Source organism: Pseudovibrio sp. Alg231-02, assembly GCF_900143565.1.
In the GTDB taxonomy this organism is placed as follows: Bacteria; Pseudomonadota; Alphaproteobacteria; order Rhizobiales; family Stappiaceae; genus Pseudovibrio.
In genome coordinates this window covers 1-57,103 of the sequence record NZ_FREX01000014.1, presented here as the reverse complement: position 1 = coordinate 57,103, position 57,103 = coordinate 1, and the positions used below count along the sequence as shown (strand labels likewise).

The following is a 57,103-nucleotide window of genomic DNA, read 5'->3' as shown; positions in this document are numbered from 1 at the left end:
CGAACTGCTTTAGTTCTGGGCAGTGAGGGATGAAGCAGCAGAACCAAGCGCCTCAACGCTCTCCAGCAAATCTGGCAAAGACAATCCACTCAGCGCAATACGAGACCACAGCACCACAGAGTCATCATCCCCCTGCCCGACAATAATCGGATGGCCCGAAAGGTCAGGCAGGTTCAGCATCAGCAGGCTGCTTTCACTCAGCCCCTCATGAATGGCCTCACGCTCAACCCGCACCAGCAGCTTAATATAGTCTGGCTCATTGCCCACAAAGTACATGCTGCACGCACCATCAATATCCACCTGATAGACCTCATTCTCATCATACTCGTTGATCAGGTACTGCCTCATGAGGTCTTTCATCAGGTGATGGAAGTTCACATTGTTAGAAGCCATGCTTTTTCCCAGCTTTCAGCCCCTCAAACTTCTCATGGAAGTATTTCGCGGGAATCTCATCCGCTTGAACAGTCTCTGAAGTCCAATCCGTCACGTAGGTAGTCGCAGGATTTTCCGTGGTACTGAGGCTTGAAAACATAAATTGAGACCTGGAATTCTGCTCAACAATAAAACGCTCAAGCTTCTTACCCGGCGCACTGGGAACGTCCAGCGACTTAAAGAAGCCCTGAATTTCCTCAAAGGGCACAGGCTTTAGCCCCTCAATATCCAGAGATAGAGCAGGCTTTGGCCCGGCACGTGTCCATGACACCACGGTTGGCGCTTCACCCATGATACTCTGTTTCCCGTCCTCAAGACGAAAGGCCCCCGGAAATGTCGGCCATGCATCAACAACAACAGCCTCTTGCGTAGGGTCTCTGGGATCACCAATCATGCAAAACGCATGATCAACCATGGAAGAGGAAACACGAGCCACTGGGCGGTCTGTTTCTGATGCCGCCAGAAGCTTGTAACTAACCTCGGCATGCCCGGAACAGTTGCCGGCCTGCACACGGACTGAGCTTTCAGCCAACCCACCATGCTGCGGGGCTTTCGCCAGCCCATAATTGGCACGCAGATAACTCTCACCACGCGAAGCAAACACCTCCGGCGTCAAATTACCTGCACCAAATGGAAGCAACTGCTTGGTCTGCCAAATGACTTTTTGTGCAACCTTCAGGTCCTCAAAGGTCTGCGCGGAAACGCGAACCTCCTTCCCCTGAAAATCCCCTAGATACTTCTGCGCTTTCTTTACAGTTGTGAAGTTAACAGCATCAGGCGCCTCAGTAGTATTAGAACGAAGACAATGAACAAGCGAAGCAAAGGACGGCACTAAATTCTCCTGTTACACAACCCAAGATAGAAAAAATATCTCAAGATCGACAGTAACAATGAGAGAAATTCTAGCTGTGAGATTCAGCACAGGGATCGATTACATTAACTTGAAGAAACACCAGGAGGAAAAATATAAATACTACAACATCATGATTTTAAAAAGCTTTGCCAATTCTACACCTTTGATCGATCAGGCATAAAAATAAAAATTATTTAAAATACAGAACTCCTAACAAAAAAAGAGCCCGCCAGCAGAACCAGCAGACTCCCTGCAAAACTGATTGGAAGCAGACTTACCGTTTAGGCTTGTTAAACGCCGCTGCCAGAGCCGCTGCCATGGCATTGTTGCTACCGCCGCTCGTATCAGCTGGCTTGTTGCCACCACGATCACCCCCGCGAGGTCCGCCACCACGGTTGCCGCCATTTGGACGATTACCGCCGCCCGGACGACCTCCACCCTGGTTACGGTTACCACCCCGGTCGGCCTGTCGTTCCCGCGCATTCTCACGAGCATCTGCACTGTCCTTGCGCATGGTCAGGCCGATGCGTTTGCGGGCAACGTCCACCTCTACAACACGCACCTTCACAATATCGCCCGCCTTCACAACCGTATGCGGATCATCCACAAACCGGTCCGCCAGCTGAGACACATGCACCAACCCGTCCTGATGCACGCCGATATCAACAAAGGCACCAAAGTTGGTCACGTTGGTCACCGTCCCTTCCAGCATCATACCCGGCTTGAGATCCTGCATGGTCTCAACACCGTCCTGGAAGGAGGCGGTCTTAAACTCAGGACGTGGATCACGCCCCGGCTTTTCCAGCTCTGCAAAAATGTCCTTTACAGTCGGCAGACCAAACTTCTCGTCCGTAAACTCTTTTGGGTCCAGATTGCTCAGCAGGTTGGAGCCCATGATCTCACGAATATCGCGACCACATGCTTTGATAATCTTCTGCGCAAGTGGATACGCTTCCGGGTGAACAGAGGACGCATCCAGCGGGTTCTCACCGCCCGCAATCCGCAGGAAGCCCGCACACTGCTCAAACGCCTTCGGCCCAAGCCGCGCAACCTTCAACAGCTGCCTGCGGTTTTTAAAGGTGCCAACCGTATCACGATACTCAACCACCGCCTTCGCAAGGCCCTCTGTCAGGCCGGAGATATGCGCCAGCAGCGGAGCAGATGCCGTGTTGAGGTCAACCCCAACCGCGTTCACCGCATCCTCAACCACACCATCCAGCGAGCGGGCCAGCTTGGTCTGGTTCACATCATGCTGATACTGCCCGACACCAATGGACTTCGGCTCAATCTTCACCAGTTCCGCAAGTGGGTCCTGCAAACGACGACCAATAGAAGCCGCTCCGCGCAAAGACACATCCACATCCGGCATCTCTTTCGCAGCCAAAGCAGAGGCGGAATAAACCGAAGCCCCTGCCTCGTTCACCATCACCTTGGTTGGACGATGTTCTGCCGGAATATCCTTCAACAAGTCTGCCGCCAAACGATCCGTCTCGCGGCTGGCAGTCCCGTTACCAATCGCAATCAGGCTCACGCCATGCTTGGCAACCAATGCCCGTAAGGTAGCAAGTGACCCTTGAATGTCATTGCGTGGCTGGAACGGGTAGATCGTCGCGGTATCAATCAGCTTGCCAGTCGCATCAACAACAGCAACTTTCACGCCAGTCCGAATACCCGGATCAAGCCCCAGCGTCGCACGCGGCCCAGCGGGCGCAGCCAACAACAAGTCCTTCAGGTTACGGGCAAAAACCTTGATCGCTTCTTCTTCTGCCTTGTCGCGCAGCTCGCTCATCAGGTCCAGCTCAACATGAAGGCCAATCTTCACCTTCCACGTCCAGCGACACACATCAGAAAGCCACTTATCAGCAGAGCGGCCGTTGTTCACAATTCCCGCCGCATCAGCAATCATCTGCTCCACGGGCTTAACAGCGGAAACATCATCCTCATCCACGTTCAGGTCCAGCGCCAGAATGCCCTCATTGCGACCACGCAAAAGCGCCAGTGCCCGGTGGCTCGGAATACTCTTCCAATTCTCAGAATAACCAAAGTAGTCAGAAAACTTCGCGCCTTCCTGTTCTTTGCCTGCAACAACTTCTGCCTTCACAGCACCCTGACGCGCCACATAGTTACGCAGCTTGCCAACCAGCTGAGCGTTCTCAGAAAAGCGCTCCATCAGGATCTGACGCGCCCCATCCAGCACCGCCTTGGTGTCCGCAAAGCCCTTCTCCGCATCAACAAAGCTGCCTGCTTCGCTCTCAGGGGTCTTGTTCGGGTCGCTCAGCAGCAGATCTGCCAGCGGCTCAATGCCAGCCTCACGGGCGATCTGCGCTTTGGTGCGGCGCTTCTTTTTGTAAGGGAGGTAAAGGTCTTCCAGAGTGGCTTTGTTGTCTGCACCAGCAATCTGCTTTGCCAGCTCGTCGGTGAGCTTGCCCTGCTCTTCGATGGATTTCACAATCGCTTTGCGGCGATCTTCCATCTCACGCATATAAATCAGGCGCTCTTCCAACGTACGCAGCTGCGTATCATCCAATCCACCTGTCGCCTCTTTACGGTAACGCGCAATAAACGGCACCGTAGACCCTTCATCCAACAACTGCACCGCAGAATTCACCTGCCCCGGCGCACAGCCAATTTCACCCGAAATACGCTGAGAAATCCGCAAAGCAATATCAGCAGAAAGCTTACCCGCTTTGGCAGGAGAGGAAGAAGCAACAGACGTCAGATCAGACATTCAAATCTCGCAGGCTTATTAAAAACAGATGCCCACCCTAGGTCCCCAATGCAGGCAAAACTAGGTACGAGAGACGAATATGAACAGGGAAAGATAATGAAGACCAGAAGCACTTGAACACATTAAGTCTGCATCATCCAATGATCTAGACATTCAATTGCCCTGTAAACTTTTGCATATGATCTTGATTTTGAGCCACTCCGACTTCTGAAAGCGAATACCTGCCTTCTTATTGCAACCCATCATTTTTGTTTTCACTCATATGAATATGATGAAAAAATTTCTTTTAAATGCAAATTTCCATGGCAAGAATGACCCTCAACTAGCTGAATTATGTAGTATACTCGCAAAAGCTGAAATACAGGGGGCATTACTAATGAAACTATTAATTGCAGCTGCGGCGTGTTTGGTCGCGACATCGTCATTCGCAGACACCTATAAACGCGAAGTACCAGCCAACAAAGGTGGTTATGTGGATGGTGTCGGTTTCTACGACCGCTCAACCTGTTCTGCAGAAGCCATGCCAAGAGTAAAAATCAACAAAGAGCCTAAACACGGCAAACTTATCTTGAGACCATCCACTGGACCAATTAACCGGGACAACACCATCTGCAAAGGCAAGAACATAAATGTTATGTACATTTATTATCAGCCTGAGAAAGGATACCGAGGTCCGGACGAAGCACGTATAAGCTATAGCATCATGACATCAGGGCGCACCCGAGGCGGTCGCGGCTCTAACTCCTACAAAATTACTGTCAAGTAATCCAATAGAAACCAAGCGCGGGCACGCCCGCGCACAAGCTTACTAAAACTTAGCATCTGTCTCACCAGACAGACGCTAAACTTCCAACGCTTCAATCATCTCCACTCGCATCGCATGTCGCCCACCCTCAAACTGAGCGGAAAGGAATGCATCCACGATATCGAGTGCAACTCCTTCGCCAATCACGCGGACACCCATAGAAAGCATGTTGGCATTGTTGTGCACGCGGATCGTACGAGCAGAGAATGTGTCGCTACAAACCCCGCAACGGATACCTTTAACCTTATTCGCCGCCATCATGATCCCTTGGCCGGTGCCGCACAACACAATCCCAAACCTGCAATCACCAGAAGCAACAAGTTGTGCAGCCGCTTCACCATGCTTTGGATAGGGTGTGCTTTCAGGCGTTGTCGGTCCGATGTCGACAACCTCCCATCCCTTCGCAGCGATATGAGCCGCCACAACTTGCCGAAGCGGAATGCCTGAGTGGTCGCTTGAAAGAACGATGCATTTGTTGGTCATCATGAAATAGCTTTCCCGTTTAGCAAGGCACTTTGACGGCAAAGGGTGGTTACCGCACCACCGTAATCTTCTGCGCTGCACGGGTCACAGCCGTATAAAGCCAACGGGTTTTGTGCTCACGAAACGCCCAGCTCTCATCAAACAACACCACATCATCCCACTGAGAACCCTGCGATTTGTGCACGGTCAGGGCGTAGCCGTAGTCAAACTCGTCGGCACGGCGGCGGATGGCGTAAGGGAGTTGTTCACTGCCTTCCTCGAACATCGCAGGCAGCACCTTCACCCTGATCGCCTTCTTGGAGATGTCATCCTCTGATGTAACGTCAAAGCGCAGCGTGTTACCGCGTGGCGGACGCAGGCGGGAGACTTCCCAGAGGCCACCATTCAGCAAGCCTTTAGTCTTGTCATTGCGCAGGCACACCAGTTTGTCACCAACGGACGGCATCTGTGTCGTGATACCCTTCAGGTCCCGAATCCGGCCGTTATAAAGCCTGCGCGTCTTGTTGGTCCCCACCAGAACCTGATCAGAGGCGAGGATCCGTTCTTTGTCGATGTCCCGACGGGAAATCACAGAACTGTCGCCATATTGGCCAAAGTCCAGCTCTTGCCCATCGCGAATATCCATGGACATGCGCACAATCGGGTTGTCTTTCGCCTGACGATGAACCTCGGTGAGCATGATATCCGGCTCGGTCTCGGTGAAATACCCACCACCTCGCACCGGCGGCAACTGCGCAGGATCACCCAGCACCAGCACCTTTTTGCCAAAGGAAAGCAGATCGCGCCCGAGTTCCTCATCCACCATGGAGCACTCATCAATGATGATCAGGTCCACTTTCGCGGCAGGGCTGTCCCGGTTGATGGCGAACTGAGGGCTCTCATCCTCGTCCTCATCATCCTTCTTGGTGCCCTTTGGACGGTAGATCAACGAATGGATGGTCGAAGCATCTGCACAGCCCTTTTGGCGCAGCACATGCGCGGCCTTACCGGTGAAGGCGCCAAAGGCCACCTCTCCATCCAGCCCTTCAGCCAGATGGCGAGCCAGAGTGGTCTTGCCGGTACCGGCATACCCGAACAAGCGAAACACCTGCGGCCCGTGCGAACGGGACCAGCGCGCCACTTCAGTAAGTGCATCATCTTGTTGCGGAGACCAATCCATTCCAGACCACCTGTAATAACTTTCTCAAACCAGAATGAGTAATAAACGAAGCTGACCTGAAACGCCCTCGTTTTCTTAAAAAGGTCAACAGGACACTCCAAATTGAACCTGTGAAACTTACGCGGCCTTCAGGCACTGACGCTAGGGTTGCATCAGCAAACCATTTTCGGAGCAACCTCATGCCATTGTGGAAGACAAGTGCCAGCGAAAGTCCAGACATTTACGCCACGGCTCGCGCAGTTGAAGGACTTGCCAAAGAGCACATTCCAGAAACCGGAATGAGCCCGGAAGAGGCCTACAACCTTGTCCGCGACGAGCTCTATCTGGACGGCAACGCACGGCAAAACCTCGCCACTTTCTGCACAACATGGGTAGAAGACGAAGTCCACAAACTCATGGCCGATTGCATCGACAAGAACATGATCGATAAGGATGAGTATCCGCAAACGGCAGAGATTGAAGCCCGCTGTGTTCATATCATCGCCAGCCTCTGGAATTCCCCGGAAGCTGAAGAAACGATAGGTTGCTCAACCACAGGCTCCTCTGAAGCCGCAATGCTGGGCGGCCTCGCCCTCAAATGGGCATGGAGAGATCGCCGCAAGAAAGAGGGCAAACCCTACGACAAACCCAATATGGTTTGTGGTCCGGTTCAGGTCTGCTGGCACAAATTTGCCAAGTACTTCGATGTAGAGCTCCGCCAGATCCCCCTCAGTGAAGGTTCACTTCACATGAGGCCTGAGCAGCTGAAAGACTACGTGGACGAAAACACAATCTGTGTCGTTCCGACCCTCGGCGTCACCTTCACCGGTGTTTATGAACCCGTGAGGGAAGTTTGCGAGGAGCTGGACAAGATCCAGGCTCAGACAGGTCTGGACATTCCGGTTCACGTAGACGCCGCATCCGGCGGGTTCGTTGCTCCCTTCCTGCATCCGGAGCTGCTGTGGGATTTCCGCCTCGATCGCGTAAAGTCCATCAACGCCTCCGGCCACAAGTTCGGTCTCGCACCGCTTGGTGTTGGCTGGGTGATCTGGCGCGATAAGAAAGAGCTACCGTCTGATCTGGTGTTCAACGTCGATTATCTGGGCGGCAACATGCCCACCTTCGCACTGAACTTCTCGCGCCCCGGCGGTCAGATCGTCATCCAGTATTACAATTTCATGAGACTAGGCTGGGTAGGCTACAGAGACATCCAGTCAGCCTGCGCTGAGAACGCTCAATATCTCGCCGAAAAACTGGCGGGGCTACCGGAGCTCGACATTCTGTATGATGGCAATGGCGCCCTGCCCTGTGTGTGCTATCGCCTCAAACACCCGGAAAAGGCCCACTACTCGCTCTACGACCTTTCAGAACGGGTGCGCATGAGCGGATGGCAAATCGCTTCCTACCCACTGCCGGCAGACATGCACGATACGGTCGTCCAGCGCATCATGGTACGCCACGGCGTCTCTCATGACGCAGTAGACCAACTCTTTCTCGATATCCGTAAGGCTCTGAACTATCTGGATAAAAACAACATCAAATGGTCAGAGGCAGGACCAAGCTTCTCTCACGGGTAGAGCATACTACCGTGAGAGAAGCCGTCTAAAGATCAGGCCAGCTGCTCAAGCAGCTGCGCCAGATACTCTGGTTCATCCAGATGGTTCTCAACCATCAACTCAAACTCTTTGTAGGTAGCCACATATTGTACAGCTGCCATGAGAGCTCGTATTTCGCTTTCGCGCGTTGCAAGCGGGTGAGATGAGCCTTTTAATCCTGCGAAATAAGCATCAACAAACGCCTCACCGAGAGATTTATCGATCTCGCACAGGAATGGATAAACGCCAGCAACATCATAGACCGGCAAGTCCCAGCGGCATTCATCCCAGTCAAGCACACCGACCAACTCGCCAGAATTCTCGCTGATGAGCGTGTTGGGCGGTCCAAAATCACCATGAATCAGGTGTTTTGTCTCATTCAGGCTTCCAAGTTTACCCAGCGCTTCATCAAGCGCCGTCTCCACATCTGCCCAATAAGCAGAGCTCAGATACTTGGCATCGATGTTCTTGGAAGCTTCCAACTCAGAAAGCGCTGCCAACAAGGCAGCTCCTGACTTCAACGTCTCTTTGCTAACACCCGGACGTTCTTGTTCCGCAAATCGAAACGCATCTCGCTCCTCCCAAAGCTTGATGTGCAGATTTGCCAAGGCCTGACCACTCTGGCTACAGGTCTCAATCTTATCCAGTGGCGGTGTCTCACCTTCGATCAACTCAAAGACAGAGTAGTAAGCACCCTCAACCTCGGTCAAACGCTCCTGATTAACGCCATAAAGCGCCTTCGGAACTTCATATCCGATCAAATCCTGCAGCAGATCCAGACATTTGAACTCTGAAAGGATCTGCTCTTCAGTTCTGTTTGGATTGTGACGACGAAGAACAACAGGCTCCTCCCCGTCTATTTCTCCCAACCAGGTTTCATTGGCATGGCCCTCTCCAAATGAGGACCACCTGGTATTTTCCGGCAAGGCAAAAGCTTCATCAAGGAGCTTGATTTCCTGCTTATTCATTTGCTTCCCCCATTAACTCGCCAAAATCTCCCAATGCATAGCGCGTATTGCCATCACGGCCCGTTACTCGTTCTGCATTCAACATTGAATTGACGATAGCTTCCTCTGTAACTTCTGCAGTCGCTCTAAACACCCTGTCAATTCGCCGCTCATCCACTTGTTCCACCGAATGCGTGCGTTTTCTGCTCTTTGTGTCCACTGGATCCGCAGTTGTGAATGCTAAAGCTATATCGCCACTTCCATGACCAAGAAATGAACCAGTTCGTGCAAGTCCTACAGAAGTTCTCTTGGCAACCCGCTTCAACTGGCGTTCGCTGAGCGGCAAGTCCGTTCCGATGATCATGATGATAGACCCTTTTTCAGGTCCGCTCTCATCACGTGCCAGCTTTTCTTCAATCTGTGGCCCTAAATGCTGGCCCGCCAACGTAAAGTCCGGCATCCGGCCCATATTGGAAAGCACAAGCGCGCCCACATGGTACTCTTTGTTACCAAGCTTCACCTGACGAGAAGCACTTCCGATGCCCCCCTTTAGGCCGTAACAGGACATCCCACGCCCCGCACCAACCGCACCTTGCTCAAACTCGCCAGAAACCGCTTTAATCGCGTCCAGAGCATGCTGTGGGCGGACATACAACGCACTGATCTTGTTCAGGAAAGCATCATTACATTCAAACACCACTGGATTGATCGTGCCCATCACGAAGTCAATATCCGGCGTTTCTGCCAGGGTATGCTGGATCAGACCTTCGCTCACCGCACCAACGCTTAGCGTGTTCGTCAATAGGATCGGCGTCTCCAGCTCTCCCAGCTCTTCAACCTGTACCAGCCCAACACTCTTGCCAAACCCGTTAAACACATGAGAAGCCGCGCGCGTTCTCAGGTTAAATGCATTCTCACCATGCGTGGTAATCGCGGTCACGCCAGTCTGACAATCTCCATCGGTCAGCGTCACATGTCCGACTTTGACACCCGGAACATCACAAATTGTATTCCGCTGCCCCTTTGGCAAAGACCCAATATTGATTTTCTGAAACATTCCAACCTCTGGCACAAATCGTAGAGCATTCAAGTGTTACCAGTCCTATTTCATAGTTAATCAGCAAACAACGCTACCAGCCGCCTTCCCAGCCAAAATCAGGAAAGCGCTCACTCGCAATTGGCTGACCAATTTCACCACCGATGCCCTTTCCTTTTATGACTTGAATGATTTTCCATATTTAGTTCATCAAGAATTTCAATAAAATCAAAGAAAATAAGTGTAAGCAGCTAATTGCAAAATACCCTGAAATATCGGAAAATGGTCTACCAATTAGCTGCCACAAAACTCCCAGCGTCAGAATCTTTCCTGCATCATAGCAATCGCTCCGCTCGCAGGAAACTGAAAGGACTGGCCAATAGTGACGCATGCTGCCTGATACACTTTGAACAATGAGGACAAAATGACCGCAGAAATCATCAGCTTTGGGGAGCCATTGTTCGAATTCAATCAGGTTAAAGAGTATAGCGGAGAAGGACCGGATTACCTGTCAGGCTTCGGGGGCGATGCCTCCAACTTCGCATGCTGTGCAGCACGTCAGGGTGCAAACGTCGCCATCCTGACCCATCTGGGCGATGATGTCTTCGGCAACAAGTTCATTGGTCTATGGGAGAAGGAGGGCGTTAAAACGCACCTTGTCGAACGCAATCCGATTGCTCCGACAGGCATCTATTTCATCTCCCACGACGAGCAAGGCCATCATTTCAGTTTCGCCCGCAAAGGCTCTGCAGCCTCGCAGATCACACCAGACCAGCTGCCGGCTGATGCCATTCGTGCGGCCGTACTCTTCCATGTCACTGCCATCACGCAGGCCATTTCCACCAGCTCATGCGACAGTGTTTTCAAAGGCATCGAGATCGCCAAAGAAGGTGACACACTCACCTCCTTTGACACCAACCTGCGCCTGAAACTCTGGGATTTGAACCGCGCTCGCGGCATCATTCACGAAACCGCACGCCTCGTTGACTTCATCATGCCAAGCGTCGATGAAGCTGAAGTACTGACCGGCCTCTCCGATCCGGACAAAATCTGCGACTTCTACCTCAATCTGGGATCAAAGAACGTCATTCTCAAGTTGGGCAAAGAGGGCGCAATGTACGCAACAGCCTTTGAGAGAAAACGCGTTGCAGGCAATCCGGTAGAAGCAGTTGATGCCACTGGTGCTGGTGACTGCTTCTCCGGCTCTTTCTTCACCAATGTGGTGGCTGGCAAGTCGCTGGAAGACAGTCTCAAATACGCCAACGCAGCCGCAGCACTCACAACGCAAGGCTATGGCGCAGTCGCACCAATCCCGACACGCGATCAGGTCGAAGCTTTCATGCAGGCTCGCAGCATCTGATTTATTGATTATGAGAGGGCTCGCAACAAATGGGGCGAGCCTTTTCTATTTAAATTGATCCCCAAAGAAGCCGATGTGGTTTCGCATCTCACGGCGTGCACCTTCAACATCACGCGCTCTGATCGCGTCCAGAATAGCCTTATGCTCTTCGATCCCGTGCCGGCGTGCGAACTCAGGCAGCAACGGGTACAGCCCCTTGCTCATGTTCATACCAACAAGGATTTGCGGCTTCATGACTTCATAAACAGCCGCTGCATATTCATTTTTGGCAGCTTTCACCACCGCAGAATGAAAACGCATGTCACCATCAATGGTGCCGACAGAGTCCAGACCATCGCTGTGGATCTGCGCCAACGCAGCATCCAACTCTGCCATCTCTTCATCTGTCCAGCGCTCAGCAGCCAACGCCGCCATCTCGCCTTCAAAGGCCATTCGGGTTTCCTGGCATTGAATAACATCACCAATGCCGGAAATCGCAAATTCTCCGAGTGTGGGCGCAAAAGGCGTTGGAGTGACGTGCTCCTTGATGACAAAGCTGCCAGAGCCACGCACAGTCTTGATGTAGCCCTCTTTACGCAGGCGCTCCATCGCACCGCGTACGACAGGACGTGAGACGCCATACCGCTCGCACAGCGCATTTTCTGTCGGAAGCTTAAGACCTTCCGGAAATTCTCCGGAGTCGACAGCATCTTTCATCCTGTCGTAAACCGCATTCGAGAGGTTTGCTGGACGGGCCACCACTCACACTCCAATTATTCTTGTTTTTTAAGCTGTTTGCAGCCTTGGAAGTTTATTAATTTACAACAGCTGCCCTAAGCTAACAAGCTTGCCACCCTAAACCGCCCCCCTTAACGCAAAGCCTCTCAAACCAAATGAAATAAATAACAAAATCAGTTAGATATAAGAATTCTAGAGGTCACCATATAAGCGAACAACCATGTTCTCTAACCAGACTGCGACATTATGTAGTCTACTTATTTACAGCGCATCTTTCTAATATATCTGAGAGGGATTGTGGGGTCTCTCCAAGGTTGGGGGTGTTATTATGCGTCGACTTCCTTTTAAGACTGTTCGGTGTGCGGCAACTGACTTCTGTGGCACCGTCGCTGTAACGAGTATTCTGGTAGGCATTCTCTATCTGATTTTCACATTCACATGAGTCCGGCGGGTTTCCTGACACGTTGAAACGCAGGCATCTGTGGGGCAGTCGACACTCCCCACTGGCGAACGTCTGCAACTTGATGCATTCTTGACTTTGATGCTCAAGTAATCTTCAGATGACTGTCTTATGATCGATGTTCTTCAACTAAGCCCTTATGCGCCCAATGAAATCAACGAGGAGCTGGAAAAATGCGCCCCGCTTACTCGCTATTGGGAACTTCAACAAGACGAAGAGCTGAGAGCTCGGACCTTGCCGAACATCCGCATCGTCGCAACCAAGGGCGATGTTGGCCTCTCCAGTGAGCTGATGGCAGAAATGCCCAACCTTGAGCTCATTGCAGTCTATGGCGCAGGTTACGATAAAGTTGACCTGAAACAGGCCCGCGATCGAAACATCATCATCACAACCACGCCAGACGCCTTAACCGAAGCCGTGGCCGACCACGTCGTGGCCCTTGCACTGGCATCCTCTCGCCGAATTGCAGAGGGAGACCGCTTTATCCGCAATGGGGACTGGCTCAATGGCAAATTAGGTATCGGCTACAGCCTGCGAGGTAAAACACTCGGCATCTTTGGATATGGACGCATTGGCAGAAAAGCCGCCAAAATTTTAGGCGGCACATTTGGCATGCAAATTTTGTACTGTGATCGCAACGCAGACCCGAAACAAGATAAACAATGCCGGTCCTCTCCGTTGGAACTGGCAAGCGAATCCGACGTGCTTGTCATTGCTGCATCTGGCAGCCCGGACACAAAAAATATTATAGATATTAATATATTAGAAGCTCTGGGCCCAAGCGGACTTTTGATCAATATCGCCCGCGGTTCATTAGTAAACACTCAACATTTGATCACTGCACTTGAGAACAGAACACTCGGGGCCGCAGCCTTGGATGTATTTCCTGATGAGCCTAATGTTCCCAATGAGCTGATCGCGTCCCCCTACACAACCCTGACCCCTCACCTCGCGAGTGCTACACTCGAAACCAGACGAGAAATGGGACGCCAAGTGATTGAAAATATTTCATCTTACAGGAAAAATGGAGAAGTATTTAACCGGCTAATTCTCTAACCTATACGTAACCCAAATAACATTTACATAGAAAAAACAAAAATATAGCTCACACGCACACGATTCAAGTGTTATTGTCGCCTGATAATTCAACTTACTTTATAAATAAAGCAAATTCATGCCTTTAAGAAAATCCAAAGTTACTGTGTCCGATATTGCGAAAGCAGCGGGAGTATCCGTTGCGACTGTCTCGAATACCATAAATGACACAGGTCGAATGACCGATGAAACCAAAGCTCGCGTAAAGAAAGCTATGCAAGAGCTGGGGTTTGTCAGAGATTACAACGCCGCCAAACTCCGGTCAGGCCGTTCGCGACTGGTCGGCGTTCTCGTGCCGGATATTTCAATTCCATTTTACGCTGAGTTCTGCACGTCACTGGAAGCTGCTCTCTCAGAACACGGCTACCTGCCCGTTATCGCCAATGTCGGCGAAGACACCAAGCGTCAGCAAACCATGCTTGAAGAAGTCATCGGCCACGGCGTCGCAGGCATAGCAATCAGCCCGAGCGCAGGCACGAAAAGAAGCGACTTCGAGATCGCCAACACGCGCAGAATTCCCGTGGTCACCTTCTGCCGGGAAATTGAAGGTCTGGCGATGGACTACATTGGCTCCAACAATTATCAGGCTGCCCAGCTGGCCACGAAGCATCTGCTTGAGCAAGGCCATCGCAAATTCGCAATGATTGCAGGCCTGCAGGAAACCATGCCGGGCCGAGAACGCAAACGCGGCTTCTACGACGCCTTAAAAGCAGCGGGCATTCCTGAATCTGACATCCATGTTGAAGTATGCGGCTTTGATCGTGAATGCGGACGCATAAAAGCGCAGCAACTCGTCTCAAACAAGGCTGAGTTCACCGCCCTGCTCTGCCATAATGATCTTGTCTCAGTGGGTGCGGCTGCAGAACTCAAGAAAGCAGGCCGCAATATAGGCGAAGACCTGGCCGTCGTCGGCTTCGACAACCTGCCGGAAGGTGAAGCCTGGACCCCAGCACTGACTTCGGTTGAAAGCTATCCGCGCACCATCGGCAAGGACGTCGCCAACTTACTCATCAAACGCCTTGATGGAGAACCGACACCAACCACCACAGAACGGGTAGAGCCGCATTTATTGGTACGCGACTCCTCCAGTTTTAAGGTCTAAGACCCCTTACTCAGGGCGCGGCTCGTCCCAAAGGCTTTCCCAGGTGTACGGGCTACCGGACAAGAAGTACTCATCGCCTGGAATAAAGCGATGGTTCTTGTCCAGATGCGCAATGCGGGACATATCATGCTCATCAAGATCGCACTCGAGCGCTGCCAGATTTTGTGCCAGACGTTCAGGATTACCTGACTTTGGCACAACGATAACACCGTTCTGGATCGCCCATTTAAGCACCACCTGAGATGTCGTCGCGCCATGCTTCCCGGCAATCTCTTCAATAACAGGGTGAGCAAGAACAACATCCTGCTTTTGCGCATCCGTCAGATCCGCTGGAACACCACGTCCAAGCGGAGAGTATGCAGTCAGCGCAATGTTGTTGTGCAGGCAGTAAGAGCGAAGATCATTCTGCTGAAGGAAAGGATGCAACTCCACCTGATTAACAGCCGGAACAACCCGCGCTTCCATAATCAAATCTTCCAGCTTTTGCGTGCTGAAGTTGGAAACACCGATCGTGTTCGCTAGACCATCATCAAAGCACTCTTCCAGCGCCCGCCATGTATCCATCAGCGGCACATCTTCAAGCGAATAATAGTCTTCCGAGCTGGTAGGCTTCTTCACGCCCGTCTTCAGCGCCACAGGCCAGTGCATGAGGTAAAGATCAAGGTAGTCCAGCCGAAGGTCCGCAAGCGTCTTTTCCAGCGCGCCTCTCACATCTTCAGGCTTATGAAAGCTGTTCCATAGCTTGGAGGTGATGAAGAGTTCGCTGCGCTTGATGCCCTCTTCCTTCATGGCATCAGCAATCGCCTGCCCAATCTCAGCTTCATTGTCGTACATCATCGCACAATCGATGTGGCGATACCCAGCAGTCAACGCCGCACGAAGTGCAGGATAGGTCTTACCCTCTCCAAAGTTCACCGTACCAAGGCCCAGCATTGGCATCTTGTAACCGGTAGAAAGTGTCTTGGATCGCATGATGCCCCCTCCAAAAAAAGAAAACCTGCCAGCAAACGCCAGCAGGTTTCCTTACAACGTATTCAGCACCAGATAAATACCGACGCCCATCACGAGATTTGGTTTCGCCTCATTTGAGAGCAGAAACCTCAAGCCACGTATTTGTTCAGCACTTCAAGAGCCGCCAGCTTGCGGGAAAGATCCCCATCCAGCCACTGCTCCATAGCACCAAGAACACTCTCCTGAGCATAGCAACGCAAACACGTTGCGGCTCCGGGAATAAGAACGCCATTTTCCATCTGCGCAGCTTCGAAAATCTCATCCAGATTACTAGTATCTGAGTTTGCACTCACAAGCTCCAGCGCAGTCACACGCAGGCGACGGCGAGGGCTTTTGAGATAGCTACACACATCAATGTTAGCATCAGGTTTTCCGGCCAAAACTTTCAGCGCTGAGGCAGAAACAGCGTCGGTTTTGTCCTTCAGCGCTGCCGTCACAACCTTCTCAGCTTCTGGATTTGAGGAGGTGCCAAGAAGCTCAACACGCATTGCACGCACAGCCACATCATTCTCTGGTGGCAAAGCAAGGATACGCTCGATGGCTTCCTCAGAAAGCTCAAGCCCATTCTCAACCAGATGAACGAGGCTCTGACTAGCCGCGAACCGAACCTGCATCTGGCGATCAGACAAAGCAGACACCAGCGCATCAATCAGTTCAGGCCGCTTCGCATCACCACAAATGCGCAACGCCAGCAAGCGAATATCCAAAGCAGGATCATCCGGACGACCTGGCACAACGCGCTTCTTCTCAATCAGCTCATTCGCAAGCTCGAGGAAGTGCATATCTTTCTTGCCAAGATCGACAGGCTCTTCAGCCAGCTTCTCAATCTCGTCTTCAGTGTTCAGGATCGCACCGAGTGTTGAGCCCGGGAAGGCAACAACATTGTCAGGCAGGTCTTCCACGCTCTCGATAGCGCCCTCTGGCACGTCTTCAGCAACCACTGGATCAGCACCGGCAGTGACCTTCGCAACCAGCTCTTCAGCAGAAGGCTCTTCGGCAACAACCTCTTCCTGAGCTACCACTTCATTTGGCGCCTGAGGCTCAATCACATTGCCTTCACGATCAATCTGAATGCGCGGCTGCTTGCCGTCACCCTTGCCATTGCTACCCAGATCAGACGGATCTTTTTCTTTTGCGCCGTCGAGAATATCCTGATCATGCGCTTCAGGCATCAGCTTGCCAGAAACCGCCCAAACCAATTGTACAGCAGCATTGTCCGCAAAATCGCCCTCACCTTCAGCCAGCTTGGCCAGAGAGTTCAGGGCAACAAGACGGATTTCCTGTTCTGCACTTGTCACCTGCTCCTGCAAAACAGCAAGTCCATCAACGCTCGGCTTCTCGCCGTGAAGCACGATAAACGCTTTCAACACTGCTTCTTCCTGACGGTGGACAGCAATCTCACTCAACAGAGCCGTCGCAGCTTCACTCTCAACCTTCGCAAGGACAGGCACAAGCGCGGCAACAAAAGCATCACTCGCACTACGCAAAGAGCGTTCGATCCGCTCAATCAGCGCATCCGGCTTGGTGATTTCAGAAGAAGCTATCCGACCAAGCGCCATAATGCGCAGTGTCTCTTCCTCATCCTCAAAAGCAACCTTTTCAAGCTTTGAGTAGGAGAGTTTACCAGATGCTTTCAGTGCCAGACGACGCATTTGCGGTTCACTATCAGCCAGCAATACAGCCAGATCCGCTTCCTCACCACGAGCCATCAGCACTTCAGCCGCAGCAGCCCGCACATCAGGATCAGCATCTGCAAACAGCACACGCAGGATCTCACCAACCCGCTCATCCTTCGCAGAGGAGAGCGCACGCGCCGTATGTTCACGCACACGAGCAGACGCATCCGTCGCCAGTGAGGCCAGTTCAAGCAACCCGGCAACGCCCATCTCAGAAAGCGCCATGGTCACTTCCGGCCAAACTTCCTGACCAAATGGATCGCGGGCAGCTTCCAACAAAGCAGCAGCAGATGCTTCACATTTCAACGTGCCCAGCGCCAGAATGGACTTGCGCTGCACATCCAGCCAATCATCCCATTCAGCGCCATAACCGTCCCAAGCAACATCATCTTCGCAACGGTCTTTAGCCAGCTTTGTCAGCCATTCTTCCGCAACTGTCCCGCCAACAATTGTAAGTCCGTCAATGGCAGAAAGCTTCACTTCCAACACTGGATCGTTCTGCAAGCTCCACAGCAGAACATCAGCATCCAGGCCTTTGCCTGCGCTGATCAGAGCTTCAACCGCATCACTGCGGACGTCTTCATCTTCATCTCGCAGCGCTTCAGCAAGCGCAGCATGAGCAGTCGAAGTGCCAAATTTTCCAAGAATTTGAGCGGACAAACACTTTTCGCGCTCTTCGCCGTTTGCAAGCAACTCACACAAGATTTTCACGAGCTTTTCAGTAGCTTCGGTCTGCTCCACTGCAAAATCCTGATCTAAATGCCTGATGGAAACCGTCATGATTGGCTTTTCTCCTCAAGCGTATTCCCGAGTAGTGGACTCCGGTGTTCGGGCAAGAATACGCAAAACAAAAACTTAAAGCAGGTTGAAAACAAACTGACTTAAGGCCCACTTCTGCAAAAAGGCTCCAATGCGCGAGCCCCTTGGCACAAGCGGAAAAAGAACTGGCGGGATAGCCCCGCCAGCTCCTGATTTCTTATGCAATATCGCGACGTGCGAAAGACATAGACCGGAAACTATCCTTATATGGGCTTGTGCCGATCTTTTTGATACGACCAACACCCATCTTGTAGTTGTAGTTACCGCTGATCCAGTCCACCACGCGGCCAGACAGAGCGTTCGCTGGCTGTGCAGTGTGCAGGAAGTCCATGTAAAGCATGCCCTTCTTCAGCGCTGGGGTAACAATAGCTACCGCAGTAATAGCGCCTTCAGTCAGCTCGATATGGCCTTCATCCATCAGTTTGGTAAAGGTGAAGTCATCGCCTTCAATGCCCACTGTGGTGTCTGTCTGAACCGGAATACGGTCAGAGAAGAGCATCACGTAGTCACCGTTCTCAATACCACGCTCTTTCGCATCATCCGGGTGGATTTCAACCCAGTTTTCAGGCCAGCGCTGCACGATGTAAGGACGACGGCGGTCATCATAACCAGACTGCCAACGCTCGTTGATACGACCGGAAGTCACCCAAAGCTCATCATCCTTCGGCTTCATCCATGCCCAGTAATCGGAGAACAGGCTCCATGGGCTCTTCTGGATGTTACACTTACCAGTCTGAGAGTTGAAGTGAGTGAGCTTCTTGTTGTAGCGGTTGGAACCGGTTGGACCAGTCGCTGACAGTTCACGGGTCGTGTCATGCAAGCGCTGGGTACCCTGAAGGGTTCCATCTTCAAGCATCACAACTGGGCCCTGAATACCGTCAGTACCGAACTCAGCAAACTTCTCGTGAAGAGTCTTGCCTTCCTTCTGAGCAGCAACCTTCAGCATAAAGAAGTCTTTACGGCTGCCACGTGAGAAGCGGGCTGCTTCTTCAAGCACTTCGTTGGAGTCTTTCCAATCGTAGCCTTTGAAGCCCATTTTCTTCGCGAGGTTCGCAACAATCCACCAGTCAGGTTTCGCTTCACCCGGTGCATCGTAGAATTTTGGATACAGACGCAGACGACGCTCACCGTTTGCACGAGTGAATGTGTCTTCACCCCAACCAGCAGCTGGGAAGACGATGTCTGCGAAACGTGCACCAATTGGATCTACGAGGTAGATGTCCTGGTTCACAACAACCATACCACCGCTATCTACACGCTTCTTGAGTGTGTCGATGATGGTCTGTTTATCGTAAGAGCGCACCTGATTTGGGTTCTGAACAGTCAGCTCTTCAAACTTTGCAGCAAGAGACTGGGAACCACACATGGACTGAATCCAGGTGTTGCCAATCACGTGAGCAAAGCGGGTGTGACCACTCATCAGATACCGGTCGGTATCCATTGCGCGACGACGACGGCCTGGCAGTTTCTCAGGAGACTTGTTGCGTGGGTAAGACCCACCCTTCAAACCACCACGCTGGTGACCACCAGCACGGCCAATGACCTGCCCCGGACGACCGCCACAACCAGTGATAATACCAAGAGACGAAATCGCATTGGTGTTACCGGTGTTGTTGGACCAGTAGAAGCCTTTCTCGATCATGATGGAGGTCTTAGGACGGGATCCATCATCACGAGGCTTAGCCATCCACTCAGCAGCCTTGTAGATTTTCTCTACATCGATCTGAGCGGTTTCAGCAGCAGCTGTTGGTTCAAACTCATCCTGAGCCATCAGCCACTTAACGAAGTCATCGTAGCCTTTGGTCTGGAATTTGCCCCAGGTCGTACGCCACTGCCATGGAGTGTTACGAGTACCCTGACCGAAGCCTGAGGAGCTCTCCCACTTGTTATTGACCCAATCGCGGATCCATTCAGCGTCCTGCCAACCATTTTCGATGATCACACGAGCAATCGCGTTCACAACGAGAAGGTCAGTACCTGGCTGGATGTCGAGCCACAGACCACCATTCTTCTCCGCATAAGCCACACCAGCAGTACGGCGTGGGATCATGAAGATTGTCTTTTGACCGTTCTGGATGGCTGGCATAATCCAGTCAGTGAACAAAATGGTCTTGGACTCGTATGGATCGGTACCGCAGATCATCAGAGTCTCGGCATCTTTCCAGTCCTGATAAGAAGGACCGAAATTGTCGAAACCAGCATCACGGAAGCCCGGAGTGGACGTCACATCAGATGGAGTGTCGTGGAATGTGAAGTTCGCAGTGCTAACAGAGCGCAGAGCATACTTGGAAATCGCGTAGGTGTTTTCCATGTAGCCGTAGGAGAATGTTTTCACGCAGAAAGCGTTCTCACCATGCTTCTTGATAACGTGCTTACCAACTTCCGCAGCAATTTCCAGAGCCAGATCCCAGGTGACCGGCATCAACGTGCCGAACATGCGGATCATAGGTGACTTCAGACGATCGCGAGTTGGGGTCTGAGGGTTGTAAACCTTCTTCGCCAGCGCACCACCACGGATAGAAGAGTTACCATTGATGTTTACATGCTTGGTATCTTTATCCGGAATGATGATCACATGGTGAGGTTCGCCCTTGTGCAGCACAACGTTGTACTGGTTTGGAGCAACCCATGGGCCCAGCGGATCAACCGGGAAGTCGACGCCAAAGGCGTTTTCAGCGGCTTTTTCACCACCTACTTTTCCAGCCTTAACAGGCCAGCGATAGATCTTATAACCACACGCTACGATGCAATAATCACAAGCAGTGGAAAGAACATCAGCATCTACCGGAGGCAGCGGAATGTTTGTTCCAGGAATGTAGTAGGGAGTTGACATGATTTACTCCTCACCCTTTGAGATTGTCGTAGCGGCCATAGATCAGCCCGAACATACCAACAGCGTAAACATCGTCGCCGTCCAGCTCGAGAAGAACCTGAGGCAAGCTCTGGTAAGCCTGGCCGGAGATGAAGATACCGTGACGGGTTAGGTCAAAGGTGGTCAGGTGCAGTGGGCATGGACCCAGAGCCTTATCACCTTTCTGATAGGTACCCTGCAGCGGACCACCCTGGTGAGTACAGGTATAGTTGAACGCTACAATGTCCTTGTCAGAGCCAATACCGCCACCAGCTTCCTTGCCCAACTTAACAATCATGGACTCGCAATAAGCGCCTTCGTCCGGATAGTTAAAGTCGAGCGGTTCGTCTTCTTTCAGCTCAGAAAGCTTACAAATGAACTTGCGCTCATAAGTGGAGACCATCGCAGGCACCTTCGCAGAGGAAGGACCAGACTTGAGAGCCACCATAACGGTGAAGGTAGAAATACCGGAAGTCAGCAGGAACTGACGGCGTGTCATCACACAACGCTTGCCAGTTTTTGCAATTTCCTCAGGGCCGTTCACGACCTCAATCATCTCAGGAGAGACGGACTTAGGTTGATGTGTCATCTCCATCTCCTCTTAATTCGTTACAGCCGGAAGCGGTTCATACTCAGGAAGATCAGGTGTTTCCATGAGAAGACGCTCGCCAGTGAAGCTTTCTACGAAGGCCACCAGATCAGCTTTCTCTTTGTCAGTCAGACCGAGAGGCTTGATCAGGTCGGTTTTCGTTGCAGCCCAATCGTTAGTGCCACCACCCTGGTTGTAGAATTCAACTACATCTTCCAGAGTTTCCAACATGCCGTTGTGCATGTAAGGAGCGGTGTACTTGGTGTAACGCAGAGAAGGCACACGGAACTTGCCGAGATCAGCATTCTGCTTGGTCACGAAGTAAAGGCCCGGATCGTCCTTCCACTTGCGGTATTTCTCTTCCGTGGAGCCTTTTGCAAAAAGCTCGAAGCGGAAGGTGATTTGCGCAAGCTCATCGTCTTCCCAACCGTCATAAGCTGGAACGCCGAGGTTGTAGTACTTCTGGTTGGAGATCAAAGCACCATCATGACAGGTAGAACAACCAGCCTTACCGGTGAACAGTTCCATACCGCGCTTCTGCTGATCACTCAGAGCATCATCATCACCGAGCATGTACAGATCAAACGGAGTATCACGCTGAACAATTGACCGCTCAAATGCAGCAATCGCCATATAAGCGTCACGCATCAGAGGGTATTCGGTACCGAACACATCGTTGAAGCGCTCACGATACTCAGGAATAAACGCAAGGCGCGCTTCCATCATGTCGTCTTCACCGTTACCGGCAACACCACCACGAGCAGCTGTACGAGCTTCTGCTTCCAAAGATTTGGAAACACCAGTCCAGAACAGGTTGCCGTAATACGCAGTATTCACGATTGTTGGTGAGTTACGCCAGTGAACTGTACCCGGATAGCCAAGAGAGATCTTGTCAGGGAAATCCCAGCCAAGCTCTGGCAAGTGACATGCCGAACATGGCATCGCACCGTTACCGGACAGACGTGGATCGAAGAACAGGAGCTTGCCCAGCTCAACCTTTTCAGGTGTCATTGGGTTATCTGGTGGAGAAGGAGGCTCACCCAAAGGAGCCAGTTCTGCCGGGCGTTTTTCAGCCGCTTGAACACCAGCTGCAACTGCAACAATGGAAACACCAGCAAGTGCAATCACACTAATGGTTTTTTTGAATGTTGTCATTTTAGCAGCCCCCTAGTTCTTCTTGGTTTTCCAGTCTTCGATCAACTCGTAAGAGTAGTCGTCGGCTGTCCAAACATATTCAGGAGTATCGAAGCTGTCGCCAGACAAGGTCTTCAGGAACGCGACCAGATTGGCCTTTTCGCTGTTCTTCAGATTGAGAGGCTTCAGACGTGAGTCTTTGTTGACATCATCACCGCCACCCTGGTTGTAGAATTCTACAACGTCTTCAAGTGTCGCCAGCATGCCGTTGTGCATGTAAGGCGCAGTGTATGTCAGCTCACGAAGAGTTGGGGTCAGGAAGGAACGTTTGTTCTCTTCTTTATGATCCCGGATGAATGCACCCTGGTCTTCACGCAGGTTCATGTAGTTGTTAACGCCCATGAACTTCGCATAAGTCACATAGGTGATGTGACGCAGTGGATCAGACCAGATATCAGGGTTGTTAGGAACACCGATATTGTGTGGCTGATCATCTGTGAAGCGGTTGCCGGTGTGACAGGAAGAACACCCTGCTTTGCCCGTGAAGAGTTCATAACCGCGTCGTTCAGAAACGGTCAGCTCACCACGGTCAAACGCGGAACCTTGAGATGTAATGGATTTAAGGAATGCTTCTAAAGCACCGCGAGCACCACCGTTAGATGGTTCACCCTTACCCGCAGCTTCAAACATTTCAACGTAAACAGGATCTTGCTTCATGCGTTCCTGCATGATGCGCATATCCATGTTCATGATGTAGGTCTCTGTGATCATACCACGAGAGACATCGTTCAGGTTTGTACCTAAACGGCCATCATGCATCCAGGCTGCCCGGTGTCCGACATTCGCCAATGTTGGCGTATTACGGAAACCTTCTGTACCTGTATATGCAGTAGAAAGCTTTTCGCCGTCTGTGAACCCCTTAGCTGGATCATGACATGTTGAACAGCTAAGGTTGGTGTCACCAGACAAACGGCTATCATAAAATAAGCGTTTTCCCAGTTCTACAAGAGCAGGTTTCTGCTCTATCTTTGCAACAGGCCCTAAATCTGTTGCGAATGCCGCAGTGCTTGTCATCAAAGCAATCGACATACTGACGAGAAGGCGCATTGTTACCCCCAGTTTGGCTGGGATGATACTAACAAGATTCGTTGTCAGGCAGCATCGATCCCCGAATACGCAGTATTTCTGCATGGAGCTGAACTGTTTTCATTGATTGCAATCAGTAGTTGGATTTAGGAGTTCTAAAGAATGATATTTTTTCACGCTCATCCGGTAACAAAATGTTGAATAAAAGTAATCCTTAGAATATTGATTTATATCAATGTCCTTGACTACAGGGGACTTTACGCCAAATCACGTAATAAGCGGGGAGCTTAACGCATGTCGGGGACAACCCCTCCAAAGATAGCGTCATCACCTGACCATCTTTCGTTTGAATGTGTTCAGGAATCCTGCGGTTTTAAGGGCGAGGAATGCCTCTGTCGCCCGATGCATCATCATTTCGAAAAAGCAGAATTACGTGCCGCCAGAACCATCGAGCTGAACGAAGGTGATCAACTGGCGCCAGAAGACTTTCCGGAACCTGTTGTTTTCGCAGTTCTCAATGGTGTGATCGCTGTTGAGAGCCACTTAAGTGACGGACGCCGCTCCCTACTCACGCTTCGCTTCCCGGGTGAGTATCTGGACATGAACCGTGCAGACCGTCACGCGTCTGGTGAAGTGGTCGCACTTGCACCAACTTTAGTGAAGCTGGTTCCACGCAATGTCTTCGAAGAATTGCTGCTGCTGGATTCCAACCTGCGCCGCATCTACTGGCGCCGAGCGACGGACATCATGCACCAGCAGTTTGACCATTCCTCTGATCTGGGCAAAAAAACCCCAACAGAGCGCATGGCCTCCTTTATCTTTGAGCTACGCAACCGCATGAGCATTCCACGCTTTGTCGAAGAGTTCACTCTTCCAATCTCCAGGCAATCCATTGCGGATTATCTCGGCTTGCGCGCTGAGACTGTAAGCCGTGTTCTGAAGAGCTTGGAGAAGGAAGGCGCTGTAAAGCTCATCGGCAAGCACAAGATTGCCGTTCTGGACTTCAAAGGCCTGCGCAAAATAGCAAATGGCGCACGTCCGCGCCTGTCAAACCATCGCTGATCTGATCACGCGATTGTAAGGGCTGGTCATCGCGCCAGCTCTTCTTGCCCCAGCTTACTCTTCTTCTACATTGTTTATTCGCGTAGTGATCTCATTCAGGCGTGTCAGGCTTTGCATCGTCATAGGCAGCATAATGGCCGCCTCCACGAACTCCCATGAATAAGCCACGATAGAAAAGATCATGCCTGTACTCATGTCGGGTAGCCCAGCCGCCAGGATCAGATTGATCACAATAAACGCAATCTGAAACAGGAAAATTACACCATAAACGATGGCTTCCGTGTCAGAAAGACGAACTTCATGCATCCTTAGCGCACGCAGATGTCTCCAGACACCACGCCGACTCCCTCTCTCAAGCACATGCACCTGGTTCTCTGTCTCTGCATTCAGGGCGGAATTGAGTAAATAAAACCGGCTGTTAAACGCGGAGTAAGTAAGCAGCATCAGAACGACGACAGTAAACGCCGACGCTGACAGCCACAAATGGAAGCCAGCAAGCACCACCAGAGCGACAATAATCTGGATAACAGCTGAAAGTACTTCAGGTACTTCCCCTTCCAGATAGTCCACCAGCTCTCTGCTCATGTTCAGCCGCGCTGCCCGTTTCGAAACCGGCTTATTCTGGTGCCTCTGATCCAGTTCCGCCCCTAAATGGAGCCGGATTGTGCCATAGGCGCGGGTATCGTAAATCCGGCGTGCAACCGCGATCACCGTCAGCCCCACAAGGACACCACCCATTACAATGACATTGTCGAACACCCCTTGAAGCAGGTCATCAATGGCAAATCCGATGAGCAACGGGATCAGTGCCATCAAAAAATTTTCTGCAAGAACACCTGCCCATGTAAGACAAATCCGATAAGGAAATGTCTTCACAAGGGTAGAAAGTCCAAGATGTCCTTCTAAACGCATGATGCCCTCAACACACAAACAATAGATTGTCATTTTAGATAATCTATTGTCACACGGTGTCAAGGCCTGCTCATTCGGCAGTTAAGCAACCACCTCTTCAACACCAACCAATTCAAAGGACCCAATCGGCGTCTCAACTCCGTTCAGCAACACTGCCAGCCGATGTTCTCCCTCGTAATACCGACGTGTTGTGATTGGCCGAATACTGTGTTTGCCTGAAACACGCAGCGTCTGCCCAGCGCTCAACTCGCCTCTCCGCCACTTGAACACCTTTGGGGCCTGTGTCCCGTTCGCTTTGCGATGGTAGATGACAAAGTCCAGCATAAACGGAACTGCCTTCTCAGAGGCATTGCTTATCTCCGCAGAAAAGGTCAGTCCTGATCCATAAACCACCCGATCAGTATCCAACACACTGCGCACCACACGCGTATGTTCTGCATCATATCCGAGCACAGCAAGGCTCGGCAGATGGGCCGCCTTCACATTGCTCCGCAACGCATGCCGCACCAACCGCAATCTACGCTCGGTTGGTTGCTCGAGCCAGCGCCCACAAACCTCTGCAGTTAAATCAGGGTGATCCTTGGAAATGTCATTCAGATGATTGGCAACAGACCGGCGCACATATTCAGTCTCATCATCTTTAAGCTTCTCTAACAATGGCAGGCACTTATCTGGGGCCTCAATAAAGCCCTTCAATCGCTGTCCCCATGGCAACCTTGGCCGTGTTCCCTCAGAAACAAGTCGCCGCACATGCGCACATTCATCCTCAGCCCACTCAGCAAGAAGCGTCATTGCCTCCTCTTCATAGCGTTCAATAAACGGACGAATAGCAAACTCAGCTGAAAAGCGACGCGTCATCTCTTTCATAGCAGCCATGGAAAGCTCAAACTTCTCCAGGCCATAAAGCAGCACGTAATCAGAGAACGGCATTGTTACGAAGCCAGAAAGCCCGCTTCCATCATTCTCCCAGACTGGCTCATCCTCCATAGCCAACGGAGCCGAGAGCGTCGCCATCATAATCCGCAGCGCTTCGCTATAATCCTCAGGGAGATAACGGCGCAAGCAACGCGCCAGATGGAGCGAACGCTCTTTCAGCTCCAGCTCACTCAAACCATCCAGAGCTTCAGCTGTGAAACCAGAAGCAAGAAATGAGGGATGAGCCCCTGCCAAAGCAGAGGCCATCCGTTCAATAGATGCTTGATTGAAAACCTCTTTAAAAGGCTCAGCCATAAGTACCCACCACACTAAAGAATTCCATTGCACCAGCTTTGCGCGGCTGATGCTCACGGCTCATATCAATCAAAGAAAAATACGCCTGTCCGGCTTCATGCTGACCAGCGGCGGCAAAAGCCTTCTCACTTGCACTACTATCTGCCCAAACAACAATATCAGCATAAGCACCATCTTCATGCTTCACCAATGAACGGCGAACAAACCCTTCATGCTCATTCAAAAACTCCGCCTGAAACCGCTCAGAAGCAGCAACAAGATCACTTTCACTCTTGCCCTCAGCAAGATGAAACGGTGCAAACTCAATCACTTGGTTGGTCATCATTATTTTCCTTCAATATTCGGATGACCTGTTTGTATGGACATATATGTCATTTAATGACATATTTCTTTGATGAGCAATGAAACAAGCCGAGCAACCAGAGCAACAGCCCTAAAGCGCCTTGATAGACTTGAGCAGATTGAAGCACTGCTCAAGTCTGGCGAGTGTCCGACAACGCACGATCTGGCAAAAGAGCTCGGCATTTCCCAAAGAACTTTGTTCCGGGATCTGGAACTGCTCCGCGAGCGTGGCTTGCCCATTGAGGCAGATAAAGGTCGCGGAGGCGGCATCCGCCTTCAATCCCGCTGGGGTGTTGGCCGCCTCAAACTGGAATACAAGGAAGCGATCGACCTCCTCATCAGCCTCGCCATCGCAGAGAACATGCGCTCCCCTCTGCTGCTGGCCAACCTCAAACCGATCCGCCGCAAGTTGATTGCGTCCTTCTCTCCAGAGCTCCGCTCCCGTGTCGACACATTGAAGTCCCGCATCTGGATTGGCGAAACAGCCTCTCTTCATGTCTATGGATCTTTTGAAGAATTTGACAGCGAAGCAATAAGCCCTGTCAACGAAGCCTTCTTGATGAGCAAGTGCATCCATATCCAATACAGCGATCAGAACGGCAACCTTTCTCACCGAACCATCGAGCCACACTACCTTTTTCTGAGCTACCCGGTTTGGTACATTATGGCCTGGGATCACCTGCGCAGCGCCGTCCGCACCTTCCGTCTCGATCGCATAAAATCCGCCCAAATGCACGACAAAGGCTTCGCCCTAAAGCCTAAAAAGCCCTTCATAGACGCCATCGACGGCATCGAGCCCGCAACGCCTTAGTCATCAAAGCTTCAACAAACATTCATAGGCCTGCCATGCGGTGCCCCTAACCAGAAAGCACTTAACCGCAAAACTATTCTGACTGGGGATTTTTCATGCGCGTTCTTCGCACTTCACTCTTGGGCGGCATTTCCGTTGCTATGTTGGCAGCTGGTTTTTCTGCTGCAAATGCATCTGAAGCAAAGTTCTTTAAACGCATCGCGACCATGCCGGTTTACGAAACACTGGCGGAAGGCGTAGATCGCAAATCTGAAACCGTCGCAGAAATCATTGCTGCATCTGAAGACGGCAAAACCCTTGCTTTCACCGATGGCCCTCAGGAAGCAATCGTCTTCCTTGATGCAACCAACCCAGCACAGCCAAAGCCAGCAGGGCGCACAGCACTGGGCGGTGAGCCAACTTCTGTTGCAATCTCAGGCAATTACACATTCGCAGGCGTCAACACTTCTGAGAGCTACACCGCTCCATCTGGCTATGTGGCCGTTATCAACACCGCAACAAAACAGATTGTTGCGACGTGCGATGTAAAAGGCCAGCCTGACTCCGTTGCAGTGTCCAAAGACGGCAAGTTCCTTGCGATCGCCGTTGAAAACGAGCGTGACGAAGACCTGAACGATGGCGCTCTGCCGCAGATGCCAGCAGGTTTCCTCACCATCTTCGATCTGGATGAGAACGGCATGCCGAAAAACTGCGATACCGTGCGTATCGTGGAAATGACAGGCCTTGCAGCTGAAGGCGGAGATGATCCGGAACCAGAGTTTGTTTCCATCAACGGCAACAACCAAGCCGTTGTTACACTTCAAGAAAACAACCACCTCGCAATCGTTGACCTCGCTTCCGGCAAGATCACCAGTCACTTTTCCGCTGGTACCGCGACAGCACAAAACGTACCGGTCAAGAAAGCTCGCGCCTCTGATGCGTCTGGATCAAAGGTAGATATTCCCCGTGAACCGGATGCTGTGGCCTGGATTGACGATAATCGCTTTGTGACGGCAAATGAGGGGGATTACAAAGGCGGGTCTCGTGGGTTCACCATCTGGAACAAGGACGGCACCATCGAGTTTGACAGTGGCAACCAGATGGAACATCTGGGCATGTCGCACGGGCATTACCCGGCCAAGCGTGCACACAAGAAGGGCACTGAGCCAGAGGGCGTAACCATTGGTAAGTTCGGCGGCGAGACCCTGATCTTCGTAAACTCCGAACGCGGAAACTTCGTAGCAGTGTACCGCGACACCGGCACCGAACCTGAGTTCGTCCAGTTCCTGCCAACGCACATCGGCCCGGAAGGCCTGCTGGCGATCCCATCCCGCAATCTCTTCGTTGTTGCCAACGAGAAGGATAACGTGAAGGACAAAGTCCGTGCCCATGTCGGCCTCTATGAGTTTGGCGCGGCCTCTGTTGAGTACCCGCAGCTGGTTTCCAACATCGACCCAGAAACCAACGCACCCATTGGCTGGGGCGCAATCTCTGGCATGGTGGCAGACAAAACCGATGCCAACAAACTCTATGCCGTCTCAGACAGCTTCTACGACAACGCCCGCATCTTCACGCTGGATGTTTCCAAACAGCCCGTTGAAATCACAGGCCACATGGATCTGACCGGCGGCAACGCCAAGAAGTACGACCTCGAAGGCATTGCCCTGCGCAAAGACGGCGGTTTCTGGTTGGCATCTGAAGGCAACGCGAAGAAGGAAATGGAGCACTTCCTGCTTCAGGCCTCTGCGCATGGTGTCATCGAAAAAGAGATCAAACTACCAGAGAGTCTCATCGCACAGGCAAAACGCTTCTCTCTGGAAGGCGTAACTGAGTTTGAGATGAACGGCAAAACTCTCGTGGCCGTTGCTGTACAGCGTGAGTGGAACGACGATCCAAAGGGCATGACCAAGATCGGCATCTACAACCCTGCTGATGAGAGCTGGGGCTTTGTGCACTACCCGCTGGATGCACCACGCAGCGCAGCCGGTGGTTGGGTCGGTCTTTCCGAAATCACATCTCTTGGCAACGGCAAGTTCGCAGTCGTAGAGCGTGACAACAAAGGCGGCAAGGAAGCAGCCATCAAGCAGGTCACTGTGATCTCTCTGGAAGGCATCACCCCTGCCCCGCATGGCGTTGAGCTGCCAGTGCTGACCAAGAAGGTCACTCTCGATCTTCTCCCAGCCATGTCCGCAACCAACGGCTGGACACCGGACAAGGTTGAAGGTCTGGCAATCACCAAAGATGGTCGCATCCTCATCTCCACCGACAATGATGGCGTGGACGATGCCAACGGCGAAACCCTATTCTTCTCCATGGGTGATGCAACTCAGCTGAACTAGCCGATTAAAATTTAGGAGATAACAAAGCCCGGTCGAGAAATCTGCCGGGCTTTGTGCTTTCTGCAAGGCAACAACGCAAAGCCGACGACCCTACGAAGCAACTCAGAGCCAGTAGATATTACTACCTACAAACAATCTATGCGTGCTGTATCAAACAATACAGCCATCAACCAAACAAAATCACAACAATACAACCACCAGTTACTATTGATTCTCAATAAACACGGTGGTCTCATGCCCATATCTAATGTAAATACGACACAAACAACTGTTCAAATTGAAAACAACGCAAGCCTCGCGCAAGTTAATACTAAAAGCACACAATCCTCAAGCTTGAATGATTCCGTCTTAAAGGCAGAACCGGAACACAAAACAGGCTTCTACTACGCACCCTTCGCATCTGAGGATGTCTTACTTTTCGCAGCAGGCACCAATCAAGCCCGCAACACGGCTGGTAAGGAACCACGCCATATTATCGTGGCAAATGATGCTGCTAAAACCAAACTGGAAACGCTCAAGCAGCAGCTGGTAGAAAAGAACCAGGCTCAGGCCAGTGACATTCGCGAAAAGGCAAATGCAGTCATCTCGGAGCTGAACCTTGAGGGATTTGAGCTTCTGGACTTTGTATCATCAGATGCCTACACAGACCTGCTGAAGCTGGCACAAAACTATTCCTTTGAAGCAGATGTTCTGCAGCAGGCAAACATTATCAGCAATGAGAAAACCGGCATTCTAGGCACGCTGAAAAACGGTGAGAACAAAATCTACGTACTCGGCCACGGCGCTAACGGCTCTAACGAAATCTCCAGCAAACGAAGCGCCAGTGAGGAAGGCTATGAAACAGTTTCCTCAAAAGGGCTGGCTGAGCAACTCTCAAAAGGCGGTCTGGATAAATCATTCACCGATATACGCGTCGAAAGCTGCTACAGCGCAGATGCAACCGCACCGGAGTCATTTGACCCGGAAGAACTGAAACTTTCCTCCGAACCTGGCTTCATAGATGCACCAGAGGATCCAGAACTCGACGGGACCAAAGTTTTCCCTTTTGCGCAGTCCTTAGCGAATGAACTCAAGAGTGCTGGCTTTGAAAGCCCGGAAGTTGCCGGTTATCACGGCGCGGGAAAAGCCTACTCAGACGACACCCATAGATACCAGACACTCCACACAGACGATGCACCAGTGGCCAGAAGCTCTGATGTGCGGCAGATATTTATTCCGGTCTGAACCTACAGCTTTACAGAAGCGATCAGCCTAAGCGCATAAAGCCCAGCAAAACTCTTGGCCGGGCTTATTGCTTAGCCTTTACATTTTACCAGCCTGCTCAGGATAGCATCAGCTTGAGTCCAGAGGATCGCACTCCCCTCCTCTGCAATCTGATGCAGCTCAGAACAGCTCAGGCGCGTGGCAAGAGTGCTGCCAAAATCAGGCGAATGCACCGGGCTCGTATCCTTGAGGCCATACCATAACTGCACGTCCTGCTTGATGTTCTCAACGCTGAACGACCAGCGCCCCATCGCAAGCCGCGTATCACGGGCATAGCCGGCTGCTCCCTGAGCAAAGCCCAAGGCCAGCGCATCACGATAAAGAGGTGCAAACGATGCTGAGGCATAAAACGCACGGTCCTCTTCCCCGCTCATCCCCTCAATCATCTGCCACAGCCAATCTGCCGTCGCCATGCCTGCAATGTCAGCCTCAAGACGGTCCGGATCATCGCAAGCCAAAGAAACCATGCCCTTCAACTCATCAGGAAGCTTGGCAAACATACCGGGGGAGGCCAGCTCATCCTGACCGGACACAACCGCAACCCTATCAACAAGACCAGAAGCTGCCAGTGCCAATGCAAAAGGCGCCCCCTGCGAAAAGCCAATCGCAAACGCCTGATCGGCCACCACAAAATCAAGCAGTTCTTTGATATCCTCTGCCCAGCTTTCAAAGTTTTTCTCAGGATCTAGCCCGGACTTACCCAATCCCGGACGATCAACTGAGAGAACACGCAGACCCAGATCCTTTGCGATTTGCTCTCCAAACGAAATGGCAGAGGCCATTCCTGCCCCCTGACACAAAATCACAGGCCGCCCATCAGCATCACCCCATTCACTCCATGCAAGGGTGCGGTCACCGAGTAGATTTATTGTTCCTTCTTGCAGCTTCACAAACGTATTCCTCAATGCAAATTCAAAAACTAAATCAACAATCTAATAAGGCAGACGATCTCTCACTGCCCTTAAAGCTGCACCTAACAAAACGGGTAATCACTGCAAGATCAAGCCAACAAACAGACTTTTTCCCAGCCGCTTAGACGCCTCCTTAAAAAGAAAGCCCGGGGAATTTCCCGGGCCTTGTCGCTTAGTTCTTCGTAGCAAGCTGGGCGCTCAGCGAACTAAGTTCCTCAATATGCCAGAACTCGTGGATCTTGCCGTTCTCAACGCGATAAACCTCAAAACCGGCAATATCGAAGGCATTGCCATTAGCTTCAGCACCAAACAGCCCATCAGTGTTGGTGCCTTTGTAACGCCAGTAGATCAGAACTTTATCATCACCGATTGGCTCAACCATACCAAGCTCATGGCGGGAGTCCGGTGCGCCTGCTGCCAGAGCTGTATAGGTCCCCACCGCAAACTGCTTGGCGTTTTGTCCCTCACGACCATTATGGTCCACCATGTCATCGGCATAAAAAGCTGCCAGTTTATCCGCATCAAACGGGCGGCTATCCGCAACCTCATAGAATTTGCTCAGAAGATCAGTCGCTTCAGTGGCACCAGCAACTGCGGTTGAAAGGGCAAGAGCTGCAGCAGCTACAGCAAGCTTCACTTTGTTCATCGGCGTGTTTCCCTTGTTTTCATTAGGCAAACCCCATATGAAAGCAAAGAAGCAGAACGTCTAGTACGCACTTTTTTAGCAGCTAGTATATAAAAGGGTACTGCCCACCATGAGCGATGACAGCAAAGACACAGCCAGCAGAGCATTCATCGGCTATGAAACCTGCCCTGTGCGCCGTACCCTGACTGTTTTGAGCGGCAAATGGAAGCCATTGATAATATACGAGCTTCTGCCTGCACCCTGCCGTTTCAACGAGCTGAAACGCAGACTGCCCGGTGTTTCTCAACGCTTATTGACAGCACAACTCCGCTCTCTGGAAGAGGATGGAATTGTCGACCGTAAAGTTATGGAAGTTGTACCGCCGCATGTGGAATACTCCCTTTCAGAAAAAGGCAGATCCCTGCAGCCGGTCCTTCAGGCAATGGAAACCTGGGGCGAGAACGAGGTCAAAAACTTCCCGATCTCTTAATCCTTGCGCTCATAGTGGTAGGTGATCTTGGGCTTGTTCTTGCCGAACAGGATCTTCAGGATCACAATGGGGATAGTGATGGCAATAACGGCCAGCATCAGGCCGGAGGCAAAGCCGATAATGAGGAGGATAAATGCCAGTAAAGCCATCGCGAACAAAATCGCAATCACCCGCCCGGTTATGTATTCCAGAAAATTCAGCATCACCATCTCCAACGGGCATATCTTCCAAAACCAGCGCCGGTTTTCGGTTCAGGATACGCAAATAAACATCCAAAACAGCACCGTTGCTATGTGCGCTGTTTTCGAGCTACCCAAAGGGTACACCACTAGAAGATGGCGATGCAACTGAAGAGAATCAAGCGTTCTCATGCTTTTTCGCTGCCGGGTTATTCCCCCGCTCAGCATTCAGATCAGCAAATGTTTTGCCAGCGGAAACCAGTTCCTCAAGCAGCCTCGCAGGCTGCCAGAAGTAAGCATACTCCTGCGCATACGCCTTGATATTATTGAGGATTTTCTCAAGCCCAATCTCATCTGCGTACTGCATCGGGCCACCACGCCAACGCGGAAAACCGTAGCCGTAGATCAGCGTCATATCCACGTCCAACGGCCGCAAGGCAATGCCTTCCTCAACCACCTTTGCAGCTTCATTCACCATGGCTGCCATGTACCGATCAAGGATCTGCTCTTTTGAAAGGTTTTGTGCGTTGATATGTTTTTCTTTGCGTTCCTCTGTCAAAATCTCGAGAACAGCAGGGTTTGGCGTGCCTTTCCGCGCACCTTCCTCATAAACGTAATAGCCCTTGCTGGTTTTCTGCCCAAACCAGCCTTGCTCACACATGCGGTCTGCAAATGTGAAATAGCGCTCACGTGGATCACGGGTTGGCGCTTTCCGCTTACGGGTTGCCCAACCGATATCCAGTCCCGCCAGATCAGCCACCGCATACGGCCCCATCGGGAAGCCGAACTCCAGCATCACCTCGTCCACCTCAAACGGCGATGATCCATCCACCACAACTGCATCAGCAGCTGCACGATAAGTCGCCAGAATGCGGTTGCCGATGAAGCCATCACAAACGCCAGCCCGAACAGCGACCTTCCGCATAATCTTGCCAAGCTGGAAACCAGTCGCAATTACATCTGGAGCCGTCTCGTCCGCAACCACCACTTCCAGCAGTTTCATGATGTGGGCCGGAGAGAAGAAGTGCAGCCCAATCACATCCTGCGGCCGCTTGGTGACAGCTGCAATGGCGTTCACATCCAGATAAGACGTGTTCGTCGCCAGAACAGCACCGTCCTTACAAACTTCATCCAGTTTCTGGAACACCTGTTTCTTCACAGTGATGTCTTCAAACACCGCCTCAACGACCAGATCCACATCAGAGAGCGAGGCATAATCCGTGCTCAAAGATAAGGCTTCAGTAAAGATCCGCTGTTCCTGCTCTGCTGAAAGCTTGCCCTTCTTAACAGCACCACCAGTATTCTTGGCAATCGTCGCTTTCGCGCGACTGAGAGCCTCATCATCACGCTCAATCAGGGTGACGGAAAGCCCGTTCATCAGCGCACCGGTCGCAATGCCAGCCCCCATGGTACCGCCGCCGATCACGCCGATAGATTTCAACTCGCGTGGAGCAATGCCTTCAATTTCAGGAAGCTTGCCAAGAGCCCGATCCGCAAAGAACGCATGTGACAAAGCGCGGTGTTGAGCCGAGTCCTTCAGCTCCATAAACATCTCACGCTCTTTCGCCATGCTATCTGCAAAACTGGTCTGGCTGGCAACCTCAATGGCTTCAACACACACCACCGGTGATTTCTGACCACGGGCCCGCTTGGCAACCGCAGCCTTGGCATCCGCAAACACCTGTGGATCAACAGCAGGCGCAACCAGTTCAGAGCAACGTCGCAAAGGCGTTCCGTTGTCGATCACAGACCGCGCGAACGCGAGGCCTGCTGCAACCGCGTCAGTCTCTTCGCTCACCTCATCCAGAATGCCAGCTGCTTTGGCAGCATCAGCACCAAGCTGCGCACCACTCGGGATCATCTCCAGCGCTTTCTCGTAGCCCGCCAAACGCGGCAAGCGCTGAGTGCCGCCAGCGCCCGGAATGATACCCAGATGCACTTCCGGCAAACCAACCTTGGCGCCCTTTACGCCAACGCGGAAATGACAGCCCAGCGCAACCTCAAGCCCGCCGCCCAGCGCAACACCATGAATGGCCGCAATCACAGGCTTGGAGCAGGCTTCAATACCATCAATCACATCAGGCAGATGCGGCTCAGTGGCAGGACGCTTGAATTCGCGAATGTCGGCCCCCGCGATGAACACCTTGCCAGCGCCAACAATCACCGCAGCCTTCGCCGCATCGTCTTCTTCAAACTGCTTGATACGCTCAACCAGATCTTGCCGGATCGCCAGCGACAACGCATTCACCGGCGCATTGCTCACCGTCATAACCGCAACATCACCGCGCAATTCATAGGAAACCTGACCTGATGACTTAAATGAAGAAGACACTCGAAACTCCCTGAGGCAAAGCGCACTCCCGCGCCGCACTATCACTCGCAATTCCACGTAGTTTAGCAGGGCACAGCAGGAATTCCAGCTGTAAAATACAATTCTAATATGCGGAATTACAAGAGAGAGGCTTGGTTACCCTCACCATCTACAACGGCTCGTCCAACCCATTTGGCAAGGAGATCCAAAGCACAGTCTGAGCCTCAGGCGAATGCCGCGAAAGGTGACCCTTGCCATGCGTGTCCTCAATAAGCACGAACTCCCCAGCGCCGACTGTTCGAACTTCCCCGTCACTGGTTTCATACTCAACGGAACCATCAAGCCTCACAGTCAAAACCCGATCAGGCACATTATGCCATTCCACCTGTCTCATACCTGCTGGAATGTGAGAGAAACGGACGCGCGAAGCCGGATGACTGGCACTTACATCAAACGGAGTTGCTTCGGGATGCACCGACACTTTCTCTGTCGGTATCTCAACCTCACCAAAATGCGACTCCCCATCCGGCGTTGCGTAAATCCTTAGACACTTCACAGCAGCAGCCCCTTCAATCTGACCAAGACATCGCAAAATCTACCTACCATGCCGCAACCAGAAGACGAAACAACCACCTTGGTTGCAGCTGCACTTCCCAACTCAGCACAACACCCAAAAACAAAAAACCCGGCGCCTTACGACACCGGGTTTCTCGTTTAGTCTTGGAAGCGCATCATCGAAAACGAACTCTGTTCGCGATGATGGACACTTTAGAAGCGACGCTTACTTGGAAGCGTCTGCCCAGCTCTTGATCAGCTCGTCGTAGTCAACGGTGACCGGAGTTGGTTTTTCGTTAGCCAGTTTGGCTTTCGGTGCGCCTGGCTGGTTCAGCCAGAAATCGCGATCCTTAACTTCGTTGAGCTTAGGACCACACTCGCCCTGAACACCAGCACGCTCAAGACGCTTCAGAACTTTGTCCTGAGCAGCAGCAAGAGCAGTCATAGCTTCCTGAGGAGTTTTCGCGCCTGAGGATGCATCACCAATGTTCTGCCACCACAGCTGAGCCAGCTTTGGATAGTCAGGAACGTTGGTACCGGTTGGGGTCCACTGTACACGAGCTGGGGAACGGTAGAATTCTACCAGACCGCCCAGGTTAGGTGCACGCTCGGTGAAGGACGCATCACGAACGTCACTGTCACGCACGAAGGTCAGACCAACGTGAGACTTCTTCAAAGAAGTTGTCTTCGCAACGGTGAACTGAGCGTAAAGCCATGCAGCTTTTGCGCGATCTTCCGGGGTAGACTTCATCAGAGTCCAGGAACCAGCGTCCTGATAACCCAGCTTCATGCCTTCTTCCCAGTAAGCACCCTTCGGAGAAGGAGCCATACGCCACTTAGGAGTGCCGTCTGCGTTCACAACTGGAATACCCTCTTTCACCATGTCTGCGGTGAATGCGGTGTACCAGAAGATCTGCTGAGCAACAGAACCCTGTGCCGGAACCGGACCAGCTTCAGAGAACACCATGCCTGGTGCTTCAGCCGGAGCGTACTTCTTCAGCCACTCAATGTACTTGGTGATGGAGTAAACCGCTGCAGGACCATCGGTTGCACCACCGCGCTCAACGGAAGAACCAGCTGGGGAACAACCGTTTACGCGAATGCCCCACTCGTCAACTGGCAAACCGTTTGGAATACCCTTGTCGCCAGCACCTGCCATGGAGAGCCATGCATCGGTAAAGCGCCAACCCAGGGATGGATCTTTCTTACCGTAGTCCATGTGACCATAGACTTTTTCGCCGTTGATTTCTTTCACGTCGTTGGTGAAGAACTCAGCGATATCTTCATAAGCAGACCAGTTAACCGGAACACCCAGCTCATAGCCGTATTTCGCTTTAAACTGAGCTTTGATGTCTGGGTTTGTGAACCAATCATAGCGGAACCAGTAAAGGTTCGCGAACTGCTGTGTTGGAAGCTGGTACAACTTGCCATCTGGGCCAGTTGTGAATGAGCGACCGATGAAGTCTTCAACATCCAGAGTTGGCAGCGTAACCGCTTTACCAGTGCCAGCCATCCAGTCAGTCAGGTTACGAACCTGCTTGTAGCGAGCGTGCGTACCGATCAGGTCGGAGTCGTTGACGTAAGCATCATAGATGTTCTCGCCAGACTGCATCTGGGTCTGAAGCTTCTCAACAACATCACCTTCACCGATCAGGTCGTGAGTAACTTTAATGCCGGTGATTTCGGTAAATGCTTTTGCAAGAACCTTCGCTTCGTATTCGTGGGTCGCAATGGTTTCGGAAACCACTTTGATTTCCATACCTTTGAAAGGCTCAGCTGCTTTGATGAACCAGTCCATTTCCTTCATCTGCTCTTCCTGAGAAAGAGTAGAAGGCTGGAATTCGTCGCTCACCCACTTCTTCGCGGCTTCCATGTCTGCAAAAGCAGAGCTGGATGCGCAAATCATGGCTGCAAAGCCAACGGACGCTAAAAGCTGACGTCTCATATATATTCCTCCCGACTATAATTTATTGCACTGAAAGTTCCCCTAAACATCAGTGCGGAGAAAAAAGCTCAATCCTAAACCCAGCGGAATACGCAAAACGCATATGCCACACAGACCAACAGAGCCCACCAAAGGTTTGCGCTAACAAACCCAAGCCAAAACAGGCAGATAAACGCACTGCCCAACAACGAAACAAACAAGCGGTCTCCGCGTGTTGTCTCAAATCTCAAAATCCCGTGCCGTGGGCTTCCCCCCGGCACAAACCATTCCCAAACCGCCATGCTGGAGATCAGCAGGCCAATGGTGATGAAGAAAATCGCAGTCGGCGACGTCCAGGCCATCCAAGAAAAATCCATAATCGCCTCCCTGTTAAACGCGGCCCAGGGCAAAGCCCTTAGCGATGTAGTTACGTACGAAGTAGATCACCAGCGCACCCGGAATAATTGTCAGAATCCCTGCCGCCGCAAGTACACCCCAGTCCATGCCGGAAGCTGAAACCGTACGGGTCATCGTCGCCGCAATCGGTTTAGCCGCAGTTGTGGTCAGCGTACGGGCAATCAGCAGTTCCACCCAAGAGAACATGAAGCAGAAGAACGCTGCCACACCGATACCGCTTGCGATCAAAGGCATGAAGATCTTGCCGAAGAATTTCGGGAAGGAGTAGCCATCGATGTAAGCAGTCTCGTCAATCTCTTTCGGGACGCCAGACATAAAGCCTTCCAAAATCCACACAGCCAGCGGCACGTTGAACAGACAGTGCGCCAGAGCCACTGCAAGGTGCGTGTCGATCAGACCGAAGGCGGAATAGAGCTGGAAGAAAGGCAGTGCAAACACCGCTGGCGGAGCCATACGGTTTGTCAGCAGCCAGAAGAACAGATGCTTATCACCCAGAAACTTATAGCGTGAGAACGCATAGGCCGCTGGCAACGCGACCGCCACGGAGATAACCGTATTGAGCGCCACATAGGTGATGGAGTTGATGTAACCGTTGTACCAGCTCGGGTCCGTGAAGATCACCATGTAGTTGGCGAGCGTCGGCTCATCCGGCCACAAGGTAAACTTGCTCAGAATTTCCTGGTTGGTCTTCAGGCTCATGTTGAAGAGCCAGTAGATCGGCAGCATCAAAAACGTGATGTACAAAGTTGGAACGAGGAAAGCATAGCGGCTTCCGGTTCTCTGTGCCTTTGCGCGGGTCCGGCTGCGTGGAGCCTGTCCACCAGCAGCAACACCACCATCAATGACTGCAGTTCCAGTTGTTGTCGACATGGTGCTTACTCCTCGCCTGCGTAGTGTTTCTTCTCAGTCCCAATGTTGTTCATCGCGGTGTAGAACACCCATGAGAACAGCAGGATGATGAGGAAGTAGACGAGTGACATTGCAGCAGCTGGCCCAAGGTCAAACTGACCAATCGCCATCTTCACAAGGTCGATACTCAGGAAGGTCGTCGAGTTACCCGGTCCGCCACCTGTTACAACAAACGGCTCGGTGTAAATCATGAAGCTGTCCATGAAGCGCAGCAGAACCGCAATCAGCAACACGCTGTGCATCTTTGGCAGCTGGATGTAACGGAACACCGCCCAGCGGGACGCCCCATCAATACGCGCGGCCTGATAATAAGCCTCAGGAATAGAAACCAGACCCGCATAGCACAGCAGCACAACAAGGCTGGTCCAGTGCCACACATCCATAACAATCACGGTGGCCCATGCAGCAACAGGGTCCTGCGTGTAGTTGTAGTTGATGCCAAGAGAGTTCAGGAAGTAACCCAGCAGACCAATGTCCGCACGGCCAAACACCTGCCAGATGGTACCAACCACGTTCCACGGCACGAGCAATGGCAGCGCCATCAACACCAGACAAACCGGAACGCCCCAGCCTTTTTTAGGCATACAAAGCGCAATACCGATACCCAGCGAGATCTCAATAGCAAGAATGGAGAAGGAGAAAATCAGGTTTCGGACTAAGGCATCATGAAAGCGCTCGGAGCTGAGCAGTTCCTGAAACCATTCAATCCCAACCCAGAAGAACTGATTGTTTCCAAAGCTGTCCTGAAACGCATAGTTCACAACAGTCATCAATGGAATAACAGCAGTAAAGGCCACCAGCAAAAGAACCGGTAAAACCATGAACCAGGCTTTGTTGTTTACGGTCTTTTCCATGGATCAGGCCCCCTCACTTACGAGCCAGCTGTCGGCATAAAGGTTCGTCTGTGTTGGATCGAAGAGAGCTGTCGGGCTTTCCGGAATGCTCATGCCTTCGCCAACAATGGCATTCAGCGCAACACCTTCCATCTCACCACGTAAAATGCGGTAGCGGCCGATGTCTTCAACAGCGTTGACTTTCAACGGCAGACCTTCTCCGGCACCGCCGAGTTTCACAAACTCAGGACGGATACCAACCTCGGTTTTCTGGGCTTGCTTTTTCGGGTCGAGACCGCATGGCAGAGGCACACTATGCCCACCAACACGCGCCATGGTTCCATCCACCTCACACGGCAGAATGTTCATGCCCGGAGACCCGATGAAGTAGCCAACAAAAGTATGCTGAGGTTTGCGGAACAGCTCATCAGGCGTTCCAATCTGCACAACTTCGCCGCCATACATCACCACAACCTTATCCGCGAAGGTCAAAGCCTCGGTCTGGTCGTGGGTGACATAAACCATGGTGAAGCCAAACTGCTTGTGCAGATGCTTCAACTGCGAGCGCAAAACCCACTTCATGTGTGGATCAATCACGGTCAGCGGTTCATCAAACAGGATCGCGTTGGTATCAGAGCGCACCAGACCACGGCCCAGCGAGATCTTCTGCTTCTCATCAGCCGTCAGGCCCTGCGCCTTGCGCTTTGCCTTGCTTTCCAGATCAATGATCCGCAGAATCTCGTTGACCTTCTGATCAACTTCAGCTGCCGGAACACCGCGGTTGCGAAGCGGAAACGCCAGATTGTCGTAAACAGACATGGTGTCGTAAACGACCGGAAACTGGAACACCTGCGCAATGTTACGCGCTTCAGTCGACAGCTCCGTCACCGGCTTGCCATCAAACAGCAGCTCACCCTCGGACGGTGTCAGCAAACCGGAGATGATGTTCAAAAGTGTTGTCTTGCCACAGCCGGAAGACCCAAGAAGCGCATAAGCACCGCCATCTTCAAAGGTCAGGTTAACTTCCTTCAAAGCGTAATCGCTTGGGCTTGTTGGGGTCGGCAAATAAGAGTGGCGAATGTGGTCGAGATCAATACGTGCCATGCTCGCCTCCTTAAACCGCTTCACGCATGAGAGACGCAACAGAGCGACCCTCATCATCAAAAATCATGAAGTTCTTGGCATCCACATACACGTCGATCTTGGCATCCACGTCTACGTTATGAATGCCATGTTCCAGCGCCACCCAGCGGTGGTTCAGGCATGTCAGGTGAATAAAGCTCTCAGAACCAGTAATCTCGGAAACATCAACCACTGCAGGAAGGCACACAGCGTCTTCACTCGGGCGCTGCAGATAAAGGTGATGGGGCCGGAAACCTGCTTTGTAATGTCCATCAGGAAGACGCTTCTCTTCTTCTGATGCCGGAATAACCGTGCCATTTGACGTGCGGAATTCACCCCCGCTCTTCGTCAGGCCCAGCAGGTTCAGCGGCGGATCAGAGAAAGTCTGCGCAGTAACGATGTCCTGAGGATTGCGGTAAACATCAATGGTATCGCCAAACTGCGAAACCTGCCCCTCATGCAAGGTGGCTGTACGCCCGCCCAGCAACAAAGCTTCTGTCGGTTCGGTCGTTGCATATACAAACACAGCACCGCTTTCAGAAAAGATCTTCGGCAGCTCGTCGCGCAGTTCTTCGCGCAGTTTGTAATCCAGGTTCGCCAATGGCTCATCCATCAGCACCAGATGCGCCCCTTTGACGAGCGCACGTGCAATTGCAGTACGCTGCTGCTGACCACCGGAGAGGTTCAGCGGTGTTCTGTCCAGATAAGGTGTGAGCTTCATCAAGTCCGCAGCTTTGCGCACTTGCTTGTCAACTTCAGCCCCTTTTACTCCCGCAACGCGCAGCGGGCTGGCGATGTTTTCATAAACCGTGAGAGCCGGGTAGTTGATGAACTGCTGATAGACCATGGCGACGTCGCGCTTGCGCACGGAAACACCGGTCATATCCTGTCCATTTACGAGCACTTGCCCTGCAGTTGGCGTGTCCAGCCCTGCCATCAAACGCATAAGCGTTGTCTTGCCTGACAGTGTTGGTCCCAACAATACGTTCAATGAACCACTTTCAAGACGCAAAGATACGTCGCGAATATGGTCCATACCGTCAACAGTCTTGCTGACGCCCCTTAATTCAAGCATGTTGCCCTCCCGGAACAGAAAGCGACCCGACTGCTTCCTGCGATACGCGCTGCTTGCACTGCGGTACCTTCATATTCCTGACTGTAATTCCAAAAAACAACTCGGTGGTCGAGCTGAATCTCTTAGTAAAGGTCCCAGCCTTTTAAAGAACTGCGCCGTTTTAGCAACGCTACGCATCTGTCAATTTTTCACGAGCCTCCCCGAACACTTTCAAGTTCTGCTTTCTTACGCAGCTCCGTCCCTACAAAGTGCCATTAGAGATCAAAATTAAACTACGTCCTAACCAACACGTCAATTTTCGTTTACAGTCGATTACGCGCATATTCGCGTAATTTCGAAATATAAGCGAAACCACTTAAGCGTCAATTCGAAAATTGACAAAACGAAACTCTCAGTTGTTATCCATTAGGATGAGAACGCACCTAGTGCGGCAGAAAATGTTGAAGATCTGTCATTCTTGCATCTGACAGCCTGAACCAATAACACGTTGAAAAGACTGCGCTGTTGACGCAAACTCTGATTTAATGAGCTAGCTAATATTTTCGCGGCGAAATAATTCGAACCTAAATTCCCTATTCAGATGTTCTCCACCGGGTGTGGTCAATTCATGAAACCACCTTGCTCAAACATCGATTCTGACAACCGCTTCCGGAGAGGATCCCCTCTCCTCCCCCTCTTTTGCAAGCCCCCTTGCCCTTCAGGTAGATGCAACTCTATTGTCGTGTAGAGCAATAAAACCGAGGCAGCTAGCTTTGGTCGCTCTGGGAGGGGAACTGTATCATGGACTTTTGCCTACAGCTTTACAGCGCACGAAACTTCCAGCCCTGGAAAGAGGTTTTTCAGGAAACAGCCCTCCTCGGCTACACACAGGTAGAAGGTTTCGAAGAGCTCTACCCCACATTGGAGGCCGCTCAGACAGTGCGAGACCTCCTCGATGAGTACGACCTAGACATGCCCTCTGGCCACTTCGACCTCAAGGATCTGGAAGAGAACCTCGATCAGTGCATCAAGATCGCAGTCCTCCTCGGCATGCACACCATCTTCGCCCCCTACCTCACACCAGAACAAAGACCGACAATGAAGAAGGAATGGACCGTCTTCGCCCACCGTTTGGAGCACATGGCCAACACGCTCAAGCACAAAGGCTTCCACTTCGGCTGGCACAACCACGACTTCGAGTTCAAACCACTCCCGGACGGCACCATTCCTATGGAACTGATCATCTCAGAAGCTCCCACCGTGGAATGGGAGGTCGATGCCGCGTGGATCATCAAAGCAGGTCTGGACCCGCTGGACTGGATCGAAGCCCACGGCACCCGCATCACCGCAGTCCATATCAAAGACATCGCTCCAGATGGCGAAGGCACAGATGAAGATGGCTGGGCAGATGTCGGCTTCGGCACCGTCCCATGGGGCCACATTCTGACGGCCTTGCAGGAAAAAACCCGAACCAAAATCTACATTCTCGAACACGATGATCCGAACAATTTTCTCCGCTTCGCTGACCGTTCCTTAACCTCACTTAAAATGCTTGAGGGTGTATAGGTAGTTTGCCATAGACACGCCTTTCCCTTGCATTAAGGCAAGTCGATTGTCTCCACCAAGGAGACGGCATAAGGGAGAGGTAGGATGAACAGACGAGAGTTTCTCGGAGCATCTGCCCTAACAATTTCCAGCGCCTATTATATGGGCATCGTTGCTGGACCTGTTTTCGCTGAAGGCGAAAAAACAAACTCTGTCAAAAACGCAAAAGTCACGTATTTTGATGCCCGTCCAGGCGCGCGCTCCAGAGACATTGGCTTCGATTCCGATGGCATGGTTTGGTACTGCGGACAGGCAGATGGCACACTCACACGTCTTGATCCTGACAATGGAGAACTCCACCCGGTTTCACTGGGCGAAAATGCAGCCCCACACGGCGTGGTGCTTGGCCCCGATAACGCAATGTGGGTCACCGAAGGCGGACAAAACGCCATCGCACGTGTTGATCCGGCAACAGACGCCGTCACCCTCATTCCGCTACCTGCCGAGTTCGCAGACGCAAACCTCAACACAGGCATCTTTGACCACGACGGCATCTACTGGTTCACCGGACAAAACGGCGTCTATGGCCGCGTTGACCCCGTCACGCAGGAAATCGAAGTCTGGCCAAGCCCTCAAGGCCCCGGCCCTTATGGCATCACTGTCACACCGCAAGGTGATGTCTGGTACGCGTCCCTCGCCGGCAGCCACATCGCCAACATTGACAGAACCAATGGACGCGCCCGCATCGTGACGCCTCCAACAAAAGAGCAAGGCGCCCGCCGGGTCTGGTCTAACTCAGAAGGCAAACTCTGGGTCAGCGAATGGCTCTCCGGTCAGGTCAGCGAATACGACCCGAAGGCAGACACATGGCGCGCATGGCGTCTCCCCGGCAATGATCCACTGCCCTACTCGGTCTATGTCGATGAGAACGATAAGGTCTGGCTCACAGATTTCGATGCCGACGCCATCGTCCATTTTGATCCGGATACAGAAGAATTCACCAGCTTCCCAAGCAACAAAGCAGACGCCGACGTTCGCCAGATGGCAGGACGTAAAGGCGAAGCATGGGGCGGAGAATCTGGAACAGACAGGATCGTGCGCATTCAGTTTGATGAAACCGAAACAACACCATCCTGATTACAACAGGATCAGCAAAAAAGAGGGCGCTCAATCGAGCGCCCTTTTCCATTCAAAACCCGCAAATTTTAAGCAAAAAAAGGTGATTTGAGAAAAAAATCTGCACTGATAAAAACCAGCAACCACGAAGTATTCTGAGCCTGCCTGGCCCAATCGGCACCTTTACTGAATCTCAAATTCAGTCCTGACTGGCAGGTAAACAGCTGACCATCGCCCCAATTTATCTCTGGAAAGAAGCAATATGAAGAAAGTGATTTTAGGCCTTGCTATTGCCGCATGCGCAACGCCTGCACTGGCTGGTGAAGAGACTTTGAACAACACTCAAATTACTGAGTTATTGACCGGCTCAACCATCAAAGGCATCCACTTTGCCGCTGAAACACGCCAGTACTTCTCCGAGTCTGGTCTCACCCTCTGGATCAAAGAAGGCGACGCAAAACCATCCGAAGCGCGCTACAAGATCGAGAACAATCAGTATTGCTCCAGCTGGACTGGTCTTTGGAGCAAAGAAGAATATGGCTGCTTCAACATCACCCATGATAAAGAGCAGGGCATCTACTACTTCATCAACGAAGATTTCCGCGCGCCATTTATCCTGAACAACAAGTTCCAGCTTACATTTGATTGATCTGCTTTGCGCTCCGGTTCTAAAGCGGGTTCCGTTTTAGAACTGGAATGCCATCTGGTCTTTGCTGGCACCGGCTCCGTGCGGAATACCCTCGTGATCCAGCAACCAGACTTTTGTATCCAGCCCGCCACCAAATCCAACCAGAGCACCATTCGCTCCAATCACCCGATGGCATGGAATAACAATCGGCAATGGATTCGCATTGTTCGCCAGCCCCACAGCACGGCTCGCACCCGGATTGCCTAGCGCTTTCGCAACATCGCCATAACTGCGCGTTTCCCCAAACGGGATCGCCGCAAGCTGTTCCCAAACGCTCTTTTGAAACTCAGTGCCAATCAGCTTCCAGTTCAAAGAAAACTCTTTAAGCTCCCCAGCAAAGTAAGCTTCAAGCTGCGCAATCAAGTCCGCATAAGGCGTGACATCTTCCACCCAGCCGTCTTCAACAAACCGCCTGCGTGCACTTTCAGGAAAATGAAGAAACTCCAGCCCACCAGCTTCTCCACCAATCAGCAAAGACCCAACCGGGCTTTCATAACTGCAATATGTGATTGGCTCGTTTGTGCTCATGGTCAGTTACGTTCCTTAGTTGGGTCAGTTGGTTTGAGCAACGTAGGTGCAGCGACCTTGTGGAAACTCATCAAGGCGTCCAGCAAAGTAGTTGCTCTCATCATAGAATAGATCTCTCACATTCTTGGATATGGTGTTGGCATCGTGTCACCAGTTCCTTAGCTTGATAGATCGCAATGAGATTATCCTGTCTCCGTTTATGGATTGTATCGTTGCTTAATTAGTCGGCAAGCAAATTCGAACATTTCGATCAGCGCGTCACTTTGGTGTCTGTTGTCATACAACCTTCTGAAGTCACTCGATAAATGATGAATTAGATTAGCATATCCATTTCGGACTTTATTTTTCAGAATATTTCGAGACCTCGACAACCCAGGGTAGGCTGCGTCACGCCCATCTTGAGCTAGCTTTTCCTGAATCGCTTCGATTAAAGCCAAGAGTTCTTCTTCTGAGGTCTCTTCATGATCAAGTGAAAGTTGCGTCATCAATCTCCCCCTGAAAACGCATAAAAAAACTCTCCACCACGATCAGCAGCGGAGAGTTCTCTAAAGCTTAGTGAAGGCGTCAGAGCTTAGCAAGCTCACGCTCCTCAATCAGCAGCGTAAGTAACCTGTTTTTGAACACCAAGACCTTCAATACCCAGCTCCATCTTGTCGCCCGGCTTCAGGTAGGTCTCTGGCTTCTGCCCCATGCCAACACCCGGAGGCGTGCCAGTGGAGATCACATCACCAGGCTGCAAGCTCATGAACTGCGACAGATGCGAAATCACCTTCGCCACATCAAACACCATGGTTTTGGTAGAACCGTTCTGATAGCGATGGCCGTTCACTTCCAGATACATGGAAAGGTTCTGCGGGTCTTCCACCTCATCACGGGTCACAAGCCACGGGCCAATCGGACCAAAGGTGTCAGCAGACTTACCCTTCACCCACTGGCCACTGCGGTGCAGCTGGAAGTCACGCTCAGACAGATCGTTGACCACGCAATATCCGGCCACATGATCCAGCGCGCCCTTTTCGCTCACATACTTGGTGTGTTTACCAATCACCACACCCAGTTCCACTTCCCAGTCTGTTTTCACAGACCCACGCGGAATTTCGATGTCATCATTCGGGCCACAAATAGCTGAGGTCGCCTTGAAGAAGGTCACAGGCTCTTTTGGCACTTCCATGCCCGCTTCAGCAGCATGGTCGGAATAGTTAAGGCCAATACAGATGAACTTGCCCACATTGCCGACACAGGCACCAATGCGCGGATTACCTTCCACCACTGGCAGGCTGGTCAGGTCCAGCGCCGCAATTTTTGCAAGACCTTCCGCGCTGAGCGTATCTCCAGCAATGTCACCAACCACACCAGAAAGATCACGAATGTTGCCATCCGCATCCAGAACACCCGGTTTTTCAGCGTTCAGCTCACCATATCTAAGAAGCTTCATATCCTACCCATTTTCTTATACTGACCAACCGCCATCAATGGCGTGCGTCTGACCTGTTGTAAACGCGCTATCATCACTACCAAGGTATACAGCCAGCGCAGCAATCTCTTCTGGCTTGCCAATGCGTCCCATAGGTTGACGCGCAATAAAATCCTTCATCGCTTGTTCGTAATTGCCCGTGGCCTTCAACCGATCATGCAGGGACGGACTGTCGACCGTTCCCGGACAAATCGCATTACAGCGAACACCTTTGGTCACAAAATCCGCTGCAATTGCCTTGGTCAGGCCAATCACTGCTGCTTTGGAGGAGCAATAAACAAACCGGTTCGGCACCCCCTTCAACGACGACGCCACAGACGACATGTTGATGATGGAACCACCACCATTTTCCAGCATGCCAGGAATCGCAGCACGGCAGAGGCGGTACATCGCCTTCACATTCAGATTGAAAGAGAAGTCCCACGCATCTTCATCACAGTCGAGAATCGTACCGTTGTGTACGAAGCCCGCACAGTTGAACAGAATGTCCAACGGCCCTGTAACTTCCAGAGTGTCACGCACATCATCTGCATTGGTCACATCCAGCCTCAGGCCGGTCACACCCTCAATCGCATTCAACTCTGTAAGCGCAGTTTCGTTGATGTCTGTTGCAAAAACCTTTGCGCCTTCAGCAGCATAGGCTTCTACCGTAGAACGGCCAATTCCCTGCCCTGCAGCGGTGATAAGGGCTGTCTTGCCAGTCAATCGTCCCATGTGTCCTCCCCCGGACTGAATCTCTCAAAATTTAGGCTCGGCCAAACGGACCTGAAACTCGGATTATTAGAGAGGAAGCACCGCTTATCGTCAAAACAAAAGGCAAGTGGCCCGTTGGCCCTCTCCCAAAGACCGCAGAAATCCGTCAGTTCACCAAATCACATAATGGCATAACTTAAATATAAAAACTTCTTTCAAATGTAAATTAGAAATTGACAAGGTCGAATTTTGCGTCAAAAAATATGCTCACATCAAACAGAGCTGATCATGGCAGACACACAGACATCGCAAGACAAAGCTGAAAAATACCGCGCTCCTGCTTTGGAGAAGGGGCTGGATATTCTGGAACTGCTGTCCCAGTACGCATCCGGCCTGTCTCAGGCAGAGATCGCAAAAGCACTCGACCGGTCCCCCAATGAGATCTACCGCATGCTCACCACACTGGTGCGCCGCGAGTACGTATCGCGCTCAATAGAAGGCGACCGCTTTCAGCTCAGCCTGAAAATGTATTCCATGTCGCATCGCCACCCACCCGTCACACGGTTGTTGGAAGCGGCGGTGCCCATGATGCGCAAAACGGCCAAGGACGTTCACCAGTCCAGCCACATCGGCATGGAGCATCAGGGAGAGATCGTTGTTGTCGCCAGCGTGGAAGCGCCGGGCAACTGGAGTTTCGTCCTCAAAACCGGCTCGGTCATCGGCCTCTGGAACACAGGCACCGGACGGGCAATCGCTGCCTTCCAGAAGCCGGAGATCCGAGAGCTCATGTACAACCAGCATGAGCGTGCACTCGGAGAACCGGAGATGAGCCTCGATGAATTCCGTGCCATTCTGGATGAAGTACAGGAACAAGGTTTCGTACGCATGCCATCTGCCAGCACAGTCGGCGTTACAAATCTGGCCTTCCCAATTCTGGGACCAGATGGAAACGCAGTCGCTGCACTCAGCTGTCCATTCATGGAGCGCATCGACGATTTCAAAGCACCGGGAATTGAAGACGTTCAACAAGCCTACGCTCAGGTAGCGAAGGACATCACCAGCATTTACGGCACAGTGCCAACATAAGGAAATTGCTATGGGCTTGGGAGGGAAGCTGGCTCATCGACAATTGGGGGGAACAGATCTGCGACTGCCGACATTAGGAATCGGCGGCGCAGCATTTGGTGGGCTGTTCGCAACAGCTCCTCGCAAAGAGTCTATGAGCACATTGGATCGCGCCAAAGAGGTTGGTCTCACCTACATCGACACCGCCCCTTACTATGGCTTTGGCCGCTCCGAACGTGTCATTGGAGATGCCGTGCGCAAGCACGACTACATCCTCTCCACCAAGGTTGGCCGCTTGTTGAAACCGGGCATGGCAGACAATCCGGCCCAGTTCGGCTGGCCAGACCCACTGCCCTTCCATCCGGTCTATGATTACTCGTATGACGGCATCATGCGCTCCTACGAGGCCAGTCTACACCGCACCGGTCTCGACCGACTTGATATCCTGTTGGTGCATGATATCGGCACGGCGACCCATGGCCCGGAAGAAAACCGCCGCCACATGAAAGATCTGCAAGGCGGCATCAGGGCCCTTCAGGAACTCAAGTCCTCAGGTGCTATTTCAGCAATGGGCCTTGGCGTGAACGAGACCGCCATTTGCATGGAGCTGATGCAGCAAGCCCACTGGGACGCCTTCCTCCTTGCTGGCCGTTACACCCTGCTGGAGCAAGCCCCTCTCAAGGATTTGCTGCCAGCCTGCACAAAGGCCCAAACCTCCATCATTCTCGGCGGCCCGTTTAACTCAGGCATCCTCGTTGGCGGCAACACCTGGAACTACGGAAGCGCACCACCTGAAATTCTGGCTCATGTGACAGCGCTGAAAGAATGCTGTCAGGAGTTTTCGGTTGATCTGGCTGCAGCAGCCCTGCACTTCCCACTCGCGCACCCCACAATCGCCAGCGTTATTCCCGGCATGCGTAATCGCAGCGAGCTGGAAGACATCCTCAAATGGATCGCTGCCGACATTCCCGACGCCTTCTGGGCACGACTGAAAGAACGAGACCTTCTTCCCGCTGAAGCCCCGGTTCCGTCTGGCAATCTCTTCTTCGAACAAGAGGTGAAGCATGCTTAGAATCGATGCCCACCACCATTTTTGGAAGCTTTCCCGCGGCGATTACAGCTGGCTGACACCAGACCTGAACGTCCTGTACCGCGACTTCCTCATCAGTGACATCCAACCCCTGCTGACCCAAGCCAAGATGGACGGAACCATCCTCGTGCAAGCAGCAGACACAGTTGAAGAAACCCACTTCATGCTGGAGCTGGCCGCAGAACACGACTGGATCCTCGGCGTTGTTGGCTGGGTAGACATGGAAGCAGCGAACGCGCCAGACATCATCAGAGAGCTCTCCCAAAACCCAAAGCTCGTCGGCATTCGTCCGATGATACAGAACATTGAAGACGACGAGTGGATGCTGCAGGACAATCTGCGCCCTGCCATTCAGGCTCTCATCGACAACAACCTGACACTCGACCTGCTGGTCCAGCCCCGGCACCTGCCGCACCTTAAAACCTTCCTCAGCCGCTATCCGGACCTGCGCGCAGTCATCGACCATGGCGCCAAACCGGATATCCGCAATAAGGCCATCGAGACGTGGTCCCAACACGTCAGCGACATCGCACGCACCTCCAAGGTCTGCTGCAAACTCTCAGGTCTCCTGACTGAGGCCTCCGAGAACGCAGAGATCGAAGACATCGCGCCCTACGCCTTTCACATTCTGAAATGCTTTGGACCGGAGCGCGTCATGTTTGGCAGCGATTGGCCAGTCCTTCTCCTCGCAAATACCTATCAAAACTGGGTGGATATGGTGGAGCAGCTCACAGCTGACCTGCCACAGGCAGACTGGGAGGCCATCTTTGGTGGCACCGCTGCAAAGTTCTATCTCACCAAAACAATGGAAACTCTCTGAAATGTCGGCACCCATTCCAGCCAGCGTCAAACTTCAGCCAGCGGACAACGTCATCATCGCCACAAGAGCTTTGCAGCAGGGTGATAAGGCAGGCAATCTTCAGGTCCTCGACAATATCTCCGCAGGTCACAAAATCGCCGAACACGACATCAAGCAGGGACAAGCGCTGATCAAGTTCGGTCAGACCATCGGCTTCGCAACAACGGACATTCAGGCAGGCGCCCATGTGCACTCACACAACATGGAGTTCTCCGACCCCGGCGTGCACCACAGCTTCTGCAAGGACTACAAACCAACGCAATACGCCGAGCACCCGGAAGAGCGTACCTTCCTTGGCTATCACCGCGAAGATGGCAGTGTCGGCACCCGCAACTACATCGCCGTCCTCACCAGCGTAAATTGCTCCGCCACCGCAGCTCACCGCATCGCAGATGCTTTCAGTGATGAAGACCTGTTGCAGTTTGAAAATGTAGACGGTGTCGCCTCCTTCGCTCACGGCACAGGCTGCGGCATGGCAGGCGACAATGAGGGCTTCGCCAACCTCCAACGCGTCCTCTGGGGCTACGCCAAAAACCCAAATGTCGGCGGCGTTCTGCTGGTTGGCTTAGGCTGCGAAGTCAACCAAATCGACTTCCTGCTGGATGCCTATGACTTGAAGCAGTCACCAACATTTCAGTTCATGAACATTCAGGGCATGGGCGGCCTGCGCAAAACCATCGAAGCAGGCATTGAAAAAGTCAAAGCCATGCTGCCGGAAGTCAACAAAGCCTCTCGTCAGCCAGCGCCACTCTCCAAACTCATGGTCGGCCTGCAATGCGGTGGCTCTGATGGCTGGTCCGGGGTCACCGCCAACCCAGCTCTTGGTTATGCGACCGACCTGCTCGTCAAATACGGCGGCACCTCAGTCCTTTCTGAGACCTCAGAGATCTACGGCGCTGAACACCTGCTCACCAGCCGTGCCGCCAACCAGAAGATCGCCGAGAAACTGGTGGAACGCGTCCGCTGGTGGGAAGATTACACCGCCCGCAACAACGGCACCATGGACAACAACCCCTCACCGGGCAACAAACGCGGTGGCCTGACAACCATCCTAGAAAAGTCCCTCGGAGCTGTCGCCAAAGGTGGCACCACTGCTCTGGAAGGCGTGTACAAATACGGCGAGCCGATTGAAACCAAAGGCTTCGTCTTCATGGACAGTCCCGGCTATGATCCTGCTTCCGTCACCGGCCAGATCGCCAGCGGCTGCAACCTGATCGTCTTCACCACGGGTCGCGGCTCTGCTTTTGGTAGCAAACCGTCACCAACCATCAAAGTCGCCAGCAACACACCTCTCTTCGAGCATATGCCCGAGGACATGGACCTCAACGCAGGCTCAATCATCTCCGAAGGAAGATCCGTCGAAGAGGTTGGTACAGAACTGTTTGAACTGATGATCAAAGTCGCTTCTGGCGAACACAGCAAATCAGAAGCTCAGGGCCTGGGCGACTACGAGTTCGTCCCATGGCAAATCGGCGCGGTGATGTAGCAGGATTACTACCCTCTGAACCTAGTCCGGTATTCGCGCGGGGTCATACCTTTCACCGCGCGAAACTGCCTGTTGAAGTTGGCCAGCGCCGAATACCCCACATTATGAGCAATCATTGAGACCGGCGCATCCCCGCCGGCAAGCTGTGCACACGCATCCCCAATCCGAATGCGTTTCAGGTACTCTGAGATCGTCTGTCCCGTATGCCGCTGAAACAACCGGTGCACTCCGGAGACACTCAGCGCCGCAGTCTCGGCTAGTTCTTCCAGCGTCAACACACGCGCATACTCGGAGTGAATGAGCGTCAACACCCTGTCGATGCGCTCATTGCCACCATCCGCACTGGAAAGCACCACCGGATCATGCGCCAGCTGCATCGCATATTCATCCTCTGAGAGTTCCGACAAAACCCTGAGAACGATAAACAAGCGCTCCAGCGGGTCTTCCTCAAAGAAACTCTTGATCTTGGGCACCACACGCCGCCGCGCAGCATCACTGAAGCTTAGCCCCGCCAGTGCCCGCTGAAACAGCTTCTTAACACCAGCTAATTCTGACATCTCGCTGGTAATTCGCTCAATCCACTCCGGCTCAAACCAGATAACCAATGCCTGATGCGGTTCACTCTCGTCAGGCCGATTGTTAGACGCCCACGTATGCGGAAGATTAGGTCCAAGCAGCACAAGGTCTGAGTGCCCATAGTCTCCTACATGATCACCCACATAGCGTTGCCCTTCAGAGTTCAACGTCAAGGTCAGCTCATATTCAGGATGGTGATGCCAGGAGAACGGAATGCCGTCATGAAGACGCCGGTTCATCACCTTGAATGACCCGTCTTCAGACTCCGGCACTTTCTCCAGATATGACCGCATTTCACCCTCTGAACCAATAAGACGCCAGAATAGTACCAGTATCCGCTAGTTTAGAACAACTCTCACATACCAGAGTGAATAAACTTACAAGTTCATTGAAGGATCTGGGAGGACCAAATGGACGCTGAACTGCTTGCAGACAATCACTGGGGCTCAACCGCAACCGACACCCAGTTGAAGGACATCAAGAAGACCCTACCGCTGCGCGTCTTATCAGAAGAAGACTGGCAGCACTGGATCACCCGCGGCTACGTCATTGTGCGTCAGGCCGTTCCGCAGGAAAATGTAAAGAGACTGGTTGATCTACTCTGGGAGTTCGATGAGAAAGATCCTAGTGATCCGTCAACTTGGTACACACCACAACGCCGCGCTCACAAAATGCAAGAGCTGAACAACGCGGGTATGCTGGAAATCTATAATCACCAGCACCTGTGGGACAACCGCATGCAACAGCGTGTCTACGATGCCTTCGTAGATATTTGGGATCGGGAGGACCTTTGGGTCAGCATCGACCGCGCAAACCTCAACCCGCCCAGGAAAAACCGCGACGGTAAACCCGGGTTCATCCATTGGGACGTAGACACATCCCTGCGCCCTCAACCAATCAGCGTACAGGGCGTTCTTTCATTAATCAAACAGGATGAAGAAACCGGCGGCTTTCAATGTATCCCGAAGCTCTTCGAAGAATTCGATGAATGGGTCAAGACCCAACCAGAAGACCGCGACCCCAAACATCCAGACTACTCTGGCTTTGAGATCGAGAATATTGAAATGGAGCCGGGCGACCTGATGATTTTCAACGCCCTCCTCGCCCATGGCATCCGCCCCAACAACTCAAAAGACAAAGTTCGGATCGCCCAATACATCTCCATGTTCCCATCTGAGCAAACCAACGAAGGTCTCAGACAAGACCGCATCCATCAATGGCGCAACAGGGAGCCACCACAAAGGGCGTCCTTCCCCGGCGACCCTCGAGACTGGGAAAAGAAAAACGCCAAAACGGCAGAACTGACCGATCTCGGCAAGAAGCTTCTGGGACTGAACCTCTGGTAAAACAAAAAAAAGCGTTTCCTCCTAATGGGGAAACGCTCTTGCACCGTAACTTATTGAATTATGCGTAGCTGACGACCTCAAACTCTATGCCATCATCATCATCAAAGTAGAAGCGTCGACCCGGCTCATAGTCAGCGTGGTTTCGGGTCTTGTATCCGCCCGCCAGAACTTTCTTCTCTACCGCATCCAGATCATCAACCACCACGCCAACGTGGTTCAGGCTGCCATGAGTGACGTAGTTGTCTTCTTGAGTGGCATTTGTGTTTCCAAGGGAATAAACCGCGATATAGCTCTCGTCCGATCCAACATGAACGGTTGTTCCACCTGCCCGGGCAGCCCCCTGCCAACGCACACTCCAGCCAAACCAATCTGAAAGACGGCCCGCGGTCGCAATTGGGTCAGAAACGGTGATGTTGACGTGCTCTAAAAAACTCTTTGTCATCGCAATAGCCTTTCTTTTGACTTCTGATGACACCCTGTTTAGGAGTTCAAGTTAAGTTTAAGTCAAGCACTATTTTTGAGAAATTTATGCAGCACTCAGATGTCATGACAATCGGTGAGTTAGCCGACCGTACCGGCCTCACCACTTCCGCGATTCGTTTCTATGAGACCAAGGGAATTGTCACTGCCAGCCGAAATTCTGGTGGTCAGCGCCGTTTTCTGCGCGCAGACATCCGCCGCCTGTCATTTGCGTCAGTCGCGCAGGAGTTTGGCTTCACCATCAAAGAGATTTCAGATCAACTCGGGACACTTCCCCCGGGACGTGCGCCAAACAAAGCTGAGTGGCAACGCTTGAGCCAGCAGTTCAAAGTTCATCTGAATGAGCGCATTGCACGCATGGAGAACCTGAGAGCGCAGCTGGAAGGCTGTATGGGGTGTGGTTGCCTGTCTCTGGACAAATGCGAGCTCTACAACGCCGGAGACGCCGCCTCCAGCTACGGCCGCGGCCCCCGCTTCATCTACGGCGACAAGTCATTTAAAGATGAAGGCTAGGGTGCGGTAACCGGAGTTGTCGTGTTTCAAAATTTAGACAACAAAAAACCCGTCATCATGATGATAACGGGTTTTAATCTTTGGTTGCGGGGGTAAGATTTGAACTTACGACCTTCAGGTTATGAGCCTGACGAGCTACCGGGCTGCTCCACCCCGCGGTAAATAGTGTTTGTTCTGTTTTATTTTGTAGAGATTTGTCGGTGTGTATTATTCATGCCCGGCGGCGCCCTACTCTCCCGCGTCTTAAGACGAAGTACCATTGGCGCAGGGGCGTTTCACTTCCGAGTTCGGGATGGGATCGGGTGGGGGCGCCCCGCCATAGCCACCGGGCAGGAATAAGTCACACTGACTTATGAACTGGTCTGCGATGGCGCTTTTTAAGGCGCCAATGTTGTTATCCAAGTTTTAGCTTTGTTTTGTTAGCGACAAATCTACGTGTTTGTCGATTATGATTATAGC

The 57,103-nt window shown here is 52.2% G+C and carries 53 protein-coding genes, 1 tRNA gene and 1 rRNA gene; 19 read left to right on the top strand and 36 right to left on the bottom strand.

Features of this window, described 5'->3' with window-relative positions:
- Window positions 1–9: 9 nt before the first annotated feature.
- From DHN43_RS25135 to DHN43_RS25125, 3 genes are all read right to left on the bottom strand, one after another.
- Complete coding sequence (locus DHN43_RS25135; RefSeq protein ID WP_108820484.1) at window positions 10–393, bottom strand: CesT family type III secretion system chaperone; 384 nt, start codon at window positions 391–393, stop codon at window positions 10–12.
- Window positions 383–1,264 (bottom strand): hypothetical protein, encoded by an 882-nt coding sequence (locus DHN43_RS25130; protein ID WP_108820483.1) that lies wholly within the window; start codon window positions 1,262–1,264, stop codon window positions 383–385. Before DHN43_RS25130 ends, DHN43_RS25135 begins: the two co-directional genes overlap by 11 nt.
- 295 nt (window positions 1,265–1,559) lie before the next feature.
- Entirely contained in the window at window positions 1,560–4,013 is a 2,454-nt protein-coding gene (locus tag DHN43_RS25125) for a Tex family protein (protein ID WP_108820482.1), read from the bottom strand.
- 376 nt (window positions 4,014–4,389) lie between these two features.
- Between DHN43_RS25125 and DHN43_RS25120 the strand changes: the two genes are divergently transcribed.
- Window positions 4,390–4,779 carry a hypothetical protein gene (locus DHN43_RS25120; protein ID WP_063319785.1) on the top strand — a complete coding sequence of 130 codons (390 nt, stop codon included), beginning with the start codon at window positions 4,390–4,392 and terminating at the stop codon, window positions 4,777–4,779.
- A gap of 75 nt (window positions 4,780–4,854) precedes the next feature.
- On the opposite strand, the gene rpiB is transcribed toward DHN43_RS25120, so the two are convergent.
- Together rpiB and DHN43_RS25110 are read right to left on the bottom strand one after the other, a co-directional pair.
- Entirely contained in the window at window positions 4,855–5,304 is a 450-nt protein-coding gene (gene rpiB / locus DHN43_RS25115) for a ribose 5-phosphate isomerase B (protein WP_108820481.1), read from the bottom strand.
- 46 nt (window positions 5,305–5,350) lie between these two features.
- Complete coding sequence (locus DHN43_RS25110; RefSeq protein WP_057465454.1) at window positions 5,351–6,460, bottom strand: ATP-dependent DNA helicase; 1,110 nt, start codon at window positions 6,458–6,460, stop codon at window positions 5,351–5,353.
- A 179-nt stretch (window positions 6,461–6,639) separates the two neighbouring features.
- Here DHN43_RS25110 and DHN43_RS25105 point away from each other — a divergent pair, with 179 nt between their 5' ends.
- On the top strand, window positions 6,640–8,016 hold the full coding sequence (locus tag DHN43_RS25105; RefSeq protein WP_063290476.1) for a glutamate decarboxylase: 1,377 nt from the start codon (window positions 6,640–6,642) through the stop codon (window positions 8,014–8,016).
- Between the two features lie 32 nt (window positions 8,017–8,048).
- Here the strand turns inward: DHN43_RS25105 and DHN43_RS25100 are convergent, their stop codons facing one another.
- The gene (locus DHN43_RS25100) at window positions 8,049–9,002 is read right to left on the bottom strand and encodes a phosphotransferase enzyme family protein (RefSeq protein ID WP_108820480.1); all 954 of its coding nucleotides are present in this window, start codon (window positions 9,000–9,002) and stop codon (window positions 8,049–8,051) included.
- Window positions 8,995–10,038: a DmpA family aminopeptidase gene (locus tag DHN43_RS25095; protein ID WP_108820479.1), complete on the bottom strand. Its 1,044-nt coding sequence runs from the start codon at window positions 10,036–10,038 to the stop codon at window positions 8,995–8,997. The genes DHN43_RS25100 and DHN43_RS25095 overlap by 8 nt, the downstream gene beginning before the upstream one ends.
- A gap of 403 nt (window positions 10,039–10,441) precedes the next feature.
- Between DHN43_RS25095 and DHN43_RS25090 the strand changes: the two genes are divergently transcribed.
- Window positions 10,442–11,377 (top strand): sugar kinase, encoded by a 936-nt coding sequence (locus DHN43_RS25090; RefSeq protein ID WP_108820478.1) that lies wholly within the window; start codon window positions 10,442–10,444, stop codon window positions 11,375–11,377.
- Window positions 11,378–11,422: 45 nt separating this feature from the next.
- On the opposite strand, the gene DHN43_RS25085 is transcribed toward DHN43_RS25090, so the two are convergent.
- Window positions 11,423–12,115, bottom strand: a complete 693-nt coding sequence (locus DHN43_RS25085) for a FadR/GntR family transcriptional regulator (protein WP_108820477.1) — start codon at window positions 12,113–12,115, stop codon at window positions 11,423–11,425.
- A gap of 550 nt (window positions 12,116–12,665) precedes the next feature.
- On the opposite strand from DHN43_RS25085, the gene DHN43_RS25080 reads away from it, so the two are divergent.
- Together DHN43_RS25080 and DHN43_RS25075 are read left to right on the top strand one after the other, a co-directional pair.
- On the top strand, window positions 12,666–13,610 hold the full coding sequence (locus DHN43_RS25080) for a 2-hydroxyacid dehydrogenase (protein ID WP_108820476.1): 945 nt from the start codon (window positions 12,666–12,668) through the stop codon (window positions 13,608–13,610).
- A gap of 118 nt (window positions 13,611–13,728) precedes the next feature.
- Window positions 13,729–14,751, top strand: coding sequence for a LacI family DNA-binding transcriptional regulator (locus DHN43_RS25075; protein WP_082597125.1), 1,023 nt, complete (start codon window positions 13,729–13,731; stop codon window positions 14,749–14,751).
- A 6-nt stretch (window positions 14,752–14,757) separates the two neighbouring features.
- Here DHN43_RS25075 and DHN43_RS25070 read toward each other — a convergent pair whose 3' ends face one another.
- The 6 genes from DHN43_RS25070 to DHN43_RS25045 all read right to left on the bottom strand — a co-directional run bounded on the left by DHN43_RS25070 (window position 14,758) and on the right by DHN43_RS25045 (window position 23,938).
- Entirely contained in the window at window positions 14,758–15,723 is a 966-nt protein-coding gene (locus tag DHN43_RS25070) for an aldo/keto reductase (RefSeq protein WP_108820475.1), read from the bottom strand.
- Between the two features lie 128 nt (window positions 15,724–15,851).
- Window positions 15,852–18,218, bottom strand: a complete 2,367-nt coding sequence (locus tag DHN43_RS25065) for a HEAT repeat domain-containing protein (RefSeq protein ID WP_108820474.1) — start codon at window positions 18,216–18,218, stop codon at window positions 15,852–15,854.
- Between the two features lie 196 nt (window positions 18,219–18,414).
- Entirely contained in the window at window positions 18,415–21,090 is a 2,676-nt protein-coding gene (locus DHN43_RS25060; RefSeq protein WP_063290484.1) for an arsenate reductase (azurin) large subunit, read from the bottom strand.
- Between the two features lie 10 nt (window positions 21,091–21,100).
- Complete coding sequence (locus DHN43_RS25055) at window positions 21,101–21,697, bottom strand: arsenate reductase (azurin) small subunit (protein WP_193757822.1); 597 nt, start codon at window positions 21,695–21,697, stop codon at window positions 21,101–21,103.
- Window positions 21,698–21,709: 12 nt separating this feature from the next.
- The gene (locus DHN43_RS25050) at window positions 21,710–22,852 is read right to left on the bottom strand and encodes a cytochrome-c peroxidase (RefSeq protein WP_063290485.1); all 1,143 of its coding nucleotides are present in this window, start codon (window positions 22,850–22,852) and stop codon (window positions 21,710–21,712) included.
- Window positions 22,853–22,864: 12 nt separating this feature from the next.
- On the bottom strand, window positions 22,865–23,938 hold the full coding sequence (locus tag DHN43_RS25045; protein ID WP_108820473.1) for a cytochrome-c peroxidase: 1,074 nt from the start codon (window positions 23,936–23,938) through the stop codon (window positions 22,865–22,867).
- Between the two features lie 273 nt (window positions 23,939–24,211).
- Here DHN43_RS25045 and DHN43_RS25040 point away from each other — a divergent pair, with 273 nt between their 5' ends.
- Window positions 24,212–24,979, top strand: a complete 768-nt coding sequence (locus DHN43_RS25040) for a Crp/Fnr family transcriptional regulator (RefSeq protein WP_208980871.1) — start codon at window positions 24,212–24,214, stop codon at window positions 24,977–24,979.
- A 54-nt stretch (window positions 24,980–25,033) separates the two neighbouring features.
- Here DHN43_RS25040 and DHN43_RS25035 read toward each other — a convergent pair whose 3' ends face one another.
- From DHN43_RS25035 to DHN43_RS25025, 3 genes are all read right to left on the bottom strand, one after another.
- The gene (locus DHN43_RS25035; protein WP_199914860.1) at window positions 25,034–25,891 is read right to left on the bottom strand and encodes an ABC transporter six-transmembrane domain-containing protein; all 858 of its coding nucleotides are present in this window, start codon (window positions 25,889–25,891) and stop codon (window positions 25,034–25,036) included.
- Window positions 25,892–25,972: 81 nt separating this feature from the next.
- Window positions 25,973–27,121, bottom strand: coding sequence for a DNA alkylation repair protein (locus DHN43_RS25030; RefSeq protein ID WP_108820471.1), 1,149 nt, complete (start codon window positions 27,119–27,121; stop codon window positions 25,973–25,975).
- Complete coding sequence (locus DHN43_RS25025; RefSeq protein WP_159096984.1) at window positions 27,114–27,443, bottom strand: hypothetical protein; 330 nt, start codon at window positions 27,441–27,443, stop codon at window positions 27,114–27,116. The genes DHN43_RS25030 and DHN43_RS25025 overlap by 8 nt, the downstream gene beginning before the upstream one ends.
- 72 nt (window positions 27,444–27,515) lie before the next feature.
- Between DHN43_RS25025 and DHN43_RS25020 the strand changes: the two genes are divergently transcribed.
- The 3 genes from DHN43_RS25020 (at window position 27,516) to DHN43_RS25010 (ending at window position 31,816) form a co-directional block, all read left to right on the top strand.
- Window positions 27,516–28,274 carry a helix-turn-helix transcriptional regulator gene (locus tag DHN43_RS25020; RefSeq protein WP_063304473.1) on the top strand — a complete coding sequence of 253 codons (759 nt, stop codon included), beginning with the start codon at window positions 27,516–27,518 and terminating at the stop codon, window positions 28,272–28,274.
- Between the two features lie 140 nt (window positions 28,275–28,414).
- Complete coding sequence (locus DHN43_RS25015; RefSeq protein ID WP_373456218.1) at window positions 28,415–30,592, top strand: esterase-like activity of phytase family protein; 2,178 nt, start codon at window positions 28,415–28,417, stop codon at window positions 30,590–30,592.
- Window positions 30,593–30,826: 234 nt separating this feature from the next.
- Window positions 30,827–31,816: an OspB gene (locus DHN43_RS25010; RefSeq protein WP_199914859.1), complete on the top strand. Its 990-nt coding sequence runs from the start codon at window positions 30,827–30,829 to the stop codon at window positions 31,814–31,816.
- A 71-nt stretch (window positions 31,817–31,887) separates the two neighbouring features.
- On the opposite strand, the gene DHN43_RS25005 is transcribed toward DHN43_RS25010, so the two are convergent.
- On the bottom strand, window positions 31,888–32,745 hold the full coding sequence (locus DHN43_RS25005) for an alpha/beta fold hydrolase (protein WP_108820468.1): 858 nt from the start codon (window positions 32,743–32,745) through the stop codon (window positions 31,888–31,890).
- A gap of 193 nt (window positions 32,746–32,938) precedes the next feature.
- Window positions 32,939–33,412 (bottom strand): ester cyclase, encoded by a 474-nt coding sequence (locus DHN43_RS25000; protein ID WP_063290495.1) that lies wholly within the window; start codon window positions 33,410–33,412, stop codon window positions 32,939–32,941.
- Window positions 33,413–33,521: 109 nt separating this feature from the next.
- On the opposite strand from DHN43_RS25000, the gene DHN43_RS24995 reads away from it, so the two are divergent.
- A complete protein-coding gene (locus tag DHN43_RS24995) occupies window positions 33,522–33,881 on the top strand; it encodes a winged helix-turn-helix transcriptional regulator (RefSeq protein ID WP_063290496.1) in 360 nt (119 codons plus the stop codon).
- On the opposite strand, the gene DHN43_RS24990 is transcribed toward DHN43_RS24995, so the two are convergent.
- The 9 genes from DHN43_RS24990 to DHN43_RS24950 all read right to left on the bottom strand — a co-directional run bounded on the left by DHN43_RS24990 (window position 33,878) and on the right by DHN43_RS24950 (window position 43,206).
- On the bottom strand, window positions 33,878–34,084 hold the full coding sequence (locus DHN43_RS24990; protein WP_152986835.1) for a hypothetical protein: 207 nt from the start codon (window positions 34,082–34,084) through the stop codon (window positions 33,878–33,880). The two genes, DHN43_RS24995 and DHN43_RS24990, sit on opposite strands and share 4 nt — an antisense overlap.
- A 154-nt stretch (window positions 34,085–34,238) precedes the next feature.
- Complete coding sequence (locus tag DHN43_RS24985) at window positions 34,239–36,392, bottom strand: 3-hydroxyacyl-CoA dehydrogenase NAD-binding domain-containing protein (RefSeq protein WP_108820467.1); 2,154 nt, start codon at window positions 36,390–36,392, stop codon at window positions 34,239–34,241.
- Window positions 36,393–36,540: 148 nt separating this feature from the next.
- Entirely contained in the window at window positions 36,541–36,927 is a 387-nt protein-coding gene (locus DHN43_RS24980) for a hypothetical protein (protein ID WP_108820466.1), read from the bottom strand.
- 225 nt (window positions 36,928–37,152) lie between these two features.
- Window positions 37,153–38,871 carry an ABC transporter substrate-binding protein gene (locus tag DHN43_RS24975; RefSeq protein WP_063290499.1) on the bottom strand — a complete coding sequence of 573 codons (1,719 nt, stop codon included), beginning with the start codon at window positions 38,869–38,871 and terminating at the stop codon, window positions 37,153–37,155.
- Between the two features lie 74 nt (window positions 38,872–38,945).
- A complete protein-coding gene (locus DHN43_RS24970) occupies window positions 38,946–39,227 on the bottom strand; it encodes a DUF2160 domain-containing protein (RefSeq protein ID WP_063291455.1) in 282 nt (93 codons plus the stop codon).
- A gap of 13 nt (window positions 39,228–39,240) precedes the next feature.
- On the bottom strand, window positions 39,241–40,137 hold the full coding sequence (locus DHN43_RS24965; protein WP_063291454.1) for a carbohydrate ABC transporter permease: 897 nt from the start codon (window positions 40,135–40,137) through the stop codon (window positions 39,241–39,243).
- 5 nt (window positions 40,138–40,142) lie between these two features.
- On the bottom strand, window positions 40,143–41,030 hold the full coding sequence (locus DHN43_RS24960) for a carbohydrate ABC transporter permease (RefSeq protein WP_108820465.1): 888 nt from the start codon (window positions 41,028–41,030) through the stop codon (window positions 40,143–40,145).
- A 3-nt stretch (window positions 41,031–41,033) separates the two neighbouring features.
- Window positions 41,034–42,113, bottom strand: a complete 1,080-nt coding sequence (locus tag DHN43_RS24955) for an ABC transporter ATP-binding protein (protein ID WP_063290502.1) — start codon at window positions 42,111–42,113, stop codon at window positions 41,034–41,036.
- 10 nt (window positions 42,114–42,123) lie between these two features.
- A complete protein-coding gene (locus DHN43_RS24950; RefSeq protein ID WP_108820464.1) occupies window positions 42,124–43,206 on the bottom strand; it encodes an ABC transporter ATP-binding protein in 1,083 nt (360 codons plus the stop codon).
- A 780-nt stretch (window positions 43,207–43,986) separates the two neighbouring features.
- On the opposite strand from DHN43_RS24950, the gene DHN43_RS24945 reads away from it, so the two are divergent.
- The 3 genes from DHN43_RS24945 (at window position 43,987) to DHN43_RS24935 (ending at window position 46,495) form a co-directional block, all read left to right on the top strand.
- Complete coding sequence (locus DHN43_RS24945; protein ID WP_108820463.1) at window positions 43,987–44,751, top strand: sugar phosphate isomerase/epimerase family protein; 765 nt, start codon at window positions 43,987–43,989, stop codon at window positions 44,749–44,751.
- An 84-nt stretch (window positions 44,752–44,835) separates the two neighbouring features.
- Entirely contained in the window at window positions 44,836–45,867 is a 1,032-nt protein-coding gene (locus DHN43_RS24940; protein ID WP_063291451.1) for a Vgb family protein, read from the top strand.
- Between the two features lie 241 nt (window positions 45,868–46,108).
- Window positions 46,109–46,495: a hypothetical protein gene (locus tag DHN43_RS24935; protein WP_108820462.1), complete on the top strand. Its 387-nt coding sequence runs from the start codon at window positions 46,109–46,111 to the stop codon at window positions 46,493–46,495.
- A 36-nt stretch (window positions 46,496–46,531) separates the two neighbouring features.
- Here DHN43_RS24935 and DHN43_RS24930 read toward each other — a convergent pair whose 3' ends face one another.
- The 4 genes from DHN43_RS24930 to DHN43_RS24915 all read right to left on the bottom strand — a co-directional run bounded on the left by DHN43_RS24930 (window position 46,532) and on the right by DHN43_RS24915 (window position 49,250).
- Entirely contained in the window at window positions 46,532–47,062 is a 531-nt protein-coding gene (locus DHN43_RS24930) for a methylated-DNA--[protein]-cysteine S-methyltransferase (RefSeq protein WP_108820461.1), read from the bottom strand.
- 197 nt (window positions 47,063–47,259) lie between these two features.
- Complete coding sequence (locus DHN43_RS24925; RefSeq protein WP_108820460.1) at window positions 47,260–47,547, bottom strand: hypothetical protein; 288 nt, start codon at window positions 47,545–47,547, stop codon at window positions 47,260–47,262.
- 104 nt (window positions 47,548–47,651) lie between these two features.
- Window positions 47,652–48,497, bottom strand: coding sequence for a fumarylacetoacetate hydrolase family protein (locus DHN43_RS24920; protein ID WP_063304466.1), 846 nt, complete (start codon window positions 48,495–48,497; stop codon window positions 47,652–47,654).
- A 15-nt stretch (window positions 48,498–48,512) separates the two neighbouring features.
- The gene (locus tag DHN43_RS24915) at window positions 48,513–49,250 is read right to left on the bottom strand and encodes an SDR family oxidoreductase (protein ID WP_108820459.1); all 738 of its coding nucleotides are present in this window, start codon (window positions 49,248–49,250) and stop codon (window positions 48,513–48,515) included.
- 267 nt (window positions 49,251–49,517) lie between these two features.
- On the opposite strand from DHN43_RS24915, the gene DHN43_RS24910 reads away from it, so the two are divergent.
- Genes DHN43_RS24910 through DHN43_RS24895 form a run of 4 tightly spaced genes read left to right on the top strand, consistent with a single transcriptional unit; the run spans window position 49,518 to window position 53,729 of the window.
- On the top strand, window positions 49,518–50,315 hold the full coding sequence (locus DHN43_RS24910) for an IclR family transcriptional regulator (protein WP_063291447.1): 798 nt from the start codon (window positions 49,518–49,520) through the stop codon (window positions 50,313–50,315).
- Between the two features lie 10 nt (window positions 50,316–50,325).
- Window positions 50,326–51,366, top strand: a complete 1,041-nt coding sequence (locus tag DHN43_RS24905) for an aldo/keto reductase (protein WP_108820458.1) — start codon at window positions 50,326–50,328, stop codon at window positions 51,364–51,366.
- The gene (locus DHN43_RS24900; protein WP_108820457.1) at window positions 51,359–52,204 is read left to right on the top strand and encodes an amidohydrolase family protein; all 846 of its coding nucleotides are present in this window, start codon (window positions 51,359–51,361) and stop codon (window positions 52,202–52,204) included. Before DHN43_RS24905 ends, DHN43_RS24900 begins: the two co-directional genes overlap by 8 nt.
- Before the next feature lies 1 nt (window position 52,205).
- On the top strand, window positions 52,206–53,729 hold the full coding sequence (locus DHN43_RS24895) for a UxaA family hydrolase (protein WP_108820456.1): 1,524 nt from the start codon (window positions 52,206–52,208) through the stop codon (window positions 53,727–53,729).
- A gap of 8 nt (window positions 53,730–53,737) precedes the next feature.
- Here DHN43_RS24895 and DHN43_RS24890 read toward each other — a convergent pair whose 3' ends face one another.
- Window positions 53,738–54,598, bottom strand: a complete 861-nt coding sequence (locus tag DHN43_RS24890) for a helix-turn-helix domain-containing protein (RefSeq protein WP_108820455.1) — start codon at window positions 54,596–54,598, stop codon at window positions 53,738–53,740.
- A 117-nt stretch (window positions 54,599–54,715) separates the two neighbouring features.
- Between DHN43_RS24890 and DHN43_RS24885 the strand changes: the two genes are divergently transcribed.
- On the top strand, window positions 54,716–55,651 hold the full coding sequence (locus DHN43_RS24885) for a phytanoyl-CoA dioxygenase family protein (RefSeq protein ID WP_108820454.1): 936 nt from the start codon (window positions 54,716–54,718) through the stop codon (window positions 55,649–55,651).
- A 58-nt stretch (window positions 55,652–55,709) separates the two neighbouring features.
- Here DHN43_RS24885 and DHN43_RS24880 read toward each other — a convergent pair whose 3' ends face one another.
- A complete protein-coding gene (locus DHN43_RS24880; protein WP_108820453.1) occupies window positions 55,710–56,093 on the bottom strand; it encodes a VOC family protein in 384 nt (127 codons plus the stop codon).
- Between the two features lie 86 nt (window positions 56,094–56,179).
- On the opposite strand from DHN43_RS24880, the gene soxR reads away from it, so the two are divergent.
- Window positions 56,180–56,644 (top strand): redox-sensitive transcriptional activator SoxR, encoded by a 465-nt coding sequence (gene soxR / locus DHN43_RS24875; protein WP_108820452.1) that lies wholly within the window; start codon window positions 56,180–56,182, stop codon window positions 56,642–56,644.
- 81 nt (window positions 56,645–56,725) lie between these two features.
- Here the strand turns inward: soxR and DHN43_RS24870 are convergent.
- Together DHN43_RS24870 and rrf are read right to left on the bottom strand one after the other, a co-directional pair.
- Window positions 56,726–56,802: transfer RNA gene (locus DHN43_RS24870), tRNA-Met, on the bottom strand.
- A gap of 57 nt (window positions 56,803–56,859) precedes the next feature.
- A 5S ribosomal RNA gene (rrf, locus tag DHN43_RS24865) occupies window positions 56,860–56,974 on the bottom strand.
- Window positions 56,975–57,103: the final 129 nt, after the last annotated feature.

What these genes read in the sequence shown, in the direction of transcription:
- DHN43_RS25070 (WP_108820475.1), bottom strand. Translation starts at nt 15,723, where the DNA reads ATGCGATCCAAGACACTTTCTACCGGTTACAAGATGCCAATGCTGGGC.
- DHN43_RS25120 (WP_063319785.1), top strand. Translation starts at nt 4,390, where the DNA reads ATGAAACTATTAATTGCAGCTGCGGCGTGTTTGGTCGCGACATCGTCA.
- DHN43_RS24880 (WP_108820453.1), bottom strand. Translation starts at nt 56,093, where the DNA reads ATGACAAAGAGTTTTTTAGAGCACGTCAACATCACCGTTTCTGACCCA.
- DHN43_RS25110 (WP_057465454.1), bottom strand. Translation starts at nt 6,460, where the DNA reads ATGGATTGGTCTCCGCAACAAGATGATGCACTTACTGAAGTGGCGCGC.
- DHN43_RS24965 (WP_063291454.1), bottom strand. Translation starts at nt 40,137, where the DNA reads ATGTCGACAACAACTGGAACTGCAGTCATTGATGGTGGTGTTGCTGCT.
- DHN43_RS25095 (WP_108820479.1), bottom strand. Translation starts at nt 10,038, where the DNA reads ATGTTTCAGAAAATCAATATTGGGTCTTTGCCAAAGGGGCAGCGGAAT.
- DHN43_RS25045 (WP_108820473.1), bottom strand. Translation starts at nt 23,938, where the DNA reads ATGCGCCTTCTCGTCAGTATGTCGATTGCTTTGATGACAAGCACTGCG.
- DHN43_RS24950 (WP_108820464.1), bottom strand. Translation starts at nt 43,206, where the DNA reads ATGCTTGAATTAAGGGGCGTCAGCAAGACTGTTGACGGTATGGACCAT.
- DHN43_RS24930 (WP_108820461.1), bottom strand. Translation starts at nt 47,062, where the DNA reads ATGAGCACAAACGAGCCAATCACATATTGCAGTTATGAAAGCCCGGTT.
- DHN43_RS24925 (WP_108820460.1), bottom strand. Translation starts at nt 47,547, where the DNA reads ATGACGCAACTTTCACTTGATCATGAAGAGACCTCAGAAGAAGAACTC.
- DHN43_RS25015 (WP_373456218.1), top strand. Translation starts at nt 28,415, where the DNA reads ATGTTGGCAGCTGGTTTTTCTGCTGCAAATGCATCTGAAGCAAAGTTC.
- DHN43_RS24910 (WP_063291447.1), top strand. Translation starts at nt 49,518, where the DNA reads ATGGCAGACACACAGACATCGCAAGACAAAGCTGAAAAATACCGCGCT.
- DHN43_RS25060 (WP_063290484.1), bottom strand. Translation starts at nt 21,090, where the DNA reads ATGTCAACTCCCTACTACATTCCTGGAACAAACATTCCGCTGCCTCCG.
- DHN43_RS24920 (WP_063304466.1), bottom strand. Translation starts at nt 48,497, where the DNA reads ATGAAGCTTCTTAGATATGGTGAGCTGAACGCTGAAAAACCGGGTGTT.
- DHN43_RS25000 (WP_063290495.1), bottom strand. Translation starts at nt 33,412, where the DNA reads ATGAACAAAGTGAAGCTTGCTGTAGCTGCTGCAGCTCTTGCCCTTTCA.
- DHN43_RS24995 (WP_063290496.1), top strand. Translation starts at nt 33,522, where the DNA reads ATGAGCGATGACAGCAAAGACACAGCCAGCAGAGCATTCATCGGCTAT.
- DHN43_RS25075 (WP_082597125.1), top strand. Translation starts at nt 13,729, where the DNA reads ATGCCTTTAAGAAAATCCAAAGTTACTGTGTCCGATATTGCGAAAGCA.
- DHN43_RS25010 (WP_199914859.1), top strand. Translation starts at nt 30,827, where the DNA reads ATGCCCATATCTAATGTAAATACGACACAAACAACTGTTCAAATTGAA.
- DHN43_RS24990 (WP_152986835.1), bottom strand. Translation starts at nt 34,084, where the DNA reads ATGCTGAATTTTCTGGAATACATAACCGGGCGGGTGATTGCGATTTTG.
- DHN43_RS25020 (WP_063304473.1), top strand. Translation starts at nt 27,516, where the DNA reads ATGAGCAATGAAACAAGCCGAGCAACCAGAGCAACAGCCCTAAAGCGC.
- DHN43_RS24945 (WP_108820463.1), top strand. Translation starts at nt 43,987, where the DNA reads ATGGACTTTTGCCTACAGCTTTACAGCGCACGAAACTTCCAGCCCTGG.
- DHN43_RS25065 (WP_108820474.1), bottom strand. Translation starts at nt 18,218, where the DNA reads ATGACGGTTTCCATCAGGCATTTAGATCAGGATTTTGCAGTGGAGCAG.
- DHN43_RS24935 (WP_108820462.1), top strand. Translation starts at nt 46,109, where the DNA reads ATGAAGAAAGTGATTTTAGGCCTTGCTATTGCCGCATGCGCAACGCCT.
- DHN43_RS25080 (WP_108820476.1), top strand. Translation starts at nt 12,666, where the DNA reads ATGATCGATGTTCTTCAACTAAGCCCTTATGCGCCCAATGAAATCAAC.
- DHN43_RS24975 (WP_063290499.1), bottom strand. Translation starts at nt 38,871, where the DNA reads ATGAGACGTCAGCTTTTAGCGTCCGTTGGCTTTGCAGCCATGATTTGC.
- DHN43_RS25035 (WP_199914860.1), bottom strand. Translation starts at nt 25,891, where the DNA reads ATGCGTTTAGAAGGACATCTTGGACTTTCTACCCTTGTGAAGACATTT.
- rpiB (WP_108820481.1), bottom strand. Translation starts at nt 5,304, where the DNA reads ATGATGACCAACAAATGCATCGTTCTTTCAAGCGACCACTCAGGCATT.
- DHN43_RS25100 (WP_108820480.1), bottom strand. Translation starts at nt 9,002, where the DNA reads ATGAATAAGCAGGAAATCAAGCTCCTTGATGAAGCTTTTGCCTTGCCG.
- DHN43_RS24970 (WP_063291455.1), bottom strand. Translation starts at nt 39,227, where the DNA reads ATGGATTTTTCTTGGATGGCCTGGACGTCGCCGACTGCGATTTTCTTC.
- DHN43_RS24940 (WP_063291451.1), top strand. Translation starts at nt 44,836, where the DNA reads ATGAACAGACGAGAGTTTCTCGGAGCATCTGCCCTAACAATTTCCAGC.
- DHN43_RS25090 (WP_108820478.1), top strand. Translation starts at nt 10,442, where the DNA reads ATGACCGCAGAAATCATCAGCTTTGGGGAGCCATTGTTCGAATTCAAT.
- DHN43_RS24915 (WP_108820459.1), bottom strand. Translation starts at nt 49,250, where the DNA reads ATGGGACGATTGACTGGCAAGACAGCCCTTATCACCGCTGCAGGGCAG.
- soxR (WP_108820452.1), top strand. Translation starts at nt 56,180, where the DNA reads ATGCAGCACTCAGATGTCATGACAATCGGTGAGTTAGCCGACCGTACC.
- DHN43_RS25135 (WP_108820484.1), bottom strand. Translation starts at nt 393, where the DNA reads ATGGCTTCTAACAATGTGAACTTCCATCACCTGATGAAAGACCTCATG.
- DHN43_RS25050 (WP_063290485.1), bottom strand. Translation starts at nt 22,852, where the DNA reads ATGACAACATTCAAAAAAACCATTAGTGTGATTGCACTTGCTGGTGTT.
- DHN43_RS25025 (WP_159096984.1), bottom strand. Translation starts at nt 27,443, where the DNA reads ATGACCAACCAAGTGATTGAGTTTGCACCGTTTCATCTTGCTGAGGGC.
- DHN43_RS24955 (WP_063290502.1), bottom strand. Translation starts at nt 42,113, where the DNA reads ATGGCACGTATTGATCTCGACCACATTCGCCACTCTTATTTGCCGACC.
- DHN43_RS25030 (WP_108820471.1), bottom strand. Translation starts at nt 27,121, where the DNA reads ATGGCTGAGCCTTTTAAAGAGGTTTTCAATCAAGCATCTATTGAACGG.
- DHN43_RS24960 (WP_108820465.1), bottom strand. Translation starts at nt 41,030, where the DNA reads ATGGAAAAGACCGTAAACAACAAAGCCTGGTTCATGGTTTTACCGGTT.
- DHN43_RS24885 (WP_108820454.1), top strand. Translation starts at nt 54,716, where the DNA reads ATGGACGCTGAACTGCTTGCAGACAATCACTGGGGCTCAACCGCAACC.
- DHN43_RS24895 (WP_108820456.1), top strand. Translation starts at nt 52,206, where the DNA reads ATGTCGGCACCCATTCCAGCCAGCGTCAAACTTCAGCCAGCGGACAAC.
- DHN43_RS24890 (WP_108820455.1), bottom strand. Translation starts at nt 54,598, where the DNA reads ATGCGGTCATATCTGGAGAAAGTGCCGGAGTCTGAAGACGGGTCATTC.
- DHN43_RS24905 (WP_108820458.1), top strand. Translation starts at nt 50,326, where the DNA reads ATGGGCTTGGGAGGGAAGCTGGCTCATCGACAATTGGGGGGAACAGAT.
- DHN43_RS25040 (WP_208980871.1), top strand. Translation starts at nt 24,212, where the DNA reads ATGTCGGGGACAACCCCTCCAAAGATAGCGTCATCACCTGACCATCTT.
- DHN43_RS24900 (WP_108820457.1), top strand. Translation starts at nt 51,359, where the DNA reads ATGCTTAGAATCGATGCCCACCACCATTTTTGGAAGCTTTCCCGCGGC.
- DHN43_RS25105 (WP_063290476.1), top strand. Translation starts at nt 6,640, where the DNA reads ATGCCATTGTGGAAGACAAGTGCCAGCGAAAGTCCAGACATTTACGCC.
- DHN43_RS25055 (WP_193757822.1), bottom strand. Translation starts at nt 21,697, where the DNA reads ATGACACATCAACCTAAGTCCGTCTCTCCTGAGATGATTGAGGTCGTG.
- DHN43_RS25125 (WP_108820482.1), bottom strand. Translation starts at nt 4,013, where the DNA reads ATGTCTGATCTGACGTCTGTTGCTTCTTCCTCTCCTGCCAAAGCGGGT.